Origin of the sequence: Bradyrhizobium sp. SPXBL-02 (genome assembly GCF_051853065.1) — a bacterium.
Lineage (GTDB): Bacteria > Pseudomonadota > Alphaproteobacteria > Rhizobiales > Xanthobacteraceae > Bradyrhizobium.
This window is the reverse complement of record NZ_CP182474.1, coordinates 6,540,928-6,598,598: the sequence shown is the minus strand read 5'-3', so window position 1 is coordinate 6,598,598 and position 57,671 is coordinate 6,540,928. Positions and strand designations below refer to the sequence as shown.

Here is a 57,671-nt window from a genome sequence, read left to right as displayed (position 1 = left end):
TCGGCGAAATCGACCATGCGCTGGCACGTGACGAGGCGCTGGAAGCATGGATCCTGATTGCCACGCGCAGTGTTCCGGAGCAGCTCACCCAGGACCTGGTGCAAAAGGGCGAACGGCTCGGCATTCCCGTTCTAGTCATCGACTGGAAGGATCATGAGTGCGCACCGCTCGCTGCCTTGTGCGCATTTGGCCCCGATCTCGTGCAAGCCGAGTTCTCACAAGAAGCTGCCGATCACGCACGTCACCTGCAACCTGCCATGGGCGAGGCCATCGCCAGCCTGCGCCGAAATCTGCAGGTCTGGTCTCTCGGCTTCGAAAGCCTGCGATCCGAATCGCACCGCAAGCTGCAGGGCATCTGGACCTCGCAGCGCATGTCGAACGCTGAACTTGGGCAGGATGCGGCAGGAGGTGCTCAGTCCAAGAGGGTGCGGCGCCAGCGTGTTCATGATGCGCTGGATGCCTGGTGGCGGGGTGCTGCCGCCAGCGACGCGCCGACGGCGATCATCGGGTGGGACGGTGTCGGCAAGACCTGGGCCGCGCTCGACTGGCTGACCGACCGGCTGCCCGAACAGCCGATTGTCCTCACCGTTCCCTCTTCGGCGCTTGCTGGTCTGACCGGAATCTCGGAATCGACCCTCAGGCGCTTTTTGGCCGAGCGGCTCTGCGAGCTTACCGGTACCCGCGATCCCGAGCATTGGTTGCGTCGGCTTGCTTACCTCCTCAAGCGGCCGAGGGAAGAGGGGCCCGTTCTCACGTTGCTGTTCGATGGCCTCAATCAGGAGCCCTCGGTTCCTTGGCTATCGCTCCTGAAGGCCCTCCAGGGCGTAGCCTTCGAGGGGCGGGTGCGCGTGATCATCAGCACGCGCAGGCATCATTTTGAAGACAAGCTCTCGGGCCTTCGCGGACTTGTCGTTCCGGCCGTTCCCGTCGTCGTCGACGTCTATGATGCGACGTCAGGCGGCGAGCTCGATCAGATGCTCGCTTTCGAGAACCTTGCACAGGCAGATTTGCATCCCGAACTCATCGAACTTGCGCGCACGCCGCGCCTGTTCAAGCTCGTCATCCGCTTTCGCGATCGGCTCGTGGAGGCAGGTCAGGTCACAGTCCACCGGCTGTTGTGGGAATATGGGCGGGATACCTTCGGCGATCGCGCCGGCAAATCCTTCAGTGAAAACGACTGGCGGGCGTGGCTTGCTGAAATCGCCGGACGCTACCGCGGCGGTATCCAGGAATTCTCGCTCAAGAGCCTTGGCGAAACGGCAAGCCGGCCCGATCTCTCCGGGCGGGAGGTGTATGCCCGGCTGAGCGACATCATTGATGGGCGCTTCGCAGGGCCCGGACCCTCAGGTGCAATGCAGCTCAGTCCGACTGTCGTAGCCCACGCGCTCGGGGCCGCGCTGCTTGCGCATCTCGATGCGATGGGAGGAGCGACCTTCGCGGCGGCCGAGACCGAGGTTACGCAATGGCTCGACCCGATCGCAGGCCTCGATCAGCGCGCAGAAATTCTCCGGGCGACCGTCTCGATCCTTGTCGAGCGCGGAGGCCCGTTCACAACGCCCATCGGCGGCGTTCTGGTCACAGCGTGGCTCCAAACCCAGAACGTCACCGATGGTCACCGCCGAGAGCTTGCGAGCCTCGCACCGAGCATTCCAGACGCCCTCCTCGATGCAGTGGAACAGTCGGACGCGCACGCTCAGGCATCGGCTCGAATGTGGGCAGTCAATGCGCTTCGGGCCATCCCGCGAACCCAAGGCGCGCAATTGGCTGCGATCGTGGCGCGGGTCCGTGCCTGGTTCTCGATGGTATCGCGCGAAGTCGATAACAGGCCCGACACCAATGCCGACTTCGAGCGGCGTCGTGCGGAGCGTTACCGCAGCCGTATCGGGACCGATTCGTCCGGACCATTGACGGTGCTGGGCGTTACGCTGCGTCTCGTCGATCGCGACGATGGCAGGCTGCAGGCCGCAGCGCCTGCGATCCTCGAAGGCTTTCCTTTGTCGAGGATCACGCCGTGTTTCGAAGCCATCGCGGTCGCCTCAGCCATCCGCGGACACGCGGATGGCTGGCAGGGCCTGAAATGGCTTTGCTACTTGAATGAGCTCGATCCCGAACCCACAGCTGTTGCCCTGCGCGCCCTGTCGCAGGACATCGGCTCGCGCGCGCCCGAATCCGGCATTCACCCGCAGCTTCCAGCCCGCGCAGCGGTGCTCCTGCTCTGGCTCAGCGGGCAGGAAGCCGACGAGGAATGCGCCGCTCGCCTCGACCCCGGCATCGACCGGCACTACACCTATGAGAAAGACTACTTGCCGAATCCGAGCGGGAGTTTCTTTGCGCTCGAGCGCCGGCACGCGCACCTTGCGCTTGAGGACAAGGAGCGGCCTCTCCATACTCGCTTGCAGCGCACAGCCGAGCTTTGGCTCGATCCAACCTTTCAGCCGCCAACAGGCTTTGTCGAGGAATTGCGTTCCGCCGCTGCCGGCTTTGATGTGACGACGCTCCACCGGCAGATGGGACGTGTCCCGGAAGAATTGTTCTTCGAACAAGTCCAACCGGCGCTCGCGCGATGCGCTCCCGACCTTCTCGCCGATCTGCTACGGCGCAAAATGGAAAGCTTCGCGTCCTGTCCGTCCGAGTCACGCTATTGGAGCGCCATTCACGCCACCGAGGCTTTCATCCTGGCGGGGACGGCGGAGGCGCAGTCGGCACAGGGCTTGCGCCTGAGCGTGCACGAGAAAGACGAGAATAATGAGGGATTCGCGGCGAGCGAGCTGCTCAAGATCGAACTGCAGTCCCTTGGTGATACACAGACCCAGTTCGATAGGCTCATTGCGGCCGACCTCAAATTCATTCCTGCCGATTTTGCCGAGGTTATGCAAACTCCGTCTGCGGCGGACGTTGACGCCCTGATTGCGCGCTACGGCGCAGCGCCTGCCAAGCAGCGGCGCGATCTCGTCGTGCTCTTGTCGGTTCACCCGGGCAGCTTGAGCGACAGCGCCTGGTCGTGGCTGACCGGTTTGATCGATCAGCCCGATCATGATCTGGATGGTGTGCTGTTTCGCATGCTGACGCTGGCCGATGCCGCCCGGTTTGGGCGCTATCTTGCCGCAAAGGCCTGGGGCTGGAGCCCGTCGGCTGATGTCTGGGTCAACCATTATGGCACCGGCGCACTTATCAGAGCCGAATCGGCTCTGCCCTTCGACCAGTTGGGGCCGCGGCTTGCGCCGTGGCGCCTGCTGGAAGCGGCACGTGTCCGCGGCGCCGACCCCGCTGAGGTGCGGCTTGCCGCCGAGATCTTCAGTCACGTGCTTGCCGCCGACAAAATCGCAGAACCCGACCCGGGCTCGACACTCACGGTCGACCGGACGGAGAAGAGATTCACACCGTTCTTCGTTTCCGTGCAGCCGAGGCCCGATCCGCAGGATCGACATAGCCCGGCAGCGATCCGCGCTGTGCTCGATGCCGATGAGCGCATCAAGGCACACCAGCGCGCGGTAGAGACCGCAACCGCGCGTATCGAGGAAGCAAGGCAATCAGGAGCGAGCCTCTATCTGACCAATATTGATGCCATCGATCTGGGACCTGTGATCCAACATGCTCCCGACATGATCGATCGCTGGCTGGAGGGCTCGCACGACATCAGCACGGATTTCCGCAGACGTGTGCGCCTCGCGGAGACTGCGTTCCTTGCATTGTGTGAGGCGCTGCTCATTGGAGATCCTAAGCGCGGTGCCGCCCTGTGGCGCGCACTGCGCATGACCGTGACAACACGCTACATTGGACCCGCGGGTGTGGACGAGTTGCTGCATATCGTGTTTCGCGTTCCCGATTCGGCGCCCGTGGTCGCTCTTAGGGACGAACTTGTCAGCCTGCCATTCTGCCATTCGGATCAGAGCCTCTTCAATGTCGCCTTGGCGGCGTCGTACAATGGCAAGGCCGCCTGGATCGCCGATCTTGCGGCCACAGATCGTGCCTCGTCGCTGACTTGGCGGCAGCGACGTGGCGCCCTCCTGGACGGGCTCGGCACCGGCTATGCGCTCCCTGTTCCGGAGGCCTGGCCCGAAGGCCCGGTCCGCACGGATATTGACAATCTGCGCGGCAAGGCCGCGCGGCTGCGCTGGCGTGAAGCCTGCGCTCATCATTGGTGGAAGGCTTATCTCGCAGCTCAGGATGCAGTTGAGGCTTATGCCGCTTGGGTGCTGTTTCTGCGCTCGGCGGACGGGCGTGCCTGGACCTGGATGCGTGATGACGTGCAAGGACAAGCCATCAGTGACGGCTTCTTTGCTCTTAAGCTCGCACATGTACAGCTCAACCGGGCGGAACTAAAGCGCGCGATGGACAAGACCCTGGAGAGACGTGACAAGACCTTTGTCGATCACGACATCGTGGAAGGCATCGGGCCTTGGGCGAACGCGGCCAACACCGTCTGATCAATCCACAGCGGGGATGGCCAACCGCCGCCTTTGGCAGACCGGTCTGGCGCGGCTTCGGCGATTCACGCTACCCATCATCCCCAATCGCCTGACTGCACAATGGGAATGTAATGGTTGCAGTAACCCGTGACGTGCCGGCCTCTGGTTACGCGCTTGAAGTGGACGGACTACTCAAAGCCGAATTTGCAACCAGGGACGGTGCCAGGGCAGGTAGAGAAGAACTAAAGAAACGTTTTCCCATGCTTCAGATCAAGATCTATGAAGCGCAGACGAATGCGCGCGAGGAAATCTGGATCCCCGGCTGGCGAATTCTTTCGCTTGCGCGCGTGCGGCTTTCGCCGCACCGGGCTCTCGTGAACCGAGCCGCTTCGCGTCTCGGCCATCCGGCTTCGATCCCTCGCGCAAGGTGATGCGGAGCTCCTCGCCGGGGGCACTCGGGAAAGGGTCCCGCCGTCAAGAAGTATGACGGCGTCGCTATCACTGCCCCGTTCCCGGGTGCCCTTTTAACCGGTCTCGTCGCTGCACTCGGTCCCGCGTGCCGCCTTCGGCGTCGCTATGCTCACGCTCCTGCGGGTGCCATTTTGCGGTGAGGCGATGCGCCCTTGGCGCACGCCTGGCCACTTGTGTGCGTGCGGCACTCTCGCAAATCACGGGCGTCGATTCCGCCTGAAGAGGCTGAGAGTAAGAGTGCCGGCCGGGTTTTGCCGTGACGGGTTACAGGCTGCGAGAGAGGCTCGCGGCGTCCGTCGCGGAGATCCGCGATGTCCAGGCACTATCTTCGGGGGCGCGCCGGCGAGGACCGGACAAGCCTTTATGACGAAATCACCAACAAGATCATCGGCGAACTTGAGGCCGGCCGAGTGCCGTGGGTGCAGCCCTGGGGTACCGCGGCGGCGACGGCGTCTTTGGCCATGCCGAAAAGCGCTGCGACGGGCCGTCAATACAGCGGCATCAACGTTCTGATCCTCTGGGGGGCTGCTACCGAACGCGCATTCACAGGTCAGAGCTGGCTTACCTTCCGCCAGGCGCTGTCGCTCGGCGGTCACGTCCGCAAGGGCGAGCGCGGCACCACCGTCGTCTATGCCGACCGCTTTGTGCCGATCGAACAAAAGCGGCGTGCCAGCGAAACAGGCGACGAAGCGCAGGCTATCCCGTTCCTCAAGCGCTTCACGGTCTTCAACACCGATCAGTGCGATGGCTTGCCTTCGGAGATTGCAGCGACAGCGCCACCTCCGCCGCCGGGCCTCATCGAACCAAAGGTTGAATATCTGATCGAGGCGACCGGGATCGACTTCCGCATTGGCGGCAACCGCGCCTTCTATATGCCGGCAGAAGACTATGTGCAGGTACCGCCACCGCAAGCCTATTTCGAGCCGATCAATTGGCATCGGACGGCCTTGCACGAGTTAGCGCATGCCAGCGGCCATCCGTCACGCCTCAACCGCGACTTGTCGGGCGGCTACGGCACCAAGAAGTACGCCTTTGAGGAATTGATCGCTGAGATATCGTCCGCATTCGGTTGCGCCTCGCTCGGCATCGTGCCGACGGTGCGGCACGCCGACTATATCGGCTCCTGGCTCGAGGTGCTGCGAGGGGACAGTCGCGCGATTGTGCGAGCTGCCTCGCAAGCCAGCAAGGTTGCGGATTATCTCCTTGGGTTCTTGCCGGAAGCGGTTGTCGACATGGCGGCGGAGGGAGCCGAGCAGGAAGCGGCGTGAGGTTCTCCTCGGCCGCCGCGGGTAAGAGAGTGAGAGGGCAGGTCGTTTTTCGCGACGGGTTGAAGGCCGAGAGAGAGGCTCTTGGCTGCCCGTCGTGGAGAATCGACATGACGAAGGCTGTCCAGAAGATCACCCTGTCGCCCTCACGCGACATTCCGTTCAACAAGCTGGTGCTGAGCCAATCCAATGTCCGTCATGTGAAGGCGGGCATTTCGATCGAGCAGCTCGCCGAAAGCATCGCGACGCGCACGCTCCTGCAGAGCCTCAACGTTCGGGCCGTCGTTGATGCCGATGGGAACGAGACCGGCATGTTCGAAGTGCCTGCAGGCGGCAGGCGCTATCGCGCCCTCGAACTGCTCGTGAAGCAAAAGCGCATGGCGAAGACGCAAGCGGTTCCGTGCGTGGTGCGCCACCAGGGCATCGCAGAAGACGACTCGCTTGCGGAGAATGACGAGCGGGTCGGCCTGCACCCCCTCGATCAGTTTCGCGCCTTCCAGTGTCTCCACCAAGGTGGCATGAGCGAGGAAGACATCGCTGCCCGGCATTTTGTGACGCCGGCCGTCGTAAAGCAGCGGCTTCGACTGGCCTCGGTTTCGAGCAAGCTGCACGAGATCTATGCCGAGGACGGCATGACGCTCGAGCAACTAATGGCGTTCTCGGTGACAGCCGATCATGCTCGCCAGGAGCAAGTCTGGGAGCAAGTCAGCCGATCGCGCTACGACGAGCCCTACCAGATCCGGCGCTTGCTGACAGAACAAACGGTCCGCGCCTCCGATCGCCGCGCTCGGTTCGTTGGCCTCGAGGCTTACGAACAGGCAGGCGGCGGCGTATTGCGCGATCTGTTCGAGCATGACGATGGCGGATATTTGCAGGACGTTGCCCTGTTGGACCGTCTTGTCACCGACAATCTGAAGCTCGAGGCGGAAAAGGTCGCGACCGAAGGCTGGAAGTGGATTTCGGTGGCGGTCGATTTCCCGTACGGCCATACCAACGGCCTGCGCGAACTCGAGGGCAAGCCTGTCGAGCTCTCCTCGGAGGAGCAGGCCACGATCGACGCACTCAACGCGGAGCAGGCGAGGCTTGAATCCGAGTATCAGGATGCCGACGAACTGCCCGACGAGGTCGACCAGCCGCTCGGCGAGATCGAAGCGGCGCTGCTCGCGTTCGAAGAGCGGCCGATGATCTACAAGCCGGCTGAGATCGTCCGCGCCGGCGTCTTCGTCAGCATCGATTCCGAAGGGCGTCTGTCTGTGGACCGGGGTTATGTCCGGTCGGAGGACGAGGTCTCCACGGTCGATGCTGAAGTCGGTCAGGGCGCCGATGCCCAGCCGATCGAGGGGAAAGAGACAGGTAGCTCCGTTCAGCGGACGGTCATCGCGATCGCAGGTAGTGCTGCTGACGCCGAAGAGGAGGATGAGGACGCGACCAAACCTCTGCCGGATCGGCTCATCACCGAACTGACGGCGCATCGCACCTTGGCATTGCGGGACGCTCTTGCAGAAAATCCCGCGATCGCGTTCCAGGCGGTATTGCACAACTTCGTGCTGACGGCCTTTTACCGGTTCGCCTCGTCCGGAAGCTGCCTCGAGATCGGACTTCGCACGCCGACCTTTCCCGCTCAAGCTCCTGGCCTGCGGGAGAGCGCGTCGGCGAAGGCGGTTGAGGCGCGGCATGAGTCCTGGAAAGCGCGGTTGCCGAAGGGCGAAAACGATCTTTGGGACGCGCTCACAGCCCTCGACAGCACCGCTCAGGCGTCCTTGTTCGCTCACTGCGCCTCATTTGCGGTCAACGCTCTCTATGAGCCGGCCAACCGCTACAATCAGGGCCGTGTCTCCGCCCACGGCGTCCGCACGCGTCTCGACCAGGCCAATGTGCTGGCGCGGGCGGTCGGCCTCGACATGGTGCAGGCCGGCTGGCGGCCGACCGTCGACAGCTATCTTGGCCGGGTTACCAAGCCTCGCATTTTGGAGGCGGTGCGGGAAGCCAAGGGCGAGTCCTCGGCGCAACTGATCGACCACCTGAAGAAGGCCGAGATGGCCAAGGAGGCCGAGCGGCTTCTCGATGGCTCGGGCTGGTTGCCAGAGCCGCTGCGTTCCGTCGAGCCCAGCGTGTCGTCGGTGGAGCAGGAGGGTGACGCCAGCCCCTTGCCCGAATTCCTCGCTGACGATGAGGATCAGGAGAACGCCGGCGACGATGACCCGCAGCAGCTCGACGCGGCTGAGTGACACAGAGCGGGATGGCTCCGGCCATCCCGCAGTTGTTTGGGGACCGGTGTGTAACGCCGGTCCCCATTTTTATGGGCGAGGGCTGAGAGGGAGAGCAGGGCCGGGAAGGGTTTGAGCCGTCGGGTCAAAGGAGAGCGCCTGGTGGTTCGACCCGTTCCCGCTCTCCCGAGAAATCCTGACATGACCGAGTCTCTTGCAGGCGGCGCTGCCGCCGCGCCGCTCTCGATGCGTGCCGCTGCCACTCTCACCTCTGCCGCCCTCAAGGCCGCCCGCCAGATCTTGACTGATCTCGAACGCGGCCGCCGCATCGATGCCGCCGTCCTGCGTGGCGCCATGGAGGCTGCCTTCGGCGCCTCGGACGCGACCGGCGCCTGGAACTGGAAGACCGCCTATGACGTCTGCGAGGCGACAACCGTTCTATTCCTTCGCAAGTTCGGCCCGGCCATGCGCGCCAAGGCTGGCTCGACGGCCGCGATGCTGCCAATGCTCGCGAAAATCGCGAGCTGTCTGCCGACCCATACGCGGCGTTCTGAGGACAGTCAGGCGCTTCAGCAATTTTCGACGCCGATGCCGCTTGGGCTGGCCGCATGCGCCGCAGCCGGCATCACGCCTGCCGACCGTGTTCTGGAGCCATCCGCGGGGACCGGCTTGCTCGCCATCTTTGCCGAGCTCGCCGGCGGCTCTCTGATGTTGAACGAGCTGGCCGAAGGCCGAGCGGCGCTGCTTGATCATTTGTTTGCCAACGTTGAGGTCACGCGGTTCGACGCCGCGCAGATCGATGATCACCTCGATGCGAACGTCGTGCCGAGCGTCGCTCTGATGAATCCGCCGTTCTCCGCGGTGGCAAATGTCGATCGGCGGATGGCCGACGCTGCTTTCCGGCACATCGCTTCGGCGCTCGCGCGTCTTTGCGATGGTGGACGCCTCGTCACCATCGCTGGCGTAGGCCTTGCGCCGGATAACCCGGCGTGGACCGATTCCTTTGTTCGCCTCCAAGAGCGCGGACGCGTGGTGTTTTCTGCCTCGATCGACGGCGCCGTCTACGCCAAGCACGGCACCCAGACGGACACGAGGCTGCTCGTAATCGACAAGTTGCCCGCCGCCGATCCGAAGGCATTTCCCGACTCGCAAGGCATGGCTGGCGATGTCGCCACCATGCTAAATTGGATAACCCAGCATGTGCCTCCGAGGCTGCCCGTCGCCGCGCCGCTCGTAGCCGACCTCGCTAGGCGCCCGGCAATGCCCCGATCGGCCGTCGCAATTACACCAAGCACTTCGTCCACTTCGGGGAGCGCGCCGGAAGGTACGGAACTTGCGTACGAGACCGTCGAATGGTCGCCGCCAGAAGGCGCCCGCCTCACCGATGCGCTCTATGAGGAGTACGGATTGCAGTCGATGCATATTCCCGGATCGTGCGCGCATCCGACCAAGCTCGTACAGTCCGCGGCGATGGCGTCTGTTGCGCCGCCGAAGCCGTCCTACCGTCCGCACCTGCCTTCGACCCCGGTGGCAAATGGAGTTCTTTCGGACGCCCAGATAGAGAGCGTCATTTATGCGGGCGAGGCTCATTCCGAATTCCTGACGGGCTCCTGGACAGTCGATGCGACCTTTGATGTTGTGGCCGCCGCGCGCGACGACGCCGAGAAGGCCGTCCGCTTTCGCCGCGGCTGGTTCTTGGGCGATGGCACCGGCGCGGGCAAGGGGCGGCAGGTCGCTGGGATCCTGCTCGACAATTGGCTCAAGGGACGCCGCCGTGCGGTCTGGATCAGCAAATCCGACAAGCTCATCGAAGATGCCCAGCGCGACTGGTCCGCGCTCGGCATGGAGCGGCTGCTTGTTACGCCCCTGTCCCGGTTTCGCCAGGGCACACCGATCCGGCTTTCGGAAGGCATCCTTTTTGCCACCTACGCCACGCTACGCACCGACGAGCGTGGCGAGAAGCTTTCGCGTGTCAGGCAGATCGTTGAATGGTTGGGCTCCGACTTCGACGGAGTGATCGTCTTCGACGAGAGCCATGCCATGCAGAATGCGGTCGGCGGCAAAGGCGAGCGCGGCGACCAGCCGGCCTCTCAGCAGGGACGGGCGGGCCTGAGGCTCCAGCACGCCTTGCCCAACGCTCGCGTGATGTATGTGTCGGCGACGGGCGCCACCACGGTCCACAACCTCGCTTATGCCCAACGCCTCGGCCTTTGGGGCGGTGCCGATTTCCCATTCGCCACACGCGCGGAGTTCGTCGAGGCAATCGAGGAGGGTGGAGTCGCGGCGATGGAGGTGCTCGCGCGCGACCTCAAGGCGCTCGGTCTCTACGCCGCCCGCTCATTGTCCTATGAGGGCGTCGAGTACGAACTTGTTGAACACCAGCTTACGCCGGAGCAGGTTCGCATCTACGACGCCTATGCCGATGCATTCAGCATCATCCATAACAACCTCGACGCGGCGATGCGGGCCGCCAACATCACCGGAGAAACCGGAACGCTGAACGGGCAGGCAAAGTCCGCGGCCCGATCCGCCTTCGAGAGCGCCAAACAGCGCTTCTTCGGCCATCTGCTGACCTCGATGAAGACGCCGTCGCTCATCCGATCGATCGACCGCGATCTTGACGCCGGTCATGCCGCCATCATCCAGATTGTTTCAACGGGCGAAGCGCTGATGGAGCGCCGGCTCGCCGCGATTCCGACCGAAGAGTGGGGCGACGTCCAGGTTGACATCACCCCGCGCGAGTATGTGCTGGACTATCTCGCCCATTCCTTCCCGGTCCAGCTCTACGAGCCGTTCACCGATTCTGAGGGCAACCTCTGCTCTCGGCCTGTCTATCGCGATGGCCAGCCGGTTGAGAGCCGGGAAGCCGTCGCACGACGCGGCCGCCTCATCGAGAAACTCGCCTCGCTGCCTCCGGTACCCGGCGCGCTGGATCAAATCGTCCAGCGCTTCGGCACCGACATGGTCGCCGAAGTGACCGGCCGCTCGCGCCGCGTCGTCCGCAGGGGCGACCGGCTGGTGGTCGAAAACCGCGCCGGTTCGGCCAATCTCGCTGAGACCTCGGCCTTCATGGACGACATCAAGCGGATCCTCGTGTTCTCCGACGCGGGCGGCACCGGTCGGAGCTACCACGCCGAGTTGTCGGCCCGGAATCGCCGCTTGCGGGTCCACTATCTGCTCGAGCCCGGCTGGAAGGCGGATGCTGCGATCCAGGGGCTCGGCCGCACAAACCGGACCAATCAGGCGCAGCCGCCGCTATTCCGGCCCATCGCGACCGACGTGAAGGCGGAAAAGCGCTTTCTCAGCACCATTGCCCGCCGGCTCGACACATTGGGGGCCATCACGCGCGGCCAGCGCCAGACCGGAGGGCAGGGGCTGTTCCGGCCTGAGGACAATCTCGAAAGCCAGTATGGGCGCGATGCGTTGCGTCAACTCTACACGTTGCTGGTGCGAGGCAAGGTCGAAGGATGCTCGCTCGAGAGGTTCGAGGATGCGACCGGCCTGAAATTGACGGATGCCAATGGGCTCAGGGATGACCTTCCGCCGATCACGACCTTCCTGAACAGGTTGTTGGCCCTCACCATCGACCTGCAAAATGTCCTGTTCACTGCCTTCGAGCAGCTCTTGACCGCCCGGATCGAGGGCGCCGTCGCATCGGGCACGTACGACCTCGGGCTGGAAACGCTCCGCGCCGAAAGCTTTGTCGTCAGCGAACGGCGAACGATCTATGTCCATCCGCGCACAGGCGCCGAGACGCGGCTACTCACCATCGTCCAGCGCCAGCGTAACCATCCTGTTGGTTTGGACGACGCCCTTGCTCGTCTTTCCGATCATGCGGTCCTGCTGATCAACGAGCGCTCGGGTCGGGCCGCCGTGCAGGTTCCGGGCTCGAGCATCATGCTCGACGACGGCGAGATCGAGCGCCGCGTCCGCCTGATCCGGCCTATGGAGCAGCACCACGTCCCCTTGAACATGATGCTGGAGAGCCATTGGGTCGAAGCGGATCGCGAAGGTTTTGCCGCGGCCTGGATGGCTGAGCTTGCCGAGGTGCCTGAGTTCACGGAAAGCGCGATCCACGTCGTTGCGGGATTGCTGCTACCGATCTGGAAACGGTTGCCGAACGAATCGACTCGTGTTTATCGGCTCCAGACCGACGCGGGCGAACGCGTCATTGGCCGCAAGGTTTCTGTCGCGTGGGTCGCGAACGCCATCTCGGCGGACGCGCCCACGCTGTCGCCGGACGCTGCCTTTGCCGCGGTGATGAAGGGACGCACCGTCCTCGACCTCACGGAGGGGCTCCAGCTTCGTCGCGTCCGGGTGATGGGCGCCTGCCGCATCGAGCTGTCGGGGTTCACCGACACGATGCGCGATCGCCTCCGCGCTTATGGCCTCTTTGGTGAGATCATCTCCTGGAAGCTGCGGATGTTCGTGCCCACGGACGCGAGCGGCGTCGGGATCCTGACAAAGGTGCTCGACACCTACCCGGTCGCGCGCGTCAGTGAGCGGGAGGCCGCGTGATGTCCCCCGCGCCTTGCGAACTGGCACGCCGCCTCGCGCGCGAGGCCGAGGCCGTGTGCCGATACTATCTCTCCAATGGCAAGCGAGCAGGGCGGTACTGGGTGGTGGGCGACGTCCGCAACACGCCGGGCCGCTCGATGTTCGTGCGGCTCCAACAATCACCGAAGGGTCCAGCCGGCAAGTGGACTGATGCTGCGACCGGAGAACATGGTGACCTCCTCGACATTATCCGCGAATGCCGGGGTTTGCGCGACTTCAGCGAGGTCACTGAGGAAGCGAGGCGGTTTCTGAAGCTGCCTCGTCCTGAGCCGCTGCCTGCCTCGAAACCCATTCGTTCGGTGGCGCCAACTGGATCGCAGGAAGCCGCCCGCCGGCTCTTTGCGATATCCAGCCCGATCGAGGGGACGGTAGCCGAAACGTACTTGCAGCGTCGCGGAATAGCCCTTGCTCATCATGATGGCAGCCTGCGCTTCCACCCTCGTTGCTACTATCGACCGGACGAGCATTCGCCGACCGAAACCTGGCCGGCGATGATAGCCTGCGTCACGGATCTCGATGGCCGGATCACCGGCGTGCACCGAACCTGGCTCGATCCAGACGGCTTTGATCGCGTGCGGCTCGGCAAGGCTCCGATCGACACGCCGCGACGAGCCATGGGCGACCTGCTCGGCAACGCAGTTCGTTTCGGTGTCATAGACGACGTGCTCGTTGCCGGTGAGGGTATCGAGACCATGCTGTCGCTGCGTTGTATACTGCCGACCTTGCCCATGGCCGCAGCGCTTTCGGCCAATCACCTAGCAGCCCTGGTACTGCCGGCTGGCCTCCGTCGTCTCTATATTGCGCTGGACGACGATGCGGCCGGAGATGCCGTTCAGGCGGCGCTCACCCGGCGCGCAGAAGACGCCGGCGTTGAAGCGATCGCTCTGTCGCCCCGGCTGGGCGATTTCAACGAAGACCTGCACGTTTTCGGCCTCAAGACCCTCCGAGCAGCATTGCGGCTTCAACTCGTGCCAGAGGACGTCGTCCGCTTCCTGCATTCGTCGATGGTCGCCGCAGAATAGGCTGGTGCTTCGATCGACGTTGATAGCTCGGTCATAACGAGGCCATTGCCCGGAAGAGGCGCGAACCTCGGCCTTCTAGAGGGCGATCGGACGGCAAGCGGCTCGGGCCGGCAATGGCTGCGTCCGGCTATTTTCCGCCGCGCGCGAGCGACGAGAAGACACATCAGCTGTCAAACCAGCGCGCTTTGCATCGCGAAGCAAAATAGCCGGCCTCCGCCATCCTCCGCTGCCGCTTCGGCCCTTTCGGGTTCTGGCCCGCTCCGCCCGCCGTCTGAGTGATCGCCACGAAGGCCGCGATGGGCGCGGCCGATCCGGCAAAGGGTCCCTCCAATGACCGACCACGATGACATCGAACCGCCGCACGCCACATCTGCGACCGAACACGTTCTTACCGAATTGCAGCTCTTCGGTTACCGCCCCTTCGACGAGCCCGATCCACGGCCGCTGCCCGAGGGCAGGATCATTACCGGTGCCGTCGCTGACATCTTCGATGCCCTGGTCGCCACGTTGAGCGACACGCGGCTCGAGCTGGACCTCGATGATCTGCTCTGGTCGACTGTCAACCTATTCCATCGTGCCGTCGACCGCATCGGTCGCCAACTCGACGACAACGAACAGGCGCAGCAGAAGAGCCAGCGCGAGCAGAATGGCTCCGAGGTACGATCAGTCGAACTCGAGCGCTTGACGGCCGAGGGCATCACGTTGATCGAGCGCCGCAACTGCCTTGAGCTCTTCCGCGACCAGGCCATCGAACGCTTCGAGACTCACACCGGATCGTCCTGGCGCCCTCGATCGGGATCGCTGGTGAATCACCGCACGCTGACTGCAGCGATGATCGACTCCCGTGATTTCATGGCTGCCAAGCGTCGCGCTGAAACCGAGGTCATACTGCCCTCTGGGCCGAAGATCGCGCTCACCGGCGGGCTCGACTTCAATGATCACCACCTCATCTGGGACCGCCTCGACAAGGTCTACGCCAAGCATCCGGACATGGTCCTCCTCCACGGCGGCTCGCCCAAAGGGGCGGAGCTTATCGCTTCCAAATGGGCGACCACTCGCAAGGTGCCACAGATCGCATTTAAGCCCGATTGGACCAAGCACGCCAAGGCGGCGCCCTTCAAGCGCAACGACGCCATGCTCGAACTCCTGCCGATCGGCGTCATGCATTTCCCGGGCACGGGAATCCAGGACAACCTCGCCGACAAGGCGAAGCGGCTCGGCATCCCCGTCTGGAGGTTCGGCGGCGCGTGAGCGCTGCCTTCTCGCCTCCAGCGTGAACGCGGAGTTGCATGCGCCGCAACTCTGCCTCGTTTCGACCCTATGTCCAGGTTGCGCCGTGGTGGTGGTGGAAGGCGCAACTGGTACATCTATGCACATGGAGCCACCACCATGCTCGCTATTGGGCTTGTTCTCAACGCACTCGGCATCGGCCTATTCTGCTGGGCGATTTTCGCGCTCGCAGTGTATGCCCTGCCGTTTTTCGTCGCGCTGAGTATCGGGATGACGGCGTTGCAGAGCGGCGCCGGCCTCGTTGGCGCGCTGCTTATCGGAACAGCCGGCGGTGCGCTGACGCTTTTCCTCGGCCAGGTCGTCTTTGCTGTTAGTCGGCCCTCGGCCTTGCGCATCGCGATCGCGACAGCATTTGCTGTTCCCGCCGCTGTCGCCGGTTATCATGTGGTGTTCGCGGTGTCCGATATCGGAGTGCCTTCGCCGGCTTGGCGTGAGGTCTTCGCTTACCTCGGCGCAGTCTGCATTGGCGTTACGTCATGGACGCGCTTGATGGTTTTGGCGAAGTCCCGCCCGTTCGAGCAGGGCGGGGTGGTGGAGAACCCGTCCTAAGCAGTTCTAACGGCCGCATGGCCCGAGGGGATGACCGTTCACCGCCTTCGTCGTCGAATAGGTTCGCGTAGATCGGCGCGCTGAGCGATGAACAAGGCCTGATCGCGGGAGAGGCAATCCTCCTCCGAACTCCTCGATCAAGCCGCCGGCATCCGGTCTGGCCCACGCAGCCGCGGCGGAGCGGTGTTGCCTCAATCCGTTCGTGGGAGACGATGCCGCCCCTTGCAGCAGATTGTTTCTCTTTCCACGCTGAATCGTTCCGACCTCTTGTTCATCAAAACCGAGATAGCCACGCTTCTCCAGACATTGTGGTTCAGCACGCGGACGCACGTGGCCTCGTTGATGGCTTGATCTGGCCGAAGACCGGCTTCGCCTCGATCGTCTGAGCCGCAACGCCGTTGATGCGACTTTCTTCCCCTGGGCTTCGCCCATTCCTCGCGAGACAAGAAAGTCGCCACAACGACGTCCTCCGCTGCGCTCCGGCCCGAGCGGGTGCGTCGCCGATCGTCCTCGGCCCTAGATCGCCATCGAGGCCGCGGTGGTCGCGGGCTCGAAACACAACAGGAGAAGTGACATGGCTAACATCGGTTCTTTCAAGAAGGTCGGTAACGAATTCCAGGGCGGGATCGTGACCCTGAGCCTGAAGGCCAAGGGCGTCCGCATCGTCGCCGAGACCAACCGATCCAACGACAACGCTCCCAGCCACCGCATCTATGTGGGGCGCGCGGAGATCGGCGCGGCCTGGTCGAAGCGCTCCGAAGAGGGCCGCGACTACCTCTCGCTCAAGCTCGACGACCCCTCGTTCAACGCGCCGATCTACGCCAACCTATTCGACGACGAAGGCGGTGAAGGCTACACCCTGCTCTGGTCGCGGCCGCGCAAGACCGGTGAGTAAGGCCACTCCACCAAGCCCCGTCCGGTCCGCCGGGCGGGGCTTCTCATCCTTCCAGGCGTCAGTGAGCGCGAACCGGCCGCCGGATCGAGCGACTCGGCATCAATCACTCGGCCTGCCCCCGAGTCCTTTTCTTGGTGCTTGTGGGCGGGCGAGTGAGCAGGTCGGCGGCCTCGACACCCAGGCTGCGCGCGAGCCGATCGACAACGTCAATACCCGCCGCATAAACGCTTCGCTCGAGTGCGCTGATATAAGTGCGGTCAATTTCAGCACGATGAGCCAATTCCTCCTGTGACAGGCCACGGGCCTGCCGGAGCTTCCGCAAATTGATTGCAAGTATCTCGCGTATATCCATACGCGAGAGGGCATGTCCTTGAAGAGTATTTCACCACGGAGTATTCTCGACAAAACACCCTCCGGGCGGCTCCCGCGACAGTTTTAACGCTTCTGCTCCTTCCGGCCCGCGTGTTAGAAATTGTCTAATCTAAGGCGTGGAGTCTTATGAGGAAGCCACCGCTCGACCCAGACGTCGCCGATGCTGCGCCTGCAGATCAAATTCTCACTGCCTACGATGAGCGGCATGTGGTGACCTACATGCGCCTTCTGCAGGCCGAAAGCGAAGGAGCTGACTGGATGGAAGTCGCTCGAATCGTGCTGCATATCGATCCGGTGCGAGAGCCGGATCGTGCGCGGACCGCATATCAGAGTCATCTCGCGCGCGCGAAATGGGTGACCGAGCAGGGACGCCTCTTGCGCGGCACCGGCTCAAAATAGAAGAAAACCGTCGGCTGCCGACTTGCAGGCAGAACTATTTTCTTTTGCTGACCGGTGGTCATTCCAGTGCACCACGTGGTGCCAAACTAGGGGCTTCCTACAACCGCCTCGTTCATACCTATTGCGGCGCAATCGTTGTTAGCAGCGTGCAATGGGGCGGAAGCAATGCCTGAATTCGACTGGCGGTCGCCGGAATCCTATAAGAGCCTACAAGACGCTGAAATCACCGACATCGCTTGGGAATGTCTTCGCCGCAATGCGGACTATCGACGCGAATATGAGGCGATGATCGCCAGTAGTCCTGATGGCGAAGTGACCGCAGAATTCAGGAGGAGGTGGGGTCTCTGCTTTCGCCCATGACCCGCAGAGGTCCTTCGACGAACAGACGATCTTTTGGGCGCCTGAGGTTTTAGCGGCGGTCGTTCCGGTCAAGGTGGCAACGGCGGCGGACAGCAGGTCGTCGTCTCAGCCACTGCTCGACCTTACGGCTGGCCAGATGCGCCGCGCTGTCGACGGCTGGCATGCCGTGCTGCGGATTGGCGCGGTAGATCACCGCGTCTGGTCTAAAGACGCGCCGGTGCTCGGCGCATCATATGCGGCCGAGTTGCCGTTTGATGGCGATTTGGAAGCGCGCGCCTATGCAGCCCGGCGGTTGTGGCGTGCGATCAATGGACGCGCGCCAGGTCCTGCCTTTCATCAACTGTCGAAACAGCGGTGCGAGCGCTTGAGGGCTGCGATCCGTGCGCTCGACGCGCACGGCGCGGGCGCAAGCTATCGCGTTATCGCCGAAGTAATGTTCGGCAAGAAACGCATCCCCGATCGCGCCTGGAAGACGCATGACCTGCGCAATCGAACAATCCGCCTGGTGCAAGGCGGCCTCGCGTTGATGCGCGGTGGTTACCGCAAACTTCTGCGGCCTGGGCGCAGGGACGAGTAGTGCAGTCCCCGAGGGGTGCCGAAGACCGCCCCCTCCATATTCGGCATCACCCTCCGAGATCCTGCTCCTCCATGATGACCGCACACACGCCGGCCTAGCCAAGCGTAGTGCGCTGTCATCCTGGAGTTCTCAAATGCCCGATCCGATGGCCGGTCTCCCCCCGCGATTCCTGCGTACGCCTGAGGCCGCGCGTTACCTTGGTCTGTCCGGCCGCACGCTGGAGAAGCACCGCACGTACGGCACCGGACCGACATATCGGAAGATTGGCGGACGTGTCGTCTACGCCGTCGATGACCTGAAAGCGTGGGCCGACCGCGGCGCCAAGACGTCGACATCGGATCCCGGCAAGGGGACCGTGCTGCCCGCCAAGAAGCATCCCGCGCTGCGCCCGTATGCGGGCCAGGAACGCCGCTGACCGCCTCGCGAGAGCAGTGACCATGCGGCGCAAACTCCATTCCGAGCGCGATCAGCTTGAGCTCTTTCGGGCGCTGCCCGGTGATCTCGCGCCACGCGATGCACAGGATTTGATGGCCTACCCGTTCTTTTCCCTCGCAAAAACCAAACGGATTGTGCCGATCGATTTCCGCGCGGGTGCGATCTCAATTCGTGTCGAAGCCGTGCCGGAACACGGCATGGCGACGATCTGGGATGCAGACGTTCTGATCTGGGCCGCGTCCCAGATCGTCCAAGCCCGTGATACTGGCTTGAAGACGTCGCGCCTGATGGCTGCAACGCCTTACGAGATTTTGACATTTGTGGGCCGCGGCACCAGCGCACGTGACTATGACCGCCTGAAGGCTGGTCTTGACAGACTTCAGTCAACGACCGTGCTGACGTCGATCCGTCAACCGGCAGAACGGCGACGCCATCGCTTCTCCTGGATCAACGAGTGGAAGGAGACGGCGGATGCAAATGGCCGCCCATTCGGGCTCGAGCTGATCCTGCCGGATTGGTTCTACGCCGGCGTCATCGACGACGCGCTCGTGCTGACGATCGACCGCGCCTATTTCGAGCTCACGGGCGGACTTGAGCGGTGGCTCTACCGCCTCGTGCGCAAGCACGGCGGCCGCCAGGATGGGGGCTGGAGCTTTGACCTTCTGCATCTCCATGCCAAATCGGGCATCCTCTCGCCGCTCAAGCATTTTGCTTACGACGTGCGTCAGATCGTCCAGCGTCAGACATTGCCCGGCTATCAGCTCGTGCTCACGCGCGATCCTGATGGCACCGAGCGGCTGAACTTCGCGCCTACGCCTGTTGATCCTTTAACCGCACGCTTGCGTCGGCGCGGTCTCATTCCAAATTCGGAGGACAACCTGTGAATCCGCTCGTGCTATCGGGGACCGCGACCCTCGTGCTATCGGGGACCCGATCCTCGTGCTATCGGGGACCGGAATCGGGCTTAAGAGCTTGTTTCTCCGCGCTTTCCGGCCGCTCTAACTTTACTAACCAGAAATCCTTCGGATTTCTTCTAACGCACCAGGCCGAAAAACTCGTTGGAGGCGATCGGCAGCAGCAGGCCGCCAGTCCTGTTTGGCTCTCCAAGTCGCATACGCTATTCGCCGAACCCCATGCTTACGGCTGCCAACTCCAGCGTCAGGGAGCCGCGGCATGAGCGATCTCACGGAAGTGGAAGTTCTGTGGCTTGAGAAGCGTATCGAAAACCGCATTCGGTTCGGTCGAGTTGTTGCGGAACGGAAGCTTGATCGCCATCGGCGCGTCCTGTCATTTGCGCCCGGCAGCATCTTTGCCTTCGTCCGATGGACCTCGAACGACTTTGGGACGATCATTTCGCGGATCGATATCTTGCGCGCGGTCGCGCCTGGACAGCGCTGCTCGACTGTCCCTTATGTAACACCCGGCGGAGAGATTTTGCTGCGTCTGTCCGGCTGGCCGAAGGTTGAGCGAGTGCTGCAAATGACCGATGCCGTTGAGGCACTCGGCATCGAACCAGCTGATGTCGCGCCTGATCATTGGCATCACGTTCATAACCGCCTGTCCGTCAACGAAAACCCGCGCCCCTATACGAAAGCGCGCCATCAGGCCTGGCTTCATCGCCAAAAGGTGATGCGATGATGGGCCGCCTCATGATGCTGGCCGTGACGATTGGGGTCGCTACTGCGCTCATCGCGACAATCGTCCTGGAGCCGCTTCCGCTTTACATCTGGAACGCATCCGCGAGCGTGCCGATCGGTCTCTACCGCCTCCGACCGGCGGACCAATTCCAAGTCACTGAATTGGTCGCTGTGCAGCCGCCGGAGCCGCTGGCGACCTTCCTCGACCTTAACGGCTATTTGCCCGTCGGTGTCCCCATGCTCAAGCGAGTCTTGGCGCTACCAGGGCAGACGGTTTGCAGGAGCGAGCTCACGATTTTGGTCGATACCATCGCGGTGGGCGAAGCGCGGGATCGCGATGGACGCGGCCGGCCGCTGCCGAAATGGCAGGGCTGCCGCGTCGTCGGCGACGACGAACTGTTTCTGATGAACTGGCAGTCGGACGACTCCCTTGATGGCCGGTATTTTGGATTTCTTCCGGCATCTAGCGTGATCGGTCGTGCGGTGCCGGTGTGGACCTGGGAGGAGTGATCGTGCGTATTCGACGTGTTCTCCTCGCCATTCCCTTGTTCGATCGTTTGCGGGATCATTGCTCTGTCTCGATCGATGTCTGCAAGGCTGGCGCGAGCCCGACCGCGTGCTCGGGTCGGTTGGGCACGCGCGTTTGTGCTGTCGTATCCCTGATGCTTCTTCAGACCGCGTTCGACAGCGCTGCTTTGGCCCAGAGCGGATCAGCCGCCCAGCTGGCGATCAGTCAGACCGCAGACTCATTTGCCGGCTTCATCAATGAAGCCTCTCAACGCTTTGGAATTGCGCCGAACTGGATCCGGTCAATCCAAAGCATCGAGAGTGCTGGTGACGTGCGCGCCAGATCGCCAAAAGGCGCAATGGGCCTGATGCAAATCATGCCGGCGACTTGGACGGATCTTCGCGAGCGCTACAAGCTCGGGAACGACCCCTACGACCCGCACGACAACGTTCTGGCCGGGACGGCGTACTTGCGCGAACTGCTCGATCGGTATGGCTCACCTGGCGTGTTTGCCGCCTACAACGCGGGACCATCTCGCTATGAAGAGCATCTCGCAGGCGGCTCTCTGCCAGACGAGACGCGAGCATACGTCGCAAAGCTTGCAAATCTACTTGCCATCGAACTGCCGCCGAGGTGGACGTCCAGCGGACCGTCATCATCAACTGCGACGCTATTCGTCACGCGATCCGATCTCATGGAACCGCGTGATCGGTTGCTGGCGCTTGTGCCGTCGGGCGGTGTCACGACTGCAATCTCAGTGCACGAAGTGTCGCCCATGGCTCCTCAATCTATTGGCGTGTTCGTCCCTCGATTGGATTCGGGAGCATCGCAATGACTAACTGTGCGAGTTCGCAAGCTGATGGCGTGTGGGCGATGCCTTCGGCCCGCGCTCTACTCGTCGCTTCGCTCCTCACCGAGCCACCCTTCGGGTGTCTCGGCCCTTCGGGTAACGATCGCTATCGCAAGCGCTCGGAGGCAGTGGGGGCTTCGCGAGTTGGCTGCCAAGTCGCGGCGGCTCTTCCGGGAACCGGCGATCGGGAAACCACGACGGCAGGACGGCGAGATAAAAGGGGCTCGCCTGTCGAACCGCAAGCCATTGGCATGGCTTGTGTTCTGGCGTGCCGGTCGGTCGGGGCGCGTGCCGCGCCTCGCATTTTGACGAATGCAATCAAAGGCGTTTTCGGCACCGTGCGCAATTTTGATCGTTGGGAGATCCTGCCGTGAGCGTGAGCGACAGCGACCTGCGTATTCGGCCTGGGCGCATTCGCAATACCCGCGCGCCGAAGCCCAAGAGCTTCATCAATCAGGTGCTGCGTGCCGCGAAGAGAGCAGGGCACACCTCGGGTCAGACCGGGACTGGCAGGCGTTCGGCGGCCTATGGGCGCTCGACGTTCGGCCGGGGGCGCCTCGCCTTTAGCCGCGCCAGATTGTTCAGCCCGACGCGGCGCGTCGTGGTGAAGGCGCGGGTGGTTCGTCATAAGGGGCGAGCCTTCCGTTCAGCGCCAATGACCTCCCACCTCTCATATCTGAAGCGCGACGGCGTGACCCGGAGCGGTGAGCGGGCCGAGATGTTCGATGCCGGCGGCGACCATGCCGATAGCGCTGCTTTCGCGGAACGGTGCAAGGACGACCGGCATCATTTCAGGTTCATCGTCTCACCGGAGGATGCGGGCGACATGACCGATCTCAAGGCCTTCACCCGCGATCTCGCCGAGCAGATGGAGGCTGATCTCGGCACGCGGCTCGACTGGGTGGCTGTCGATCATTGGAACACCGACAACCCTCATGTTCATCTTCTCGTTCGGGGAGTAGATGAGGAAGGGGCCGATCTCGTGATCTCCCGCGACTACATCAGCCAAGGCCTGCGCTCACGAGCCGAGGAACTGGTCGCCATCGAACTGGGTCCAAAGCCTGAGCGCGAGATCCGGAATTCGCTGGAGAGGGAAGTCACAGCTGAACGATGGACGCGACTGGACCGGGAAATCCGGCTGGCGGCCGATGAGACCGGCTACATCGATCTTCGGCCGGAGAATTCCGGCAAGTCCGATCCCGAGATCCGGCGCCTGATGGTCGGTCGCCTTCAATATTTGGAGAAGATGGGCCTTGCCGCATCCGCCGCACCAGGGGGATGGATGGTGGGGCTCGAGGCCGAGCGTTGCTTGCGCGACCTCGGCATGCGCGGCGACATCATCAAGACCATGCATCGCGCCTTTACCGAGCGTGGGGAAGCGCGCGGCGTTGCTGACTTCGTCATCGAGGGCGGACAGCCGACATCTCAGATCCTCGGACGACTGGTCGACCGTGGATTGCATGACGAGCTGACTGGCGAGGCCTACGCCCTGATCGACGGTGTAGACGGACGCGCGCACCACGTGTGCTTCCGAGGGCTCGAGGCTTTCGACCACGCACCACCAGTCGGCGGCATCGTCGAAGTCCGACGCTTCGGTCAAACCGGCGATCCGCGCCCCACACTGATAATGGCGACTCGTTCCGATCTCGATCTCGGTGGGCAGGTTACTGCAAAAGGGGCCACCTGGCTCGACCATAGACTCGTCGAACGCGACCCCATGCCGCTCGCCATGGGCGGTTTCGGGCGCGAGACCCGCGAGGCCATGGAAGCCCGTACCGAGCATCTGATCCAGGAAGGCCTGGCGCGGCGACAGGGTCAACGCATCATCCTGCAGCGCGATCTCCTGGACACGTTGCGCAGACGCGAACTGGACGAGGTGGCAGCGAAGGTCTCGGCTGACACCGGCCTGATTCGCGTGAATGCCGTCTCCGGGGAGCACGTGGCGGGCAGGTATCGCCAGCGGCTGACGCTCACCTCGGGACGTTTCGCCATGATCGATAATGGGCTCGGCTTCCAGCTCGTGCCCTGGTCGCGCGAACTCGAGAAGAGGCTCGGCCAACACGTCACCGGGGTCGTGAAGGACGGCGGTGGCATCGAATGGGGCTTTGGTCGCAAGCGCGACCTCGGCCTCTAGCAATCTCTCCAATTCAGTTACGGAAGGGGTTCGGGATGTCCGGAACCAAGATCCTCTGGGGGCAGGTGATCGTTGTCGGCCTGATCGTCTTGCTGGCCATCTGGGGAGCAACCGAGTGGACGGCGTGGCGGCTCGCCTGGCAACCCGAGCTTGGGCGACCCTGGTTCGAACTGTTGGGCTTCAAGATCTATTATCCGCCGATCTTCTTCTGGTGGTGGTTCGTCTACGATGCCTATGCGCCGCAGGTCTTTGTCGAGGGCGCCTTCATCGCAGCGTCCGGGACCTTCGTTTCGATCGCGGTGGCAATCGGCATGTCCGTGTGGCGGGCGCGTGAAGCCAAGAATGTCGAGACCTATGGTTCGGCGCGCTGGGCCGATGTTGAAGAGGTCCGGGCGGCCGGACTTCTTGGTCCGGATGGCGTGGTCCTCGGCAAGCTCGACCGCGACTACCTTCGCCATGACGGACCGGAGCACGTCTTGTGTTTTGCACCCACCCGATCCGGCAAGGGCGTCGGTCTTGTCGTCCCCTCCCTGCTGGCTTGGCCCGGCTCGGCCATCGTCCATGACATCAAGGGGGAGAACTGGCAGCTGACCGCGGGCTTTCGCTCGCGGCATGGCAGAGTCTTGTTGTTCGACCCCACCAATCCGAAATCCTCGGCCTACAATCCGCTCCTCGAGGTCAGGCGCGGGGAGTGGGAGGTTCGCGACGTCCAGAACGTCGCCGACGTCCTCGTCGACCCCGAAGGCTCACTCGACAAGCGGAACCATTGGGAGAAGACCAGTCATTCGCTCCTGGTCGGCGCCATCCTCCATGTCCTCTATGCTGAGGCGGACAAAACTTTGGCCGGCGTGGCGGCCTTCCTGTCCGATCCGAAGCGGCCGATCGAGGCGACACTAAAGGCGATGATGACAACCGCGCATCTTGGCGGGCAGGGCGCCCATCCCGTTGTCGCCTCGACCGCACGCGAACTCCTCAACAAGTCCGAGAATGAACGCTCTGGCGTCCTGTCCACCGCAATGTCGTTCCTCGGACTTTATCGCGATCCCGTGGTGGCCCAGGTGACCCGCCGTTGCGACTGGCGGATAGCCGATCTGATCGCAGATAGCCGCCTTGCAACGCTGTACCTTGTGGTGCCCCCCTCGGATATCTCCCGGACCAAGCCGCTGATCCGCCTGGTGCTGAATCAGATCGGCCGGCGCCTGACCGAAGATCTGCACGCCCGCGACCGCCGGCATCGAGTCCTGATGATGCTCGACGAATTCCCAGCGCTCGGGCGGCTTGATTTCTTCGAATCCGCGCTCGCCTTCATGGCGGGCTACGGCATCAAGAGTTTCCTAATCGCTCAGTCTCTCAATCAGATCGAAAAGGCTTACGGGCCTAACAACGCGATCCTCGATAACTGCCATGTCCGGGTCAGCTTCGCGACCAACGACGAGCGGACCGCCAAGCGGGTCTCCGACGCGCTGGGCACGGCGACCGAGATGCGCGCGATGAAGAACTACGCCGGGCACAGGCTGAACCCGTGGCTCGGGCACCTGATGGTCTCACGGCAGGAGACTGCGAGGCCGCTGCTGACCCCGGGCGAGGTCATGCAGCTTCCGCCGATGGACGAGATCGTCATGGTGGCAGGGACGGCGCCGATCCGGGCGAAGAAGGTCCGCTACTACGAGGATCGGCGGTTCACCGAGCGGGTGCTGCCGCCCCCCAATCCGGCGAGCGCCGGCCGATCATCGCGAACGGACGGTTGGTCAGCGCTCGGACCGTTGAAGCCGACGGCAGGTCCAACTGACAGAGCCACGGAGGCCGAGGAAGATCCGGCGAATAGCGGGCTCCGTCGTGAGCCAGAACTCCCTGATCACGTCGCGATCGCCAAGGAAACGACCGAACCAACGCCGGCAGAGGAATTTGCTGCCGTTCTTGACGATGACGAGGATGCGGTCCGGCAGTCACGGCTCATGCGCCAACAGATGCGTGGCGTCGCGCGTCAGGTCGCTATGGATCCGAATGACGGTATGGAGCTCTGAGGCAATATGCGCGACCGGATGAACGTCTACTTTCCGCCGGAGTTGCTGAAACAGATCTCGGACCTCGCCGATCGCAAGAAGCTTTCCCGCTCTGCGATCGTGGAAGCGGCTGTTGCCTCCTTTCTTTCACCCGACGGAGCAGACAGGCGGGAGGCAGCGTTCGCCCGGCGCCTCGATCGACTGTCGCGTCAGATGCAGAGATTGGAGCGCGACGTAGGTTTGACGGCCGAAAGCTTGGCGCTCTTCATACGGTTCTGGCTGACGATCACGCCGCCACTGCCCAATGACGCGCAGGCGGCCGCGCAAGCAAAAGGTCGGGAGCGGTTTGAAGGATTTGTCGAGGCACTCGGCCGCCGCCTGCAAAAGGGGCAAAGCTTTCTCCGCGAGATCCCGGAAGATATCCGCCGTCAGGAACCAGTCGACGAATCCTGACCGAGCGTCATGGATGCGCAAACGCACCGACCCTTCTTTTCCTACGCCAGCCTACGACCGCAGTGATTTAGCCGCACCGACGAAAAGCTAGTCACGCTATCGGCTTGCACGAGCTGACAGCAAGAGGGGCCAGCATGCAGATTTCAGGGGCATGGCGCCTCACCGCGCGCGTATTTCTCCCGTTTGCGGTTGGATACTATCTTTCGTATCTGTTTCGAACGATCAACGCTTTGATCGCCAGTCATCTCACCTCGGATGCTGGGCTTGGGGCTGCCGACCTTGGGTTGCTTACCTCGGTCTATTTCCTCGTTTTCGCGGCGGCGCAGATCCCCATCGGCATATTGTTGGACCGCTTTGGTCCGCGCCGCATCCAGAGTGTTCTGCTCCTGCTCGCAGCAGTGGGCGCCGGACTGTTCGCAGTATCGAGCGGCTTCCTGTCCCTTTTGATCGCGCGTGCAATGATCGGGTTTGGTGTTGCTGGAGCGCTGACGGCTGGACTGAAGTCCATCGTCATCTGGTTCCCCAGGGAGCGAGTTGCTTTGCTGAACGGCTATATGGTCATGCTGGGATCGCTAGGAGCGGTGACCGCTACGGTTCCCGTCGAACACCTGCTCGCTTGGACGGGCTGGCGGCAGCTCTTTGAGATCCTGGCGGCCGCCACCGGTGCGACGGCCATTCTCATCTATGTCGTGGTGCCCGAGCGGGTCATTGTCCCATCAACAGCGCGCGCCACCCTTGGCTCCGTTTTTGCCGATCGTCGCTTCTGGCGAGTGGCCCCATTTTCGGCGACTTGCATTGGATCAGCCTGGTCTCTGCAAGGACTGTGGGCATCACCATGGCTGACCGACGTGGAGGGGCTTGATCGGGCAAGTCTCGTAAGACAGCTGTTCATAATGTCGATTGTTTTGAGCTGCGGCGCCTTGTTGTTCGGGATGACCGTTCATTACGTTAAACGAAGGGGCATCGGGGCGGAGACGGTATTAGCGACGGTTGCGGTGCTGTTTGTCGCAGCCGAACTAGCTTTGATCCTGCGATTGCCTCTGCCGTCCATCTTGCCCTGGTCCGTTGTCGCAATTGCCGGAACGGCAACGGTGGTCAGCTTCGCGGTAATAGCAGATTACTTTCCGCCGGAGCTTGCCGGTCGTGCCAACGGCGCCCTAAACGTCTTGCACTTTGCTTGGGCGTTCCTGGCGCAATACGTGACAGGCCTGATCCTAGAGCAATGGACCGCGATCGATGGTCATCGGCCGGTCCAGGCCTATCAAGTTGCGTTCGGCCTAAACGTCGCATTGCAGATCGCGGCCTTGGCCTGGTTCGTGCTGTCTTGGCGCCGATCCGTCGCCTCATGGATGAGTTCAATTTCTTTCTTCATGCCTGCTAGTATCTCCGACGCTGTTGAGTCAGTGGGCCTGTATGAGAATTCGGTCGTCCTCCTGCCTGCTGATGACGATGCGGAGTGGTGAACAGCAGCTCGCGCTGAGCCAATGCGACTGAGTAGCCGTCAAATACCGGTTTTCAGTCTTTCTTTTTCTACGCCAGTCTACGATCACCGAACCCACTTGTTGCGCAAAGTTCGTCGGTGCCTTCTCTAATCATCCCCACATGAGGACGCTTGTTGGACGTCCTCATTTGGTGGGGGCGAACAGTGGTAATCCATTCAATTCAATCGGAAGCGAGTTCGCGCGGTGCGCGAATGCTGCGTAGCGCGCTCGGCTCCGCGATTGCCGGCTACCTCGAAGACGAAGCGATCATCGAGGTGATGCTCAATCCCGATGGGCGGCTGTGGATCGACCGGTTGTCGAGCGGCCTGATCGACACTGGCGAAACTCTGTCGACAGCGGATGGCGAACGCATCGTTCGCCTGGTAGCGCATCATGTGGGCGCCGAGGTGCATGCCGCCTCGCCACGGGTTTCGGCCGAACTGCCCGGGACCGGCGAGCGCTTCGAAGGTCTGTTGCCTCCGGTCGTTGCAGCACCGGCCTTTGCAATCCGCAAGCCCGCCGTCGCCGTGTTTACGCTCGACGACTACGTCGCCAGGCGCATCATGACCTCGGAGCAGGCCAAGACCCTGCAGGACGCGGTCGCCGCACGGAAGAACATCCTTGTCGCTGGCGGGACATCGACGGGCAAGACCACGTTGACGAATGCGCTTCTGGCCGAGGTGGCGAAGACCTCCGATCGTGTCGTGCTGATCGAGGACACCCGCGAGCTGCAGTGCAGGGCGCCCAATCTCGTAGCGCTGCGGACCAAGGACGGCGTGGCGACGCTGTCGGATCTCGTCCGCTCGTCCCTCCGACTGCGTCCTGACCGCATCCCGATTGGCGAAGTCCGAGGTGCCGAAGCACTCGATCTCCTCAAGGCCTGGGGCACCGGCCATCCCGGCGGCATCGGTACCATCCATGCTGGCACTGCGCTCGGCGCGCTGCGCCGGCTCGAGCAGCTCATCCAGGAAGCCGTCATCACGGTTCCGCGCGCCCTGATCGCCGAGACCATCAACCTCGTCGCCGTGCTGGTGGGACGCGGCGCTGACCGCCACCTCGCTGAACTAGCCGCCGTCTCAGGGCTGGGTGCCACCGGTGACTACAGCCTTTCAACAGCAGGAGACTGACATGCGTCAGCAATTTCGCTTTCTTCGAGGTACATCGTTAGCCGCCTACGGCACCATGTTTTTGGCAGTTCAGCCCGCATGGGCGGCTGGCTCGAACATGCCGTGGGAGCAGCCACTCAATCAAATCTTGCAGTCGGTTGAAGGACCGGTCGCCAAGATCATCGCCGTCATCATCATCGTTGTGACTGGGCTCACGCTCGCGTTCGGGGACTCGTCAGGTGGTTTCCGCAGGCTGATCCAGATCGTGTTCGGTCTGTCGATCGCGTTTGCCGCCTCGAGCTTCTTCCTGTCGTTCTTCTCGTTCGGCGGCGGTGTGGTGGTCTGATGGATGATCAGGTGGCAGGTTTTTTTGTACCCGTTCACCGCGCGCTCACTGAGCCAATCTTGATGGGTGGCGCGCCGCGGTCCGTTGCCATCGTGAACGGTACGCTTGCGGCAGCCCTGGGTCTGGGGCTGCGGCTCTGGATCGCGGGTCTGGTCCTCTCGTTCATCGGCCACGTGGCCGCCGTCTGGGCCGCCAAGCGCGACCCCGCTTTTGTCGATGTGGTGCGCCGACATCTGCGCATCCCCGGTCATCTCAACACCTGAGCTCTCGGTCATGATGAACCTTGCCGAATATCGCCATTCCAACGCGCGGCTCGCCGACTTCATGCCCTGGGCAGCCCTGGTCGACGGGGGACTCATCCTGAACAAGGACGGCTCGTTCCAGCGGACGGCGAAGTTCCGGGGGCCTGACCTCGATAGCGCAGTGCCGGCTGAACTTGTCGCCGTCGCCGGCCGCTTGAATAACGCCTTGCGTCGCCTGGGATCCGGCTGGGCCGTGTTCGTTGAGGCGCAGCGCCATTTTGCGGGAGCCTATCCTCCGAGCACCTTTCCGGATGTCGCATCCGCGCTGGTCGACGCGGAGCGCAGAGCTCAATTTGAAGAGGCGGGCACCCACTATGAGTCCAGTTATTTCCTGACCTTCCTCTATTTGCCCCCGGAGGAGGGGGCTGCCAAGGCAGAACGACTTCTCTATGAGGGCCGGGATCGCACCGTTGGCGCAGACGCGCGCGAGGTTCTCCGCGGATTTATCGACCAAACCAACCGCGTGCTTCAACTCGTCGAAGGGTTCATGCCGGAATGCGCCTGGCTCGATGATCAGGACACGCTGACCTATCTGCACTCGACGATCTCGACCAAGCGTCATCGCGTTCGCGTGCCCGAGATTCCGATGTACATCGATGCGCTGTTGGCCGACCAGCCGCTGACCGGCGGGCTCGAGCCGATGTTGGGCTCAGCCAAATTGAGGGTTCTGACGATAGTCGGCTTTCCGGGAGCGACGACGCCGGGGATTCTGGATGACCTCAATCGCCTGCCGTTTTCTTATCGATGGTCGACCCGTGCCATCATGCTCGACAAGACGGATGCCACCAAGCTGTTGACCAAGATTCGGCGGCAGTGGTTCGCCAAGCGGAAATCCATCGGCGCCATCCTCAAGGAGGTCATGACAAACGAGGCGTCGACGCTGCTGGATACTGACGCCCACAACAAGGCGCTTGATGCCGACGCGGCGTTGCAGGAACTGGGGTCCGATCAGATCGGACAAGCCTTTGTCACTGCGACCATCACTGTCTGGGACCTTGATCCCAATGCCGCCGATGAAAAGCTCCGCCTGGTCGAGAAGGTCATTCAAGGCCGCGATTTCACCTGCATGATCGAGACGGTGAATGCCGTCGAAGCCTGGCTCGGTGGTTTGCCGGGCCACGTGTACGCCAATGTGCGGCAGCCACCGGTGTCGACCCTCAACCTCGCCCACATGATTCCGATGTCGGCCGTGTGGGCCGGCGAGGTGAGGGATTTGCACTTCAAGGGTCCGCCGCTTCTGTTTGGGAAGACCGAGGGATCGACCCCATTCCGATTCTCCCTCCACGTCGGCGACGTCGGCCACACGCTCGTGGTCGGGCCGACAGGTGCCGGCAAGTCGGTCCTGCTGGCTCTGATGGCGCTACAGTTCCGTCGTTACCCGAACTCGCAGGTCTTTGCGTTCGATTTCGGCGGTTCGATCCGGGCAGCCGCGCTCGCCATGGGTGGCGACTGGCATGATCTCGGCGGTGCGTTGTCTGACGGGAACGAAGACCCTGTCGCTCTGCAACCATTGGCCTGGATCGACGATCCTAATGAGCGCGGATGGGCCACGGAATGGATCGGCGCGATCCTGGCGCGGGAAAAGGTCGAGATCACGCCGGAGGTCAAGGATCATCTTTGGTCGGCGCTCACTTCTCTTGCTTCGGCACCGAGGGAGGAGCGCACCCTCACGGGCCTCTCAGTCTTGCTGCAATCCAATTCCCTGAAAAAGGCCCTGCAACCCTATTGCCTGGGTGGTCCCTCTGGACGTTTGCTCGATGCAGAATTTGAGCGCCTTGGCGAGGCGTCGGTCCAGGCATTTGAGACCGAAGGCTTGATCGGAACGAGCGCTGCCCCGGCCGTGCTGGCGTACCTCTTCCATCGTATCGGTGATCGTCTCGATGGTCGGCCGACACTCCTCATTGTCGATGAAGGCTGGCTTGCCCTCGACGACGAGGACTTTGCCGGCCAGCTCCGCGAATGGCTGAAGACGCTTCGGAAGAAGAATGCGTCCGTCATATTCGCTACGCAGTCGCTCTCGGACATCGATGGATCCGCGATTGCGCCGGCTATCATCGAAAGCTGCCCAACGCGATTGTTGCTGCCGAATGAACGGGCGATCGAACCGCAGATCACTGCCATCTACCGCCGTTTCGGCCTCAACGACCGGCAGATCGAGCTTCTGAGCCGGGCAACGCCGAAGCGCGACTACTACTGCCAGTCCCGTCGCGGCAACCGGATGTTCGAACTTGGCCTTGGTGAGATTGCGCTCGCATTCACTGCGGCCTCTTCCAAGACCGACCAGGCTGCCATCGCGCAGCTCCTGGCCGAACATGGATCTGACGGCTTCGTACCGGCCTGGCTCCAGCACCGCGGTTTGGCCTGGGCCCTCGACTTGATTCCCGATCTCGTCAATCTGGAGAAATCGCTATGAGGCGTCTTGGTCTGTTGGCGGCCGCTAGCACCATCTCTCTCCTGCTTGGCGTCACGGTGCCCGCACGGGCGCTGATCGTATTCGATCCCAACAACTACGTTCAGAACGTCCTGACAGCTGCGCGGGAACTCCAGCAGATCAACAATCAGATCACCTCGTTGCAGAACGAGGCGCAGATGCTGATCAACCAGGCAAAAAACCTGGCCAACCTGCCGTACTCGTCGCTGCAGCAACTGCAATCTTCGATCCAGCGGACTCAGCAATTGCTGGCCCAGGCCCAGCGCATTGCCTACGACGTCCAGCAGGTCGATCATGCCTTCTCGACGAGCTACGCGCCAGCTACCAGGAGCCAGTCGGATCAGTTGCTGATCGCCAATGCTCAATCGCGTTGGCAGAATTCGTATGCCGCAACGCATGACGCGCTTCGTGTCCAGGCCGGCATCGTTGGCAACCTCGACACTAACCGCGTCCAGACCTCCGCGCTCGTCAGTTCAAGCCAAGGCGCTAGCGGTGCTTTGCAGGCAACACAGGCCGGCAATCAGATTCTCGCACTGAATGCGCAGCAACTCGCCGACCTCACGGCTGTTGTGACGGCGCAGGGCAGGGCGCAAAGCCTTGAAGCAGCGCAACGCGCGGCGGCCCAGGACCAGGGCCGCGAACAGCTTCGTCGGTTCCTGACACCGGGGCAGGGCTATCAATCATCCAACGTGAAGATGTTCCACTAATGACCGGCGTGAGAGCATTCAAGGCGCTGTCGCTGCTTACGACAATCGGCCTAGTGGCCGTCGCTGCCTGGACGATTCAACTGCGTGGGGGAAACGATGCTCCGCCGGCACAGAAGGCGGAGCAGACGACAGATGCAACCAGCTCCGACTTGGCGCGCTGCCGCAGCGTCACTGCGGGGGAAACGGCAGGCTATCGGCATTGCCAGCAGATTTGGGCCGAGAACCGGCGCCGCTTCTTTGGCAAGAAAGATGGCGCCGTAGCTGCCGGCCATGCTGACTCCGCCAGTTCGATACCTGCCTCAAAGGATCAAAGCCGGATCCCGCAGGGATATCCGAACCTGGTGACACCTGAGGCAAGCAAGCCATGACTGGTACGGGGATCATTGACCAGTTTCTGGAGACGTTCACGCGCTATATCGACAACGGGTTCGGGCTGCTGGGGAGCGATGTCGGATATCTCGCAACGACCCTTGCTGCGATCGACATCACACTTGCCGCGCTGTTCTGGAGTTGGGGAACGAACGAGGACATCATCGCGCGCCTCGTCAAGAAAACGCTCTTCGTAGGCGTCTTTGCCTACCTCATCGGCAACTGGAACAGTCTGGCGCGCATCGTCTTCGAGAGCTTCGCCGGCCTTGGACTGAAAGCATCCGGCGCAAACTTATCGGCATCGGATTTCCTGCGACCGGGAAAGATCGCTCAAGTTGGCCTCGACGCCGGCCGACCGCTGCTCGACTCGATCTCGAACCTGATGGGCTACATCAGTTTCTTCGAGAATTTCGTCCAGATCGTCGTTCTCCTGTTCGCGTGGGTCGTGGTGCTGCTCGCCTTCTTCATTCTGGCGATCCAGCTCTTCGTCACCCTGATCGAGTTCAAGCTCACGACGCTGGCCGGCTTCGTACTCATTCCTTTTGGCTTGTTCGGCAAGACCGCATTCGCGGCGGAGCGCGTTCTGGGCAACGTCATATCTTCTGGCATCAAGATCCTGGTCCTGGCCGTCATCGTCGGCATCGGCTCGACCCTGTTCTCGCAGTTCACAGCTGGTTTCGTCGGTGCACAGCCGACCATCGAAGACGCGATGACGCTGGTGCTCGCGGCGCTTTCCTTGCTAGGCCTCGGCATCTTCGGTCCGGGTATCGCAAACGGCCTGGTGTCGGGCGGATCTCAATTGGGCGCCGGTGCCGCGATTGGAACAGGCCTTGCTGCCGGCGGCATTGTTGCGGCGGGCGCAGGTCTTGCTGCCGGCGGTGCTGGTCTCGCTGGCGGTGCGGTTGCAGGCGCCGCGCGCGGTGGCGGCTCGGTTATAAGCGGAGCATCGGCCGCCTATCGAAGCGGCGGCCTTACCGGCTTGGCGGAGGCGGGCAGCTCGGCTGCGATGAGTCCATTGCGTCGAGCAGCTACTGCGTTCGGACGTAGCCAAGCGGGTGATCAGGGCGCGAGCGCCGCGGCCGAAGGGCAGCCTGATTGGGCTCGCCGCATGAAGCGCGCCGAGACCATTCGGCATGGTGCCTCGGCCGCTGGCCACGCCGTCCGCTCGGGCGATCATGGTGGCAGCGGCTCCTCCGTCGATCTGTCCGAAGGAGAACGCTGAGACGCACCACTGCACCTCCGCCGCCCAGTAGCGCCTCAGATCCACCTATCGCACGACTTCAAACCGATCACTCGATATCAGGGGCAACCATCGATGTTCAAACGACCATCAGTTCACTACGGGCGCATGCCCGAGCCGATTACGCCTTATCAAAAGGCCGCGCAGGTTTGGGACGAACGCATTGGATCAGCGCGCGTCCAAGCCAAGAACTGGCGCCTGATGGCCTTTGGCTGCCTCATGCTGTCGGCCGGTCTCGCTGGAGGCCTTGTCTGGCAATCGAGCCAAGGCTCGATCACGCCCTGGGTGGTCGAAGTCGATCATCTCGGCCAAGCCCAAAGGGTTGCGCCCGCCAACATCGACTATCAGCCTACAGACGCTCAGATCGCGTACCATCTGGCGCGCTTCATTGAGGACGTCAGAGGCCTGCCGGCCGACGGCATAGTTCTGCGCCAAAACTGGCTCCGGGCCTATGATTTTACGACGGATCGTGGCGCGGCTGCGCTCAACGATTACGCACGCAACAATGACCCCTTTGCCAAGCTGGGCAAGGCTCAAATCTCCGTAGACGTCTCGAGCGTCATTCGCGCCTCTTCGGAGAGCTTTCGGGTCGCATGGACTGAACGCAGTTACGACAACGGTTCGCTGAGTTCGACCGAACGTTGGACAGCAATTCTCACGATCGCAATCGAGTCGCCGCGCGATGCCGAACGCCTGCGCAAGAATCCGCTTGGCGTCTACGTCCGCGCCATCAACTGGTCAAAGGAGTTGAGTCAGTGACCAAGACGCCGTCTGACGTTCATTCGAAGCATCCAAGTGCGCCAAGCGGGCTCAATTCGACTCGGCCCAAGTTCGTGTTCGCGAAGCGAGCAAGTTTCCACGCTCTCTTGCTTTGTTCGTCGATGCTTGGTGGATGCGCGGCCTACATTCCGCCGGAGATCAGCTATGACGCTGAAGTACCTCAGTTACCGGCGTCGCCGGTGGCTCTCGACGACAGATCGCGACCGCTTCACGTTCCACCCCTCTGGAAGCCGGCTCTCGGCGGCAAGTCGGGAGGGAAGGAAGACGCTGAACCCGTGAGCCGGGTTGAGACCGCAAACAGCGCAGCCCGGGTCGAGCCGCGCAAGCGAGGGTATTTCAACGCGGCGCAAATCTACGCCTACAGTCCCGGGGCGCTTTATCAAGTTTACGCCGCACCGGGGCAGATCACGGATATCGCGCTAGAGGAGGGAGAACAGTTGACGGGATCGGGGCCGATCGCGGCCGGAGATACCGTACGCTGGGTCGTGGGCGATACCGAGAGCGGGAGCGGTGACACACGGCGCGTCCATATCCTGGTCAAGCCGACCCGAGCTTCGATCGAAACCAACCTGGTGGTCAATACTGACCGGCGCACCTACCTGATCGAGCTCCGCTCGCGCGAGCGGCCATACATGCCGTCTGTTGCCTGGTACTATCCGGAAGCAGTGCGCGAGCAGTCGCGTTCAGTTGCTCTGAAACCCGTTCTTCCCGATCCGGCGCAGCGCATCTCCCGTTATGCCATCGAAGGGGACAGTCCACCCTGGCGGCCGATCGCCGCATATGACGATGGCCGCAAGGTCTATGTCGAATTCCCGCAAGGCATCGTGCAGGGCGAGATGCCTCCGCTCTTCGTCATCGGTCCAGGCGGCAGGACTGAACTGGTCAACTATCGCGCTTACGGCAACGTATTGATCGTCGATCGGCTGTTTGCTGCCGCCGAACTGCGGCTTGGCGGCGAGCACCAGCAGAAGGTCCGTATTGTCCGGACCGACGGGAGGCCGTCGTCATGAACACCCGGAAAGGACACGATCAGGAGCAAGCGGCTCTGCCAGAGACGCCAGCGGATCAGTCCCGGAGCTTCCGCTTGAGAGCGGAGCACCCGCGCGTGACACGGTTATCACGGAAAGTGCTGGCGGGAGGGAGCGCGGTCGCCCTGCTTGTTATCGCCGGAGCCGTGCTGTGGTCGCTGCAGAAGAATCGCCCTCGAGACCAAGCGCCAGATGAGCTTTACAGTACCGACCATCACAATGTCGCCGACGGGATTACGGCGCTGCCGAAGGACTACACTGGCATTCCACGCCAGCCAATCCCGCAACTGGGTCCGCCGCTTCCCGGGGACCTCGGTCGACCGATCCTTGCCGCTCAAGGCCAGTCGCCGGCGATAGGCGCTTATCCGGACCAGCAGCGCCGGGATCAAGAGACCGAGGCAGCCCGCATCAGTCATCTATTCGCTTTGACGAACGGACGTGAAGTACGTCCGCCCACCGCGGCGCTTGTTGGAAGCGATCGCGTCGTGCCATTGAATCCAACGGGGACCGGGGATGACGCATCTGCACAAAGCGGCCAGGACCGAAAGCTTGCCTTCGTGAACGCCTCCGTGGACCGTCGTACGGTCAGCCCTGACCGCGTCACCAGGCCCGCCTCACCATATATCGTGCAGGCCGGGACGGTGATTCCGGGAGCGCTGATCACAGGGATTAGATCAGATCTTCCAGGCCAAATCACCGCGCAGGTGACGGAAAACGTATACGATACGCCCACAGGTCGGTTCTTGTTGGTACCGCAGGGCGCGCGCCTGATCGGGGTATACGATAGCCAGGTCACTTTCGGCCAGTCCCGCGTCCTGCTCGTCTGGACACGGCTGATCATGCCGAATGGACAGTCGATCGTTCTTGAGCGGCAGCCTGGCGCTGACACTGCCGGATACGCAGGTCTCGAAGATCAGGTCGACAATCATTGGGGCGAGTTGTTCAAGGCCGCGGCACTATCGACGTTTCTGGCGATCGGGACCGAACTGGGCGCCGGCTCGGACACCAATAGCAACGACAGTGCAATCATCCAGGCATTGCGACACGGCGCGTCGGACTCACTAAACCAGACCGGGCAGCAGGTGGTTCGCCGCAGTCTCAGCGTCCAGCCCACTCTAACCGTGCGACCTGGCGTCCCGGTTCGTGTTCTTGTCAATCATGACCTCATACTTACACCCTATAGAGGGTAACAAAATGCCAAAACTAAAAATAGGAGAGCTTCCAGACGACAAGCCGGTCAAAGTAAGTGCGGAGCTGCCTGCGGCGGTGCATCGTGATCTCATTGCATATGCAGAAGCGCTTACGCGTCAGGGTGGTCAAGTGGTCGATCCGACTAAACTCATCGCCCCCATGTTGGCGCGCTTTATGGCCACTGATCGAGGATTTTCTAAGCTGAAACGTGAAGCCGCTGGCGAAGGACAGTGATGCTCCAGTTTCCTCGAAAGCCGTCGGTCGACGCTAAATAGTTTGCATGCATCAAGCTAGGCGCTGCCGAGTTGGCCTTAAGAGCTGAGATATCGCGTCCGAAAGTGTGTTTTCGCGTTTACCTTAAACAAGTCCGATTGCCAGATTTTCTCGATTTTCAGACGCGAGAGCGCTGGGTGTCGTCGTGCAGTCATTCGGTCACCTTCAGGCGCGTTACACTGCTCCGGCCATCGACGCTGACAGGCACCTCACCCTCGATCGTGGCCCGACGTACGACGCGATGCTGGTTCCCGTAATCGTTGACAGCATAATGCTGCGTTGCGCGGTTATCCCATATCGCAATATCCCCCTCTAACCAGTTCCAGCGCACAGTGTTTTCGGGCGCGGTGATGTGAGACTGAAATAGGTCGAACAGCTTTTGTCCGTCGTATTTGGGGACATCAACAAACTGCTTCACCAAGGCGCCGAGCACTAGCGTCCGCTCGCCTGTTTCGGGGTGGACGCGTACGACGGGATGCTCCGTCTCAAAAACCGCTTTGGTGAACACCTCGTCAAAGTGCTTCTTGTCGACCTCGCGGAGACGCGCGATCCCAGCGTAATCGAAAACGTTGCTGTGAACGGCCCATAGGCCCTCGGCGAGCCGTTGTAGTGGCGGCGGCAAACCAAGATAAGCGGCAGCTGTGTTAGACCACACGGTGTCGCCTCCGAACGGTGGCATTACCACGGCCCGCAGGACCAAGATCTTGGGATAGGCGTCGGCAAAGGTCCCATCCGCATGCCAAACGTCGGCGCGACCGCCACCGCGAGTGGAGTCCAGTTCGAGGAGCGACGCCCCCTTGGTAGCGCCGAGTATCGGATGTGGCACTAGCTTTCCCAGACGAGCGGAAAAGCGCTCCTGCTCGGCATCATTGAGATGTCCTTGATTGCGGAAGAAGATCACCTTGTGCTCTAGCAATAAGCTGTTGATCGCAGCTATCGCGTGATCCGGTAGATCGCCTGATAGCTTGATATTTTTGACTTCGGCACCGATGCGCGCTGCACGTTTCACAATATCCGCGCTCGGAATGACGCCACCGATCAAAGTCATTGCGCTGATCTCGCTTTTCCAGGCCCTGGCAGGTCTCCCGCACCCCCTTGGAGCGAATGATCTTCAGCAAGCATCGTACCAGAAAGACCAACATGTCCTCGACAATAGGCACTGAACGAATCGTGGTATTTGCCGCGAGTCATCGAACGTCATCGTGCCATTTCAACCTGTTCGAGAGTATTTGCTGGTCTACATGTCTCGGATAGTCATAGCGGGTATGTCCGCGATGTGAATCAGCTGACCGTTCCTCAAGGATGAAATGCGGGTGGAAAGCTGAGTGGCTCTGTTTCTTGATAGATCGTTTTAGGCAATGGCCATTCCAGGCGGCGCTGGGCGAGCCATAACGCCGAATGGGCTTTTCGAGAGTTCGCTTACTACCCGCTGTACTCGACCTGACACGGGATTTGGGCTCTGTCGGAATACCGACAACTCTCCACATACTTTAGTAAGCTCAAGCTGACTGTTCCATTGGCGAATTCGCGAGTTAATTGAGGACCCGAGGTAATCTCACGTAATGCCGCTGGAGCCCGTGAGAGTTGCAGATGTAAGATCGCTCTCTTTCGAGCGGCGCTCTTGGCGGCAGTTATGCACATTATCGTCTCGGTCCTGAAGTAGGATAAAAGCTGCAATTTCCCGGTCCTGTGTCAGTTTGCTCGCCTAGGCCGGTGGAGAAACCAATGCGATCGGGCACGGGCGGTGGCTCATCTTGCGCTTGCCTTCCATCATGGTGATCGCGATGAAATCCGCGGGAGCATCGCTGACCGCCCACGGCGTCGCACGTCACATCTCATGGGGATTCGTCAGTCGCGTCACGATCTGAAGCGGGCGATAAGAATTCAATCGGCCCATGGGCGTGGACCGCGATGTAAATTCCATGTCCGCACCATATGTTCGGCTTGTGGCTTGCTGGGAGACCAGGATGGCGTCTCGCAAGCCTCTGCGCCAGTAAAGATCGCCAGAGCGGTCCGATTGGGCAATGCGCGATTGCGGGTTGCTAAGTTCACTCGCCTGCGGCGTGCCCGGCGTCTTTGTCTACTGGAACCATGGTGCGGAACGTCGTGGCACCGGCGGTAGGGCTGGTCCACAGCGGCTCCTGCGGTCGTTTGTTCCGTAATGCCCGGAAGCATCCCAATTTCCAGGAAACGGATGCTTTCTCGGGCACTTAAGCGCTGTTAGCGGAACGACCGTGCAGCTATTCGTTAGGCTATGGGCACGGGACCCACTTGGGCGCAGTTCTCTTGATCTTTCTCAAGCGATGCCCCTTCTGCAGCAGTGGAGCAGGCGCGCCTGCCGCGCAGCGCTGGCAAAGGCGTCGTGGTCGACGATTCTAAGACGGATCAGCTTCGGGCAAGGCCACGAAACTGAAATCGCATCCATCTTCCAGGGATCTGGCGAGTACCGTGGTTAAAGAGCCGCCCCTCCTCATTGCCTCGATACTAGCTCGGGCGAGCCCCCAATCGTCAGACTTCAGAAGGGCAACTTCCACACGAAATAGAGAAGCGCAGCGATTGCCACCCAGAAAAGTATCCCGCGGAAGATGAAAGCGAGCGCCATTCTAATCGCCATCTTGCCCAAGCCGCTGCGCCATGGCGATTCCATCGATCGCGTCTGCCAGCCCTTCCAAGAAAGTCCGATACCACGCGTCATCGTCGGGAAGGTTCCATTCTTGTAGGCTGCCGACGTAACGCGTCAGAGCAATCACGCCTGCGATCGTGGTTGGGGTTGAACGGATGAGCACGTTCCCATGCTCCGCGAGAGCATGGTTCCTTTGACAGCTGATTTCGTCGGCGGCATCAAACTCGGGTCCCGAATCGAGCTTCGCCGATACGGACAGGGCCGCATCGTAATGTGCCAACAGCTCGCGATGACGCTCGATCACTAGGAAGATTAGATCCCGATCGGCTGCAGCAGTCGACTGGGGAGAAATTTCCTGCGATGACAATGTTGGCCCCAAAGCAAGTAGCAGGGCTACGTTAGCATGGTGGCCATGATGATAATCAGCGTAGAAGGTCCTTCATCTGCGGTATTTCTGCTCGATCGTCTTGGCATTCAGGCGAGGTCAACGGCTCCATTTTGAGTTTGAGACCTTTCGCGCACGAGGGCGCGCCTTACTCGCGGGAAAACGGGCCTGCTCGATCGTTTTGGCGTACATTACTGGCCTTTCAAGCGTCGTCGTCATTTATGAATGCCACGCAGCGTGCAGGGCGGAGATCCTCGCACAGCCGGCTTGGGGGTGTCCTCGCACCGTTGGCGGAACCTCGTCCGCGTCGTGTGAAGGCGACACCACGACATCGGGTATTCGGCGGCAGGCCCATTCAGCCATCATTCACGGATCATCCGGTCTGAGCCGGAGTGACGACGCAGTTGAGGCGTCGACCCCCGCGGTGGGAGCTCTCTGCAAAAGTCTTACGCGGGCGGTTGGATAAGATATCGTAGGTTTGGTCGGTGTGGGGGTAGGCGGTAGCGCTCCCCCGCTACCAAAATCCAGCTAAGCAGCTGATGCTTTTTCAGAAGATCGAATGCACTCGGCCGATGCTAGCGGGTTGCGTTATGCTGGTCCCATAGTTCGGATGCCGGTTGCTGGCGGGCGGCGTCGCGCGCGCTGCATTGATCCGCAAACGGGCGCGGAGTGATGGGAAATGTCTGACCAGCTTGAACTTGTAGTGCTTCATCGGAGCGGTTGCGCAAGCCCGGCGAAGAAGGAGCGGTACACGTTCGATTTCGTCGTTAACGGGCGATCTCTCTTTGCCGTCACCGGCGCCGCCGGCTTCGATTTGTCCGGTTGTCTTTCGGTCCCTCACCGAGAGCCCGAGCTTGCCCTTCGGCTCAACGACAGGCTCGAGCGACTCTTGACATCGGATGTTCCGCTGGGCGGGGCACACCGTGTGGCTCTGTACGTATGTCCGGAATGTGGAGACCTCGCGTGCGGAGCCATCACCGCGATCGTATCGCGGAGCGACGGTATCGTGCGTTGGTCCGACTTTGCGTACGAGAATGGAGATGACAGCGAAACCAAGCTGTCGAAGGTCGGGCCCTTCGCGTTCGACTGGATATCCTACGTGACTGAAATCGAGCGAGCTTGCGCAGGCTGACGGACCGTAGGATGGGTAGAGCGCAGCGAAACCCATCATGTCTCCCCCTGGCAAACATCTCGATGGGTTTCGCTGCGCTCTACCCATCCTACGATCTAATCAAAGTATGTGATCGTTTTCTTCACCACGATTGGCTTCCCCTGATCGAACAGAAATTTGAAATCTCCGTCGCGGGATCGCAGCAACCAGAGTGCCTTGCTCAACGACACCACATAGCTATCAGGAGTGACGACTCTTTGCTGCAGGCAGACCAGCAAGGAGTCGTTCGCTGTGAGCCGAAGGATGTTCGGGAATACAATCCCCTGTTCTCCGAGTGGTTTACTCAGGAGCCCAAAGGTATATTTGAGGTCGCGAATGTCCGTAATTTCTCCTGGCTTTATTACAATCGATGAAAAATCGAACCGCGGATAAATTTTTGTGTCTGGTTCGCCCGCGTCGCAACTCTCGTCTGCCGGTGTCCTGGTGTCATTGTACTTGAGCGCGACCAGCCCAAGGTTGCTGATGCGAGCCTGCCGATTTCCTGAATTGATGTAGGTCAGGCTGATCGGCTGCGTAAATCCAACCCCGTCGGTTTCCGTTGTTATGAGGGGGGCGGAGGATGTGATGAGGACCCTCAGGTCGTCGGTCTGACGAAGCTTCGCCCAAAATCCAAATGCCGAAATGCCGAAGCCGAACACAGTAATTAGAAAGGTCACTATGCTGGCTAGTACGGCTGCCGACCATCGATTTGCCTGAGTTGCCGATGGCTGCGATCGATGACTTCTCAACAAAGCGCGCATCTGCTTGCGATGCATCTCGGCCTCTCCGGCTCGTATGCAAATCAATTGTCTCGTTCTGCAATTTATGGGTGCATTGAATTGAGTGTCAATGACGGTAGGGGGCCCCGCTTCGGCTTTCGCCGTGAGCTGTCAGTCCTGTTTCGCACCCCGTCAACCTCTCCCCACAAAAATATTCCCCTTTACCGAATTTCGGAAATATCGTATGTGTCAGCCCATCCCGGCTCATCCTTGAGGGGCGATCGCGTCGTCGTCTTGATCGCGAGCCGGGCTTGCGGTGGACGCGGCAGCGTCGGGCGCGAAAGGTGCGGGCAGGGAGGGTAGTCCCCGGAGAGCTCGTGGCCGCGCGCGGACGAACGGCGCTGCTAGGTTCGTCTCGTCTGTAAGTTTCCGGCTTCGTCGACGGAGCGGGGAATACTGCGGGCGAAATGGCGGGCCGTGCGTACGGCAAAACCGTGTGGTCCTGGCCGTCGTTGCTACGGTCAAGCTCTTGCGGAGGCGGCATCTCGCGTCAACCGGCGCGGGTGCCGGTGTATTCCGTGAGCGCGAGGGAGGCCAGAAGGAACTCGGCTCCCGGGAGAGCGCGGCATAAGCCGTCCGACCATCGCGCAGGGAAGGCCGAGTGATCGGCACCACCTGTATGCTGCTGTGCGGTTTTCTGCGTGTGCATTTGCGCAGCAGACCGCGGGTGCGATGTCGGCACCCGGCCTTCCCTGTGCCCTCTTGGCTTTCAGAGGGACGAAACATCTGGCAAAGCTCGGGCGAAATCAGCCGCGGGGCTGCGAAGGCGTGTCTGCGATGAAACGCGCGTGGTGGCAGGCCGCACTCGGGAAGCAAGCGACCGGTTCTGTGATCACCATCACAGGCATGGCCGCCTTCCCCGTCTATACTGCCGGCTCTGAAGCAGGGTGGCGACCATGCGGAATTGGATTGCACTGGTTTTCAGTTTCTTTTTTTTCACTTTTCTGGCCGCCGCTGATGTTGCGGTCGCAGACGACCGGACAATCTGCGCGCAGCGCGGCCATGAGGACCGCATCGCCGCGTGTTCGCGGCTGATCGCAAAGAGCGGCGGGCGCGACGCCTTGGCGTTCGACAATCGCGGTGCCGAATATGGCGACAAGGGCGACTACGATCGCGCAATCTCCGATTTCAGCGAGGCCATCCGCATCGATCCGAAATACGCGCTTGCCTGGCAGCATCGCGGCGCCGCCCTGCTTCGCCGGAACGAGGTGGATCGGGCCATCGCCGACCTGACCGCCTCGATCCGGCTCGATGCAAACAATCTGAACGCCTTGAACGACCGCGGCATGGCCTATGCCGCTGCAGGTGATTCCGAGCGCGCGCTTTCGGATTACAATGCAGCGATCCGCATCAATCCGAGGTTCAAGTTCGCCTACTTCAATCGAGGGCGGCTCTATGCCGGCAAGGGCGACCACACCCGGGCGATCGCCGAATACTCCGAGGTCATTCGCATTGACCCGACCTACGGTTATGCGTTCAACAATCGCGGACTGTCCTATCAGCACACCGGCCAGTCCGAGCGTGCCGTGGCCGATTTCAGCGAGGCGATCCGGCTTTTGCCGAGGACGACGCTGGCCTACAACAACCGCGGCGACATCTACCTCCTTCAGGGCAGGTACGATCAAGCCCTCGCCGATTTCAACGAGTCGCTGCGCAATGATCCGCAACATCAGAGCGCGCTGGTAAACCGCGGAATGGTGTTCGAGAAGCTGGGCGAGGTCGCAAAGGCCCGCGCCGACTTCAACGCAGCTCTGGCTGCCCCGCAGAAGTACGACAGCGCGAAATGGTCGATGGACAAGGCACGCGAACGCCTCGCCGCGCTGGACGATACGTCCATCAAGACCGTTCCTCCCGCCACCACCACGTCGGTCATCGCGCTGCCGGGACCGTCAAGTAGAAATGACAGGCGCATCGCGCTCGTGGTCGGAAACTCCGCTTATGAGAATGTCGCAGCGCTCGCCAATCCGGCTCGCGATGCGGCGCTCGTCGCCGAAACGCTCAAGCTCACCGGATTCGATTCCGTCACGCTGCTGACCGATCTGCGCAAGGATGCGTTGACCGCGGCGCTGCGCGACTTTGCAAGGCAGGCGGAAATCGCCGACTGGGCGATGGTATATTACGCCGGTCACGGCATGGAGGTCGGCGGCGTCAACTATCTGATCCCGATCGACGCGAAGATCGCCTCCGACCGCGACGTCAGCTTCGAAGCCGTGGCGCTGGACCAGGTGTTGAACGCGGCGGAACGCGCCAAGCGGCTGCGCCTCATCATCCTCGATGCCTGCCGCGACAATCCGTTCGCCAACCAGATGAAGCGCACCATGACGCTCGCGTCGCGTTCGGTGTCGCGCGGCCTTGCGGCGATCGAGCCCGAGGCGGGCACGCTGGTGGTGTATGCCGCCAAGGACGGAGAGATGGCGCTCGACGGAGTGGGCAGGAACAGCCCGTTCGCCACGGCGTTCGTCGACAATATGCGCAAGCCCGGTCTCGAGGTGCGCCGGCTGTTCGACGTCGTGCGTGACGACGTCATGGAGGCGACCAATCGTGCACAAAAGCCGTTCAGCTACGGATCGGTCTCGGGCCGGCAGGATTTTTACTTCGTTGCCGGGAAATGAGACCTGAGGGGCCTTCCCTGTGCCCTCCTGGCTTTCAGAGGGTGGAGTGACGAAGTAAAGCTCGGGCGAAAGTCGTCGCGAGGATGCGAAACCGTGTCGCAATCAGCCGGCGACCTCACGCTAGCGGCGTGCGAGGGTGGAACTGGGCCGGCTGGAACTCGTGGGCGCGTCGGCCGTTGCTTGGCCGCGGCAATTGCAAGCGAGTAGGAGAGTACGTGAACCGACGCCAGCTTGTTCAAGGGTCGGCAGCGCTGCCGGCGCTGCTGCTTGCTTCCCGACGCAGTCTGGCCGCCCCTTCGGATGACATGTTCGGGCCGTCCACCGTGAGGGACCTGGCGCGGAGGTTGGCGAGCAAGCCGTACGAGGCGCCGGACGAGAAGCTGCCGAGTGGATTGAAGGACCTGGACTACGATCAGTATCGTTCGATCCGCTTTTTGCCCGAGCGGGCGCTCTGGCGCGGCAAGAATCTTCCGTTCGAGGCGCAGTTCTTCCACCGCGGCTTCTTTTACAAGAACAGGGTGAACATCTTCGAGGTCGCGGACGGAAAGGCGTCCGAACTCAAGTACCGCAAGGCGGACTTCTCCTTCGGCGAGAAGGTCCCGACGTTCGAGGACATCGATCTCGGGTTCGCAGGCTTCCGCATCCATGCGCCGATGAACCGTCCCGACTATTACGACGAGGTCTGCGTTTTCCTGGGGGCGAGCTACTTCCGCGCGGTGGCCAAGGGGCAGACCTACGGCCTTTCTGCCAGGGGGCTCTCGATCGATACGGGCGAAGCCAAGGGCGAGGAATTTCCGCTCTTCAAGACGTTCTGGCTCGAGCGGCCGGCGCCGGGTGCGACCTCGTTGGTGATTCATGCCCTGCTCGACAGCAAGAGCTGCGCCGCGAGCTATCGGTTCACCGTGCGTCCCGGGGAGACGACGGTCTTCGACGTCGAAATGTCGGTCTACCCGCGCGTCGAGATGCCGCGGGCCGGTCTCGCGCCCATGACCAGCATGTTCTTTTACGGTCCGAACGACCGCAACGACATCGACGATTTCCGCCCCTCAGTCCACGATTCCGATGGCCTTGGGATATTCAATGGGAAGGGCGAGAGCCTGTGGCGGCCGCTCAGCAATCCCCGCGATCTCCAGATCAGCACCTTCCAGGATCTCAATCCGCGTGGCTTCGGGCTGATGCAGCGGGAGAGAAACTTCTTCGCCTACCAGGACATCGAATCCAGCTTCGAAAAACGCCCAAGTCTCTGGATGGAGCCGATCGGGGATTGGGGCGAGGGCGGGGTCGTGCTGTTCGAGATCCCGACCAAGGAGGAGGTCCACGACAACATCGCCGCATTCTGGCGACCGAAAAACCCGCTGCAGGCCAAGGGCGAACACAACTACACCTATCGGCTGCATTGGGGGCCGGATAGCCCGAAGCCGCATTCGCTCGCCAGATTCACGCGAAGCGGGATCGGGGCGAGGGGTGAGGACGCGCGCCTGTTCGTACTCGATCTGCTCGGCGACAACCTCAAGGGCATCGATCCTGCCGGTGTCAAAGGCGTGGTGACGGCGGAGAAGTCCGAAGTGAAGAACATCGTCACGCAGCCCAATCCCCACACAGGTGGGTGGCGGCTCAGCTTCCAGTGCCAGGTGAAAAGCGAGCCGATCGAGCTGCGGGCGTTCCTGGCCCAAGGCGACAAGCCCTTGTCGGAAATCTGGGTCTACCGATGGGCGCCCTGAGCACGGCACCGCGGCCGATGGCCGGCGATATCGCGACCCAGCGCCTGCTGCCGGGCGAGTCCCCCCTTCCGATGGCTCCCGGCGATCTCGGAAAAAACCAGGTCGCCCACCGCATTCCTGCGCCGGTTGCTCCCGCGATGGCTTGGCGGCGCGGCCTCATCGTCGTCTCGACGGCGGCGCTCACGGCGGCCGGCGGATATGAGATGTATCGCGTGCTGCAGGTCGGCGGCGTCACCGTCCTTGAAGCCATGGTGCTGGCGCTCTTCCTGGTCCTGCTCGCCTGGGTCGCCTTCTCGTTCGCCTCCGCGCTGGCCGGCTTCTTCGTGCTGCTCGTCCATCGTCCGGGCGCCTTCGCGCCGGACGCGGAGCTGCCTGCGATCGCAAGCCGCACCGCCATGCTGCTTCCCACCTACAACGAAGACCCGCACCGATTGACGGCGCGGCTCCGCGCGATCATCGAATCCCTGGAGACGACCTCGCAAGGAAAGCTGTTCGACTGGTACGTTCTGAGCGACAGCACCGATCCGGACATCTGGGTCGCCGAAGAAAAAGCGCTCCTCGCGCTGCGACAGGCGGTGGGGACGCCACGGCTGTACTATCGACACCGAGGCGAGAATACGGCGCGCAAAGCCGGGAACATCTCCGAGTGGATCACGCGGTTCGGCGGCGCGTACGATTTCATGATCGTGCTCGATGCCGACAGTCTCATGAGCGGGCAGACCATCGTCCGACTGGTCCATGCCATGGAAAGCAATCCGAGCGCCGGGCTCGTCCAGACGCTCCCCATGGTCGTCAACGCGCGCAGCCTGTTCAGCCGGGTCCAGCAATTCGCGGGCCGCCTGTACGGACCGTTGATCGCCGCCGGCGTCGCCTGGTGGCACGGCTCCGAAGGCAATTACTGGGGCCACAACGCGATCATCCGCGTGAAGGCGTTCGCGGAATCGGCCGCGCTGCCGCAGCTGCGCGGGCGCAAGCCATTCGGCGGGCACATCCTGAGCCACGATTTCGTCGAAGCTGCGCTGATGCGGCGCGCGGGGTGGGGCATCTACATGCTGCCGACGCTCGGCGGAAGCTACGAAGAGGTGCCGCCCTCGCTGCTCGATTTCGCAGCGCGCGACCGACGCTGGTGCCAGGGCAATCTTCAGCATCTGGCTGTCGTGCCGGCGCGGGGTCTCCACTGGGTGTCGCGCCTGCATTTCATGGTGGGGATAGGGGCATATCTGACGGCACCGCTCTGGCTGCTGTTCCTCTTGCTGGGCATGCTGATCTCGTTGCAGGCCCGCTTCGTGCGGCCGGAGTATTTTCCGAAGGGTTTCTCGTTGTTTCCGACGTGGCCCGCCCAGGATCCCGTGCTCGCCATCTGGGTGTTCGTCGCCACGATGGGTCTGCTGCTGTTGCCGAAGCTGCTCAGCCTCGTCCTCGTTTGGATGCGGGGCTCGATGAGACGCCAGTTCGGCGGCGCGTTGCGAGCCTCGGCCGGAGTTCTCGCAGAGATCATAGTTTCCGCGCTGATGGCGCCGGTGATGATGATCTTTCAGTCGATCGCCGTGGTCGAGATTCTGGCCGGCCGCGATGCCGGCTGGCAGACGCAAAGGCGCGACGACGGTACGGTGGAGCGCCGCGAACTCTATCGGAAGTACGGCATTCCAACCATGTGCGGCGTCGCGATGGCCGCAAGCGCCTACGCCGTTTCGCTGCCCCTGCTGCTTTGGATGTCGCCGGTCATCGTTGGATTGCTGTTCGCCGTTCCCATAGGCGCGCTGACCGCCATGCCCGTCTCCGGAAGATTGTTTGTCACTCCCGAAGAGCGAGAGCCGCCTCCCGTCCTGCGGCGGGCGAACGAACTGAGCGCGTCGGCGGACGCAGGGGGCAACCCCGCGTTGCTGGAGCTGCGCCAAGACCCCGCGCTCCTGGCCTTCCACCTCGCTCAGCTGCCGCCGCCTCGCCCCACCAGGCCCGACACCGTCGACGCCAACCTGGCGGTCGGACGTGCCAAGATCGATGCCAGCGAGACTTTCGAGGAGGCCGCAGAGCATCTGTCCTCGCGGGAGATCTTCTCGATCTTGAACGACGGTTCGGCGCTCTCGACCGTGTTGCAGAAGCCATGAGGTTTCGGCCTGCCGGGCGCGCCCATCGGCGAGCGGCGAGCATTGGGCACGGAGCCCTTGCTTCGATGGGGCTGCCCTACAGCGCCGCCCGCCTTTCCGCGACCGCGCTGGACTATTGCGGACGCCTTCGAGGTGATGTTGATGCTCCGCCCCACGGAACCGGCGAGCTTGGTTCGCTGTTTGCATCCGGGAAGTACGGTGAACCGCGATGAAATGGATGCTGGTGGTTCTGGTCGGCGGCGTGACGCCGGTCAACACAGACTTGCTGTTTGACAAGTTCGCTGATTGCCTTTCGGCGGAAGAGCAGATGCGCAAGCACTATGCTGACGCTTTCGAGGCTTGGGACAAGTGGGCGGCAGTGAACATCGAGCGGCGTCGCGACTATTCCAAAGCCCGGGAGGCGCAAGCCAAGCGCTTGTTGAGCAATGTCGGAACGTGCGTGCCTCATGGTGACGGCGCCGTCGTGAAGCCGGAGGCCAGCCCTTCACCGACGCCTTCGCCCAAGCCCAGCCCATGACGAGCAAACGAAGCGACTGCGAGCATGCTGCGGGGCTGGCTCGGATGCCGAGGCCGCTTCGACGCAAGCCTGCGCGCACGCTGTGGCATCCGCGCGGCCAGGAGGACGGGGGTCCTGCTGGATTGGCGAGCAAGAGTCTATGCCAGGCAGCTGTCGCCTGACGCACCCGGTTCGACAACTCGGCCGTTCTGACATCTTTTGACTCAACATGCCGACGCGCAGAAACGTTCAGTCACACACGGCCCAATTTGGATCCAGGTGCCCGGATAACGAGCGCGGGTCAGGAGAAGGGCGGCGCTCGATTTCATCAACATCGGACGTTCGTCGGGCAGCTTTCCAAGAGCGGGAAAGCGGGGTCTGCCGCGTCGAAGGGCCTGATGTTCGCGCTGCAGTGCGCGGTATGCAGCTGACCAATGGATCGAAGCCTGGAGCGACGATCAATGTTCCAGAAGGAGGGCAGATGATTTTCGCAATGGTAAGCGCAATGAAAAGCCTGCCCATGTGCCGGTTGAAGATGTCACGGAGCCTCGGTTTTTCGGTGCTGATGGCCGTCGCCGTCGCATCGCCTGCATCAGCGCAGGCGAGCTTCAATAGCGTCGCCGGGTCATGGTCGGGCAGTGGTTGGATGAAGCCTAAGGACGGGCCCCGGGAGCGGGTCCGCTGTAAGGTCGACTACGTTCCCAAGAACGAAGGTCAATCCGTCAAGATGAATGTGCGCTGCGCGAGCGACGCGTACAAGATGGATCTGGGCGCTACAATCGAACAAAGCGGCTCGGAGCTTTCGGGAAACTGGTTCGAAAGCCAGTACCGCGTCGGGGGCAAGGTCTATGGGCAAAATCAGAATGGCGTGATCGATGCCCGCATCGAGGGCGACAAGATCACAGCGTTGCTCGTCGTTCGTACGAAAGGAAGCCGCCAATCCTTCGTCATGGAGTCGCCGGGAGCCTGGGTGTCCGAGGTCTCCATCGATCTTACGCGTGATGCGCGATGAAGCGAACAAAGCGCCGACATTCGCATTCAGACGACAGCCGATTGAGCGGCAACAGGCTTAGGAGTGCTCGTCCAGATAGCTGACCGTGGCCGCGAGCTGATAGCCGCCGTTGCGCACCGTCTTGAAGATGTGATTTGCGCCGCCCTCTGCAAGTTTGCGCCGCAGTCGACTGATCAGCACATCAATGGAGCGGTCTAGGACGTCTCCATCGCGCCCGCGGGTCAGATCGAGCAATTGGTCGCGAGACAGAACGCGACCGGGACGGTCGAGAAACGTCAAGAGAAGATCAAACTCCGCCCCGGTCAAATCGATCGAGTCGCCTTGCGGAGCGACCACCGACCGGGCGGACGGATCGGCGACGAACCCTTCGAAGAGGTAGCGCCCCTTCCGGCCGTGAGAGGGGCGGTCATCGTCGCCGCGTCGGAGCACAGCACGAATCCGGGCGATCAGCTCACGCGGGTTGAACGGTTTGCCGAGATAGTCGTCGGCGCCGATCTCCAGACCGATGATCCGATCCACGTCTTCCTTCAGAGCAGTGAGCAGGATGATCGGAATCCGCGACCGCGTGGACCGGAGATCGCGACAAAGATCGAGTCCGGACCCGTCCGGCAGCATCACGTCCAGCACGATCAGATCGATCTGATTCGTGGCGATCCGTTCACGTACTTCCACGCAGCGGGACGCGAGTTGAACCCGGAAGCCCTGCTCCTTGATGTAGCGAGCAAGGAGCTTGCGGATCTCTAAGTCGTCATCGACGACAAGGATTTGGGGAATGTGCATGGGCGCCGGTTTAGTCCGGTTGGAACAGGCTGAAGGGTAATATTTGTAACGAAGGCTGTCCTCAATTCGGGCTGGACATCTTTCGACACAAATGGCGGTCGGCCAGCAACATTAGGTCATCCGCAGCCAGATTCCGAGCCATGTAGCCCGTTTATCAAGAGCGCAGGGTTCACAATAAGGGGGTCTGAATGCGCTCCGCCGCCGGTCTTAACCATCCTGGTTCATATCCGTCGTTTCCGTATCAACGCCGGTGGCCGCTCGGATATTGCGCTTCGGCCCTGCTCGTCCTTGCACTGTTGCCGGGTTGCGCGACCCCCGCCCTGGTCCAGGGCAACGGGCTCTCCTCTTACGAGGGATTGAAGCAGTCGGACGGAAAGATCACCAAGTCCCGTCTTCAGGTGAAGAAAGAGCAGGTAGCAGCGGCGAAGACGATCAATATCGCACCGACGGCATTCCCTGCCCACGTTGCGCCTGCCCTAACCCATGAACAGCGTATCCTTGTCGCCAATACGGTAAGCCGCGCCTTGTGCATCAATTTGAGCGACAGATTCAGGGTGGTGTCGCCCGATCAACGGGCGGATTTGACCGTGCGTGCGGCCATTACGCGTGCGACGCCGACTGATGAAGTCGCCGCGGGCGTCTCGGCCGCGGCGAAGCTCGGTTCAAGCTTCGTGGATACGGCCGTTCCGATTCCGGTGCCCCGCATTCCGGTTGGGCTCGGAGACTTGTCCATCGAAGCCGAGGCCGTCGACGCCACGGGGCGACAGCAAGCCGCCATGATCTGGGGAAGAGGGGCGAACGCCTTTTTCAGCACGCCGAGAGCATCGAAAGCCAGTGACGCTTACGATCTCGCTCGGGACTTCGGCGACGATTTCGCCAAGATGCTCAATAAAGGTGAAAGTCCCTTCGAAGGCTTTAGTATCGAGATCCCGTCCTTGGAAAAGGTCGGTTCGAATATTGGTCTCGCTCCCAAGTATGCGGCGTGCGAAAGCTACGGCCGCGCTCCTGGGATCGCCGGTCTCGTCGGCGGCAAACTGGGCCTTCCTCCTGAATGGACCGATGATGGTCCAGTGGAGACACGAAAGTAGTGGCGATCAAGGACGGCCGCATCGGCAGACACAGCCTTTGCGGCTCGACCCCGAAGGGCGCCATGATGATGGTCATCCGCGCCATCGAGTACGGCCCCGTCATGTATGCGTCCAGATCGGCGATGCGCGTGGCCGCGCTGTTTCTGATGACCGGCCTTCTTTGCGGATGCGCCTCCATGTTCCCGCGCGATGTGGTTCCGAAACGGCTCATCGACGAGGCCGAACTCGCCGGGATGCCGAACGTCCGGGTATGGGGGGATGCTCCGCCTGAGGCGCTTGCCGCCCTGTCTACGATCAAACAAATCCGGAGGAAGCCGAATGCCGCTCATGGTCGTCTCGGCCAACGACCGGATGAGCTCAACATTCTCGCAATATCTGGCGGAGGCGACAACGGTGCCTTCGGCGCAGGTCTCTTGGTCGGGTGGGGTGATGCGGGCACGAGACCTGAGTTCGATCTGGTCACCGGGGTCAGTGCCGGCGCGTTGACTGCGCCGTTCGTCTACCTGGGGCGGACCAGAGATGCGGCATTGAAAGAGGTGTTCACGAGGTACGAGCGCAGCGATATCTACGATCCTGGCGTCGTAGCGCCATTGCTCGGATCGGGCCTGGTCGACAGCTCTCCGCTCGAGAGTCTGATAGCAAAGTATGTCGATGATCAATTCCTCCGCGATATCGCGATGGAGCGGCGCAAGGGCCGAGTATTGCTCATCGGAACGACGAATTTGGACGCGCAGCGTCCGGTTCTATGGGATGTGGGACGCATAGCCATGAGCAATCATCCCCAAGCCCTCTCCCTCTTCCGGAAGATCCTGCTGGCTTCCGCTTCCGTGCCGGGTGCCTTTCCTCCCGTCCGCATCAAGGTCAGTGTTGCAGATCGGACCTACGAGGAACTGCACGTCGATGGGGGCGTGACTCAGCAGGTTTTCGTGCCGCGACCTTCGATGATCATTCGCACCGACGTCCCAACCAAGAGAGCCGCTGCACGCCTCTTCATCATCCGGAACGGAAAGATCAACCCGGAATGGGAAGCCGTAGAACCGGGCATTTTCTCTATTTCGCTGAGGTCGATCTCCACCCTGATCAAGAATCAAAGCATCGGCGACCTCTATCGCATCTATGCGAAGGCCGAGATCGACGGTACCGACTTCAACCTTGCGGCAATTCCGTCGACCTTTCGAGCGACGAGGGAGACGTCGTTTGAGCAGGGATATATGCAAGCGTTGTACACCGAAGGCTATCGTTCGGGTTTCGAGGGCTACCAGTGGATGAAGGCTCCCCCAGGGATCGCGAACAACAACCCGAAGCCGCTGGGTCGCTTCTCCAGTTCGGCGTCGCCCCCCGCCAGCCAGGGTGCGGAGCTCCGGTAAGTGTGTCCCGTCGCGGTGAAAGGGGACCCGTCAGTGTGGCTCCGCCGGAAGCGATTGCGCAACCGGCAGCGTCACGGTCTGGATCAGCCCCCGGAATGATCCGTTCTGGATTTTGATGCTGCCTCCGGCGCGCTGAACGATCTCTTTCGCGATCGTCAAACCGAGTCCGGCACCATCGAACTGCTTCGTGCGCGCCCGGTCGACTCGGAAGAACGGCTCGAAAACCTGCCCGATGAGATCGGGCGGAATCCCCGGACCGTCGTCGTCGATCACAACGACGACGTCGTTCACGCTGCTTTGGACGGCGACCCGGGCCCGCTTACCATGCGTGGATGCATTTATGAGCAAATTCCTGAAGGCGCGGCTCAGGCCCGTTCGATTCGCGAGCGCGGTCGCCGCCGCAGAGCTGGTCAGGGTGATGTCGTAAGATAGCGTTCGAAGCTCGTCCACGAGGTCGGAAACGAGAATGTCCAGCCGGATCGGCTCGGGCGCCGATTTGCCGGAGTCCTCTCTCACGAGAAGTATTGCGCTGTCCGCGATCCTTTCCAGCTCGTCCATATCCTTGAGCCACATTTGGCGGTCTTCTTCATCCGCGACGAACTCGGCGCGCAGGCGCATACGGGTGATCGGTGTCCGTAAGTCATGGCCCGCTGCCGCGACGAGCCGCATTCGGCTTTCCATTGCCGCCTTCAGCCGGGAAGACAGAGAATTCAGCGCTCTGGCTGCGACCCGTACCTCCGCCGGTCCTGTCACGGCCAGTTCGGGAAGAACACCGTCCGGGCCTACGGTCTCGATCGCGCGTTCGAGAAGTACGAGGGGTTTGACCATCCGGTTCGCGAAAAAGAGAGCGACCGCCATCGTGCCCAGCGTGGTCAGCGCAAGCCAAATCAAAAGGAGATGGAAGATGCCGCCCGCGGGAGGCAAGTCAGGGATTTGCGTGACGACCCATCCTTGATCAACCGGAATGGACAGGAGAGGAAGGTCGTCCTTGCGGGACACGATGACGTCGCGGGGGATCCCGCGGGCCGTCAGAGCGGCGCGCAGCCACGTGGTGAGATTGGTTTCGACTTCACCGCCCGCAGCGGCCTGTTGAACGATGACCAATTTGGGAGCGACCTGCCCAACTCGGGTCAATAACTCTACTTGGTCGACGAGTGGACTGATTGCCTCCCGTTCGTTGGGCGGATCAAACAGGTAGACGAGAATCCCGGTCAGAATGCAGACCACCGAGATGATCACGACGGTGAGAAGGACGGCGAGTTTGGCGCGCAGGGTGTTCACGCCGGAAAGTCCTGCACCCCGACCTTCGCGACGAGTTGATAACCGCCGTTGCGAACTGTCTTGAAGAGGGGCGGCATTCCGGAAGTGTCCAGTTTGCGCCTCAACCGGCTGACGAGGACATCGATGGAGCGATCGAAGACCTCTCCCTCTCGGCCGCGCGTAAGGTCCAGGAGTTGATCCCGCGAAAGCACACGTCCCGGTCTGTCGAGGAAGACCTGCAGCAGGTCGAATTCCGCGCCGGTCAGTTCCAGGGCATTGCCCTGCGCATCGGTTACGCTGCGCAACTGAGGATCGGCCGTAAGGCCGTCGAATCGGTACTTCCTCGTTTCTTGAGATCGAAGACTTCTTTCTGAGCGGCGCCGCAAGACGGCGCGAATTCTGGCGACCAGTTCTCTCGGATTGAACGGCTTGCCGAGATAATCGTCGGCTCCCATTTCCAGACCTACGATGCGATCGACATCCTCCTTGAGCGCCGTCAGAAGGATAACGGGAATCATGTTCCGCTTCGCTCGCAAATCGCGGCAGGCGTCGAGCCCGGAGCCGTCCGGAAGCATCACATCCAGAACCACGAGATCGACCTGTTCGGCCACAAGGCGCTCGCGCATCTCGTTGCAGCTCGATGCCAGGACGACGCGAAGCGACTGGCTTTCGATGTAGCGGGCAAGCAGCTTACGAATCTCGGGATCGTCGTCGACGACCAGGATCTGAGGAGTGTGTTCGTTCATGGATGCCCTTCACGGTGGCTCGGAAGCACGGTTTTACCGGTAAGCGGGCTCGAAAAAAGCCGGAACTCGTAACGAAAGGCGCCAAGGCACCCATCTAGCAACATTTCGACACAAATGGGCGCCCGCCCGAGACGATCCGACACAAATTGTACTACGCGAGCAAACCCCACGTCCTACCCGAGCAGTCGTCGGCCGTTCGAGGAAGGTGACGGCTGGCGAGGCGTTCGGGAATCGACACGGGCGCGGAGAAGGGTGCTGATATGAAAAGAATCCATCGCGGCCTGAGGTCGATGGCGCTCATGACGTCTCTGGTCTTCCATTCCACCGTCCATGCGGAAAGTCTCTCATTCGCGATGACCGTCTTGGCCGCATCGGTCGAGAGATCGGAGGTCACCAGAACGATCACGGCGACAGGCAACGTCGTCGCGTGGCGTGAAATCCCGGTCAGCTCTGAAGCGGGCGGGCTGGCGGTGATCGAGGTCGCCGTGGACGAAGGCGACCTCGTTGCGAAGGGGCAGGTACTGGCGCGCCTCAGCCAGGATCTGACGGCTGCGGCGATATCCAAGCAGAAAGCCGCGATCGACGAACTGGAAGCGAGCCTTGCCATTGCCAGATCGGATGCTGCGCGCGCGCATTCGGTGTCCTCGGGCGTGATGAGCGCGCAAGCCATCGAGCAGCGCGAGACGCTCGTCAAGACGACCGAGGCCAAGCTGGAAGCGGCTCGTGCCCAACTCGACGAAGCAGAGGCACGGCAACGTCAGACGGTCATCATCGCTCCCGCCGCGGGAACGATCGCCTCGAGATCGGTGGCGATCGGCCAGGTGGTCCAAGCCGGGGTCGAGATGTTCCGATTGATCCAGGACGATCGCATCGAGGTCGATGCCCGCGTGGTCGAAACCGACCTGCTCGCTGCTGCCGCGGGGCAGCATGTGATGGTGCTCGGCCCCGGCGGGCAATCCGAGCATGGATCGGTCCGCCTCGTTTCGCCGGTGGTCGATCCGAAGACGCGCTTGGGTACGGTTCATGTCGCGCTGCCAAAGGGAACGAAACTCAAGCCGGGGATGTTCGTTCGGGTCGAGATTTCGGCCGAAAGAAAACTCGCGTTGACCGTTCCTCTGAAGGCGCTGGTCTGGCGCGAAGCGAAGGCGCACGTCTTCAAGATCGGGCGCGACAGCCTGGTGTCATTGGTCGAGATCGGTCTAGGCGCCAAGGAATCGGATGACGTTGAGGTCCTGCGCGGACTGGAGGCTGGAGATCGCATTGTGACCCATGGTGCAGGTCTCCTCAGTGACGGCGATTTCGTGAACGTGAAGACTGCCTCGGTCAAAGGCGGCGCGCTGCGATGAACGGCATCTCCGGTTGGGCGATCCGCAATCCTGTCGCGACCATCATTCTGTTCGTGCTGCTCACCCTTGCAGGGGCCGTCGGCTTTTCGAAGCTCCGGCTCAACAATATGCCCGACATGGACATTCCGACGGTGACCGTCAGCGTTGCCTGGCCTGGAGCTGCGCCGACTGAAATCGAGGCGCAAATCACCCGATTCGTCGAGGATGGCGTCGCAGGACTTGGTACCGTCAATCGCACTCGTTCGATCGTGAACGAGGGACTGTCCATGACCATGGTCGAGTTCGCGATCGGCACCGATATCGATCGGGCGACGAACGACGTCCGGGATGCCGTCGTATCGATCCGTTCGAAGCTCCCGCAAGCAACGCTCGATCCCATGGTCCGGCGCGTCGAGGCGACGGGACAGGCGATCCTCACGTTCATTGTCGACGCTCCGATGATGGCTCCGGACGCGTTGAGCTGGTTCATAGACAACGACATCGCCAAATCCGCGCTCGCAGTCCCCGGTGTCTCCAAGATCCTCAGATCCGGCGGTGTCGATGCGGAAATC

Annotated in this window: 50 protein-coding genes (2 of these 50 only partly in view); 42 read left to right on the top strand and 8 right to left on the bottom strand. The window is 61.9% G+C overall.

Annotation, left to right across the window (positions count from 1 at the left end; translation table 11 throughout):
• The 9 genes from ACNJYD_RS30755 to ACNJYD_RS30715 form a co-directional block, all read left to right on the top strand.
• A protein-coding gene (locus tag ACNJYD_RS30755) for a hypothetical protein (protein WP_439364220.1) crosses the window boundary here: on the top strand, positions 1–4,427 show its 3' portion. Its footprint begins 253 nt before the window's first position; the window shows 4,427 of its 4,680 coding nt (coding positions 254–4,680); its start codon lies off the left edge, out of view; the stop codon is at positions 4,425–4,427.
• Between the two features lie 113 nt (positions 4,428–4,540).
• Positions 4,541–4,840: a hypothetical protein gene (locus ACNJYD_RS30750; RefSeq protein ID WP_439364219.1), complete on the top strand. Its 300-nt coding sequence runs from the start codon at positions 4,541–4,543 to the stop codon at positions 4,838–4,840.
• Positions 4,841–5,191: 351 nt separating this feature from the next.
• Entirely contained in the window at positions 5,192–6,148 is a 957-nt protein-coding gene (locus tag ACNJYD_RS30745) for an ArdC family protein (RefSeq protein ID WP_439364218.1), read from the top strand.
• Between the two features lie 107 nt (positions 6,149–6,255).
• On the top strand, positions 6,256–8,373 hold the full coding sequence (locus ACNJYD_RS30740; RefSeq protein WP_439364217.1) for a ParB/RepB/Spo0J family partition protein: 2,118 nt from the start codon (positions 6,256–6,258) through the stop codon (positions 8,371–8,373).
• Between the two features lie 180 nt (positions 8,374–8,553).
• Positions 8,554–12,870, top strand: a complete 4,317-nt coding sequence (locus ACNJYD_RS30735) for a strawberry notch-like NTP hydrolase domain-containing protein (protein ID WP_439364216.1) — start codon at positions 8,554–8,556, stop codon at positions 12,868–12,870.
• Positions 12,870–13,931 (top strand): DUF7146 domain-containing protein, encoded by a 1,062-nt coding sequence (locus tag ACNJYD_RS30730; protein WP_439364215.1) that lies wholly within the window; start codon positions 12,870–12,872, stop codon positions 13,929–13,931. Before ACNJYD_RS30735 ends, ACNJYD_RS30730 begins: the two co-directional genes overlap by 1 nt.
• A gap of 330 nt (positions 13,932–14,261) precedes the next feature.
• Positions 14,262–15,182, top strand: coding sequence for a DUF2493 domain-containing protein (locus ACNJYD_RS30725; protein WP_439364214.1), 921 nt, complete (start codon positions 14,262–14,264; stop codon positions 15,180–15,182).
• Between the two features lie 138 nt (positions 15,183–15,320).
• Complete coding sequence (locus ACNJYD_RS30720; RefSeq protein ID WP_439364213.1) at positions 15,321–15,770, top strand: hypothetical protein; 450 nt, start codon at positions 15,321–15,323, stop codon at positions 15,768–15,770.
• 574 nt (positions 15,771–16,344) lie between these two features.
• Positions 16,345–16,665, top strand: coding sequence for a DUF736 domain-containing protein (locus ACNJYD_RS30715; protein WP_439364212.1), 321 nt, complete (start codon positions 16,345–16,347; stop codon positions 16,663–16,665).
• A 103-nt stretch (positions 16,666–16,768) separates the two neighbouring features.
• On the opposite strand, the gene ACNJYD_RS30710 is transcribed toward ACNJYD_RS30715, so the two are convergent.
• A complete protein-coding gene (locus tag ACNJYD_RS30710) occupies positions 16,769–17,017 on the bottom strand; it encodes a helix-turn-helix domain-containing protein (RefSeq protein WP_024337241.1) in 249 nt (82 codons plus the stop codon).
• A 146-nt stretch (positions 17,018–17,163) separates the two neighbouring features.
• On the opposite strand from ACNJYD_RS30710, the gene ACNJYD_RS30705 reads away from it, so the two are divergent.
• The 23 genes from ACNJYD_RS30705 to ACNJYD_RS30595 all read left to right on the top strand — a co-directional run bounded on the left by ACNJYD_RS30705 (position 17,164) and on the right by ACNJYD_RS30595 (position 37,608).
• The gene (locus ACNJYD_RS30705; protein WP_439364211.1) at positions 17,164–17,436 is read left to right on the top strand and encodes a DUF2285 domain-containing protein; all 273 of its coding nucleotides are present in this window, start codon (positions 17,164–17,166) and stop codon (positions 17,434–17,436) included.
• Between the two features lie 165 nt (positions 17,437–17,601).
• Positions 17,602–17,796 (top strand): transcriptional regulator domain-containing protein, encoded by a 195-nt coding sequence (locus ACNJYD_RS30700; protein ID WP_246515662.1) that lies wholly within the window; start codon positions 17,602–17,604, stop codon positions 17,794–17,796.
• A gap of 136 nt (positions 17,797–17,932) precedes the next feature.
• On the top strand, positions 17,933–18,373 hold the full coding sequence (locus ACNJYD_RS30695) for a DUF2285 domain-containing protein (protein WP_439364210.1): 441 nt from the start codon (positions 17,933–17,935) through the stop codon (positions 18,371–18,373).
• Positions 18,374–18,506: 133 nt separating this feature from the next.
• A complete protein-coding gene (locus tag ACNJYD_RS30690) occupies positions 18,507–18,788 on the top strand; it encodes a helix-turn-helix transcriptional regulator (RefSeq protein WP_008561544.1) in 282 nt (93 codons plus the stop codon).
• Positions 18,789–18,810: 22 nt separating this feature from the next.
• The gene (locus ACNJYD_RS30685; protein WP_439364209.1) at positions 18,811–19,692 is read left to right on the top strand and encodes a replication initiator protein A; all 882 of its coding nucleotides are present in this window, start codon (positions 18,811–18,813) and stop codon (positions 19,690–19,692) included.
• Between the two features lie 289 nt (positions 19,693–19,981).
• On the top strand, positions 19,982–20,446 hold the full coding sequence (locus ACNJYD_RS30680; protein WP_439364208.1) for a DUF2840 domain-containing protein: 465 nt from the start codon (positions 19,982–19,984) through the stop codon (positions 20,444–20,446).
• Complete coding sequence (locus tag ACNJYD_RS30675) at positions 20,443–20,955, top strand: S26 family signal peptidase (protein WP_439364207.1); 513 nt, start codon at positions 20,443–20,445, stop codon at positions 20,953–20,955. The genes ACNJYD_RS30680 and ACNJYD_RS30675 overlap by 4 nt, the downstream gene beginning before the upstream one ends.
• Before the next feature lie 2 nt (positions 20,956–20,957).
• Positions 20,958–21,788, top strand: coding sequence for a lytic transglycosylase domain-containing protein (locus tag ACNJYD_RS30670; RefSeq protein WP_439367535.1), 831 nt, complete (start codon positions 20,958–20,960; stop codon positions 21,786–21,788).
• A 385-nt stretch (positions 21,789–22,173) separates the two neighbouring features.
• A complete protein-coding gene (locus tag ACNJYD_RS30665) occupies positions 22,174–23,937 on the top strand; it encodes a relaxase/mobilization nuclease domain-containing protein (RefSeq protein WP_439364206.1) in 1,764 nt (587 codons plus the stop codon).
• A gap of 35 nt (positions 23,938–23,972) precedes the next feature.
• Positions 23,973–25,961, top strand: coding sequence for a conjugal transfer protein TraG (locus ACNJYD_RS30660; protein ID WP_439364205.1), 1,989 nt, complete (start codon positions 23,973–23,975; stop codon positions 25,959–25,961).
• Between the two features lie 6 nt (positions 25,962–25,967).
• Positions 25,968–26,393 carry a CopG family transcriptional regulator gene (locus ACNJYD_RS30655; protein WP_439364204.1) on the top strand — a complete coding sequence of 142 codons (426 nt, stop codon included), beginning with the start codon at positions 25,968–25,970 and terminating at the stop codon, positions 26,391–26,393.
• Between the two features lie 134 nt (positions 26,394–26,527).
• Positions 26,528–27,856: an MFS transporter gene (locus ACNJYD_RS30650; protein WP_439364203.1), complete on the top strand. Its 1,329-nt coding sequence runs from the start codon at positions 26,528–26,530 to the stop codon at positions 27,854–27,856.
• 230 nt (positions 27,857–28,086) lie between these two features.
• Positions 28,087–29,001 (top strand): P-type conjugative transfer ATPase TrbB, encoded by a 915-nt coding sequence (gene trbB, locus ACNJYD_RS30645; RefSeq protein ID WP_439364202.1) that lies wholly within the window; start codon positions 28,087–28,089, stop codon positions 28,999–29,001.
• Between the two features lies 1 nt (position 29,002).
• Positions 29,003–29,326 (top strand): TrbC/VirB2 family protein, encoded by a 324-nt coding sequence (locus tag ACNJYD_RS30640; protein WP_439364201.1) that lies wholly within the window; start codon positions 29,003–29,005, stop codon positions 29,324–29,326.
• Entirely contained in the window at positions 29,326–29,589 is a 264-nt protein-coding gene (locus tag ACNJYD_RS30635) for a VirB3 family type IV secretion system protein (RefSeq protein ID WP_439364200.1), read from the top strand. Before ACNJYD_RS30640 ends, ACNJYD_RS30635 begins: the two co-directional genes overlap by 1 nt.
• Positions 29,590–29,599: 10 nt before the next feature.
• On the top strand, positions 29,600–32,041 hold the full coding sequence (gene trbE / locus ACNJYD_RS30630) for a conjugal transfer protein TrbE (protein WP_439364198.1): 2,442 nt from the start codon (positions 29,600–29,602) through the stop codon (positions 32,039–32,041).
• A complete protein-coding gene (gene trbJ / locus ACNJYD_RS30625; RefSeq protein ID WP_439364197.1) occupies positions 32,038–32,766 on the top strand; it encodes a P-type conjugative transfer protein TrbJ in 729 nt (242 codons plus the stop codon). The genes trbE and trbJ overlap by 4 nt, the downstream gene beginning before the upstream one ends.
• Entirely contained in the window at positions 32,766–33,134 is a 369-nt protein-coding gene (gene trbK-alt / locus ACNJYD_RS30620) for a putative entry exclusion protein TrbK-alt (RefSeq protein ID WP_439364196.1), read from the top strand. Before trbJ ends, trbK-alt begins: the two co-directional genes overlap by 1 nt.
• On the top strand, positions 33,131–34,357 hold the full coding sequence (gene trbL, locus ACNJYD_RS30615; RefSeq protein ID WP_439364195.1) for a P-type conjugative transfer protein TrbL: 1,227 nt from the start codon (positions 33,131–33,133) through the stop codon (positions 34,355–34,357). The genes trbK-alt and trbL overlap by 4 nt, the downstream gene beginning before the upstream one ends.
• Before the next feature lie 93 nt (positions 34,358–34,450).
• Positions 34,451–35,134 (top strand): conjugal transfer protein TrbF, encoded by a 684-nt coding sequence (gene trbF, locus ACNJYD_RS30610; RefSeq protein ID WP_439364194.1) that lies wholly within the window; start codon positions 34,451–34,453, stop codon positions 35,132–35,134.
• Positions 35,131–36,165, top strand: coding sequence for a P-type conjugative transfer protein TrbG (gene trbG / locus ACNJYD_RS30605; protein ID WP_439364193.1), 1,035 nt, complete (start codon positions 35,131–35,133; stop codon positions 36,163–36,165). Before trbF ends, trbG begins: the two co-directional genes overlap by 4 nt.
• A complete protein-coding gene (locus ACNJYD_RS30600; protein WP_439364192.1) occupies positions 36,162–37,373 on the top strand; it encodes a TrbI/VirB10 family protein in 1,212 nt (403 codons plus the stop codon). The genes trbG and ACNJYD_RS30600 overlap by 4 nt, the downstream gene beginning before the upstream one ends.
• A 4-nt stretch (positions 37,374–37,377) precedes the next feature.
• Positions 37,378–37,608, top strand: coding sequence for a DUF2274 domain-containing protein (locus ACNJYD_RS30595; protein ID WP_036030461.1), 231 nt, complete (start codon positions 37,378–37,380; stop codon positions 37,606–37,608).
• Positions 37,609–37,798: 190 nt separating this feature from the next.
• On the opposite strand, the gene ACNJYD_RS30590 is transcribed toward ACNJYD_RS30595, so the two are convergent.
• A complete protein-coding gene (locus ACNJYD_RS30590) occupies positions 37,799–38,704 on the bottom strand; it encodes a TauD/TfdA dioxygenase family protein (RefSeq protein ID WP_439367534.1) in 906 nt (301 codons plus the stop codon).
• A gap of 1,546 nt (positions 38,705–40,250) precedes the next feature.
• Entirely contained in the window at positions 40,251–40,637 is a 387-nt protein-coding gene (locus tag ACNJYD_RS30585; RefSeq protein ID WP_439364191.1) for a hypothetical protein, read from the bottom strand.
• Between the two features lie 697 nt (positions 40,638–41,334).
• Here ACNJYD_RS30585 and ACNJYD_RS30580 point away from each other — a divergent pair.
• Positions 41,335–41,787, top strand: a complete 453-nt coding sequence (locus ACNJYD_RS30580; RefSeq protein WP_439364190.1) for a hypothetical protein — start codon at positions 41,335–41,337, stop codon at positions 41,785–41,787.
• A 95-nt stretch (positions 41,788–41,882) separates the two neighbouring features.
• Here ACNJYD_RS30580 and ACNJYD_RS30575 read toward each other — a convergent pair whose 3' ends face one another.
• Together ACNJYD_RS30575 and ACNJYD_RS30570 are read right to left on the bottom strand one after the other, a co-directional pair.
• Positions 41,883–42,581: a hypothetical protein gene (locus tag ACNJYD_RS30575; RefSeq protein ID WP_439364189.1), complete on the bottom strand. Its 699-nt coding sequence runs from the start codon at positions 42,579–42,581 to the stop codon at positions 41,883–41,885.
• An 866-nt stretch (positions 42,582–43,447) separates the two neighbouring features.
• On the bottom strand, positions 43,448–43,588 hold the full coding sequence (locus tag ACNJYD_RS30570) for a hypothetical protein (protein ID WP_439364188.1): 141 nt from the start codon (positions 43,586–43,588) through the stop codon (positions 43,448–43,450).
• A 57-nt stretch (positions 43,589–43,645) separates the two neighbouring features.
• Between ACNJYD_RS30570 and ACNJYD_RS30565 the strand changes: the two genes are divergently transcribed.
• The 5 genes from ACNJYD_RS30565 to ACNJYD_RS30545 all read left to right on the top strand — a co-directional run bounded on the left by ACNJYD_RS30565 (position 43,646) and on the right by ACNJYD_RS30545 (position 50,533).
• Positions 43,646–45,196 (top strand): tetratricopeptide repeat protein, encoded by a 1,551-nt coding sequence (locus ACNJYD_RS30565; protein WP_439364187.1) that lies wholly within the window; start codon positions 43,646–43,648, stop codon positions 45,194–45,196.
• 215 nt (positions 45,197–45,411) lie between these two features.
• Positions 45,412–46,917 (top strand): glucan biosynthesis protein G, encoded by a 1,506-nt coding sequence (locus tag ACNJYD_RS30560; protein WP_439364186.1) that lies wholly within the window; start codon positions 45,412–45,414, stop codon positions 46,915–46,917.
• Positions 46,905–49,025 carry a glucans biosynthesis glucosyltransferase MdoH gene (gene mdoH, locus ACNJYD_RS30555; protein WP_212254886.1) on the top strand — a complete coding sequence of 707 codons (2,121 nt, stop codon included), beginning with the start codon at positions 46,905–46,907 and terminating at the stop codon, positions 49,023–49,025. The genes ACNJYD_RS30560 and mdoH overlap by 13 nt, the downstream gene beginning before the upstream one ends.
• A 208-nt stretch (positions 49,026–49,233) precedes the next feature.
• A complete protein-coding gene (locus ACNJYD_RS30550) occupies positions 49,234–49,542 on the top strand; it encodes a hypothetical protein (protein WP_212254354.1) in 309 nt (102 codons plus the stop codon).
• 400 nt (positions 49,543–49,942) lie between these two features.
• A complete protein-coding gene (locus ACNJYD_RS30545; RefSeq protein ID WP_246570590.1) occupies positions 49,943–50,533 on the top strand; it encodes a hypothetical protein in 591 nt (196 codons plus the stop codon).
• Positions 50,534–50,590: 57 nt separating this feature from the next.
• Here ACNJYD_RS30545 and ACNJYD_RS30540 read toward each other — a convergent pair whose 3' ends face one another.
• Positions 50,591–51,313 carry a response regulator transcription factor gene (locus ACNJYD_RS30540; RefSeq protein ID WP_212254355.1) on the bottom strand — a complete coding sequence of 241 codons (723 nt, stop codon included), beginning with the start codon at positions 51,311–51,313 and terminating at the stop codon, positions 50,591–50,593.
• A gap of 188 nt (positions 51,314–51,501) precedes the next feature.
• On the opposite strand from ACNJYD_RS30540, the gene ACNJYD_RS30535 reads away from it, so the two are divergent.
• Together ACNJYD_RS30535 and ACNJYD_RS30530 are read left to right on the top strand one after the other, a co-directional pair.
• Complete coding sequence (locus ACNJYD_RS30535) at positions 51,502–52,401, top strand: DUF3313 domain-containing protein (protein WP_212254356.1); 900 nt, start codon at positions 51,502–51,504, stop codon at positions 52,399–52,401.
• Positions 52,402–52,502: 101 nt separating this feature from the next.
• The gene (locus tag ACNJYD_RS30530) at positions 52,503–53,768 is read left to right on the top strand and encodes a patatin-like phospholipase family protein (protein WP_433996053.1); all 1,266 of its coding nucleotides are present in this window, start codon (positions 52,503–52,505) and stop codon (positions 53,766–53,768) included.
• A 30-nt stretch (positions 53,769–53,798) separates the two neighbouring features.
• On the opposite strand, the gene ACNJYD_RS30525 is transcribed toward ACNJYD_RS30530, so the two are convergent.
• Both ACNJYD_RS30525 and ACNJYD_RS30520 read right to left on the bottom strand, forming a co-directional pair.
• The gene (locus tag ACNJYD_RS30525; protein ID WP_349628372.1) at positions 53,799–55,049 is read right to left on the bottom strand and encodes an ATP-binding protein; all 1,251 of its coding nucleotides are present in this window, start codon (positions 55,047–55,049) and stop codon (positions 53,799–53,801) included.
• A complete protein-coding gene (locus tag ACNJYD_RS30520) occupies positions 55,046–55,774 on the bottom strand; it encodes a response regulator (RefSeq protein WP_212254357.1) in 729 nt (242 codons plus the stop codon). The genes ACNJYD_RS30525 and ACNJYD_RS30520 overlap by 4 nt, the downstream gene beginning before the upstream one ends.
• Positions 55,775–56,073: 299 nt before the next feature.
• Between ACNJYD_RS30520 and ACNJYD_RS30515 the strand changes: the two genes are divergently transcribed.
• Positions 56,074–57,120, top strand: coding sequence for an efflux RND transporter periplasmic adaptor subunit (locus ACNJYD_RS30515; protein ID WP_439364185.1), 1,047 nt, complete (start codon positions 56,074–56,076; stop codon positions 57,118–57,120).
• Positions 57,117–57,671: the start of an efflux RND transporter permease subunit gene (locus ACNJYD_RS30510; protein WP_439364184.1), read on the top strand. Its footprint extends 2,550 nt past the window's final position; only the first 555 of its 3,105 coding nucleotides appear in the window; it begins with the start codon at positions 57,117–57,119; the stop codon falls past the right edge of the window. Before ACNJYD_RS30515 ends, ACNJYD_RS30510 begins: the two co-directional genes overlap by 4 nt.

Bases quoted from the DNA above. Each gene is read 5' to 3' on its own strand.
- trbK-alt (WP_439364196.1), top strand. From the start codon at position 32,766: ATGACCGGCGTGAGAGCATTCAAGGCGCTGTCGCTGCTTACGACAATC.
- ACNJYD_RS30750 (WP_439364219.1), top strand. From the start codon at position 4,541: ATGGTTGCAGTAACCCGTGACGTGCCGGCCTCTGGTTACGCGCTTGAA.
- trbJ (WP_439364197.1), top strand. From the start codon at position 32,038: ATGAGGCGTCTTGGTCTGTTGGCGGCCGCTAGCACCATCTCTCTCCTG.
- ACNJYD_RS30720 (WP_439364213.1), top strand. From the start codon at position 15,321: ATGCTCGCTATTGGGCTTGTTCTCAACGCACTCGGCATCGGCCTATTC.
- ACNJYD_RS30675 (WP_439364207.1), top strand. From the start codon at position 20,443: ATGATGGGCCGCCTCATGATGCTGGCCGTGACGATTGGGGTCGCTACT.
- ACNJYD_RS30575 (WP_439364189.1), bottom strand. From the start codon at position 42,581: ATGCATCGCAAGCAGATGCGCGCTTTGTTGAGAAGTCATCGATCGCAG.
- ACNJYD_RS30680 (WP_439364208.1), top strand. From the start codon at position 19,982: ATGAGCGATCTCACGGAAGTGGAAGTTCTGTGGCTTGAGAAGCGTATC.
- ACNJYD_RS30735 (WP_439364216.1), top strand. From the start codon at position 8,554: ATGACCGAGTCTCTTGCAGGCGGCGCTGCCGCCGCGCCGCTCTCGATG.
- mdoH (WP_212254886.1), top strand. From the start codon at position 46,905: ATGGGCGCCCTGAGCACGGCACCGCGGCCGATGGCCGGCGATATCGCG.
- ACNJYD_RS30685 (WP_439364209.1), top strand. From the start codon at position 18,811: ATGCGGCGCAAACTCCATTCCGAGCGCGATCAGCTTGAGCTCTTTCGG.
- ACNJYD_RS30655 (WP_439364204.1), top strand. From the start codon at position 25,968: ATGCGCGACCGGATGAACGTCTACTTTCCGCCGGAGTTGCTGAAACAG.
- ACNJYD_RS30710 (WP_024337241.1), bottom strand. From the start codon at position 17,017: ATGGATATACGCGAGATACTTGCAATCAATTTGCGGAAGCTCCGGCAG.
- ACNJYD_RS30570 (WP_439364188.1), bottom strand. From the start codon at position 43,588: ATGGCCGCGCTGCGCGCAGATTGTCCGGTCGTCTGCGACCGCAACATC.
- ACNJYD_RS30745 (WP_439364218.1), top strand. From the start codon at position 5,192: ATGTCCAGGCACTATCTTCGGGGGCGCGCCGGCGAGGACCGGACAAGC.
- ACNJYD_RS30580 (WP_439364190.1), top strand. From the start codon at position 41,335: ATGTCTGACCAGCTTGAACTTGTAGTGCTTCATCGGAGCGGTTGCGCA.
- trbF (WP_439364194.1), top strand. From the start codon at position 34,451: ATGTTCAAACGACCATCAGTTCACTACGGGCGCATGCCCGAGCCGATT.
- ACNJYD_RS30650 (WP_439364203.1), top strand. From the start codon at position 26,528: ATGCAGATTTCAGGGGCATGGCGCCTCACCGCGCGCGTATTTCTCCCG.
- ACNJYD_RS30695 (WP_439364210.1), top strand. From the start codon at position 17,933: ATGCGCCGCGCTGTCGACGGCTGGCATGCCGTGCTGCGGATTGGCGCG.
- ACNJYD_RS30690 (WP_008561544.1), top strand. From the start codon at position 18,507: ATGCCCGATCCGATGGCCGGTCTCCCCCCGCGATTCCTGCGTACGCCT.
- ACNJYD_RS30725 (WP_439364214.1), top strand. From the start codon at position 14,262: ATGACCGACCACGATGACATCGAACCGCCGCACGCCACATCTGCGACC.
- ACNJYD_RS30640 (WP_439364201.1), top strand. From the start codon at position 29,003: ATGCGTCAGCAATTTCGCTTTCTTCGAGGTACATCGTTAGCCGCCTAC.
- ACNJYD_RS30600 (WP_439364192.1), top strand. From the start codon at position 36,162: ATGAACACCCGGAAAGGACACGATCAGGAGCAAGCGGCTCTGCCAGAG.
- ACNJYD_RS30520 (WP_212254357.1), bottom strand. From the start codon at position 55,774: ATGAACGAACACACTCCTCAGATCCTGGTCGTCGACGACGATCCCGAG.
- ACNJYD_RS30550 (WP_212254354.1), top strand. From the start codon at position 49,234: ATGAAATGGATGCTGGTGGTTCTGGTCGGCGGCGTGACGCCGGTCAAC.
- ACNJYD_RS30535 (WP_212254356.1), top strand. From the start codon at position 51,502: ATGCGCTCCGCCGCCGGTCTTAACCATCCTGGTTCATATCCGTCGTTT.
- ACNJYD_RS30595 (WP_036030461.1), top strand. From the start codon at position 37,378: ATGCCAAAACTAAAAATAGGAGAGCTTCCAGACGACAAGCCGGTCAAA.
- ACNJYD_RS30705 (WP_439364211.1), top strand. From the start codon at position 17,164: ATGAGGAAGCCACCGCTCGACCCAGACGTCGCCGATGCTGCGCCTGCA.
- ACNJYD_RS30530 (WP_433996053.1), top strand. From the start codon at position 52,503: ATGTATGCGTCCAGATCGGCGATGCGCGTGGCCGCGCTGTTTCTGATG.
- ACNJYD_RS30700 (WP_246515662.1), top strand. From the start codon at position 17,602: ATGCCTGAATTCGACTGGCGGTCGCCGGAATCCTATAAGAGCCTACAA.
- ACNJYD_RS30545 (WP_246570590.1), top strand. From the start codon at position 49,943: ATGCAGCTGACCAATGGATCGAAGCCTGGAGCGACGATCAATGTTCCA.
- trbB (WP_439364202.1), top strand. From the start codon at position 28,087: ATGCTGCGTAGCGCGCTCGGCTCCGCGATTGCCGGCTACCTCGAAGAC.
- trbL (WP_439364195.1), top strand. From the start codon at position 33,131: ATGACTGGTACGGGGATCATTGACCAGTTTCTGGAGACGTTCACGCGC.
- ACNJYD_RS30660 (WP_439364205.1), top strand. From the start codon at position 23,973: ATGTCCGGAACCAAGATCCTCTGGGGGCAGGTGATCGTTGTCGGCCTG.
- ACNJYD_RS30635 (WP_439364200.1), top strand. From the start codon at position 29,326: ATGGATGATCAGGTGGCAGGTTTTTTTGTACCCGTTCACCGCGCGCTC.
- ACNJYD_RS30715 (WP_439364212.1), top strand. From the start codon at position 16,345: ATGGCTAACATCGGTTCTTTCAAGAAGGTCGGTAACGAATTCCAGGGC.
- ACNJYD_RS30730 (WP_439364215.1), top strand. From the start codon at position 12,870: ATGTCCCCCGCGCCTTGCGAACTGGCACGCCGCCTCGCGCGCGAGGCC.
- trbE (WP_439364198.1), top strand. From the start codon at position 29,600: ATGATGAACCTTGCCGAATATCGCCATTCCAACGCGCGGCTCGCCGAC.
- ACNJYD_RS30540 (WP_212254355.1), bottom strand. From the start codon at position 51,313: ATGCACATTCCCCAAATCCTTGTCGTCGATGACGACTTAGAGATCCGC.
- ACNJYD_RS30740 (WP_439364217.1), top strand. From the start codon at position 6,256: ATGACGAAGGCTGTCCAGAAGATCACCCTGTCGCCCTCACGCGACATT.
- ACNJYD_RS30515 (WP_439364185.1), top strand. From the start codon at position 56,074: ATGACGTCTCTGGTCTTCCATTCCACCGTCCATGCGGAAAGTCTCTCA.